A 55,775-nucleotide genomic window follows, 5' to 3' on the forward strand; every position below is an offset into this window, starting at 1 on the left:
ATCGTCCATGAGCTGGTGCCGAACATACGCTGTTCTCGAGTTGGATGGGAAATCGCCCTTTGATCTTGGTCGCTGATATTGTCAGCGCCGGTTTCCATGCGAGCCAGCCGTGACCCGAAMCCCGCACGTWGTTTCACCCATCTCCCTGAAGCCAGCGCACGCAAGCGAATCGATGTCGGGTGCCGACATCATCCTGCGTGTCCTCAGCGARSAGGGCGTCGATACCGTATTTGGATATAGCGGCGGCGCCATCTTGCCGACCTACGACGCTGTTTTCCGTTTCAACGAAATGCACGAGGGARACCCCGAGCGTCAGATCAAGCTCGTGGTACCCGCCAATGAACAGGCCGCGGGCTTCATGGCCGCCGGTTACGCGCGCGCCAGCGGAAAAGTCGGCGTATTCATGGTGACCTCCGGCCCGGGCGCGACGAACGCGGTGACGCCGATCGCCGACTGCAACGGGGATTCGGTCCCGGTCGTSCTGATATGCGGGCAGGTGCCGCGTGCCGCGATCGGCACCGATGCCTTCCAGGAAGCGCCCGTCTTCAACATCATGTCGGCGTGCGCCAAGCAGGTCTTCCTGGTGACCGATCCGGCGAAACTGGAATACACACTGCGGACCGCGTTCGAAGTGGCGCGCACCGGTCGTCCGGGCCCGGTTGTGGTGGATGTGCCGAAGGACATCCAGAACTGGACGGGGCCCTATCATGGGCAAGGTACCTTGCMGTTCCGCGGCTACTCCGATCGTCTTCGCATGGTCGCAAAAGGCGCTCGTCTGGACGAGAAAAAGCGCACCGARTTCTTCGATCTCCTGGGGCAGAGCAAGCGGCCGCTGCTGTATGTCGGTGGCGGCGTGATCACGGCCGGCGCAACGGCKGAACTGCGTCGATTCTCCGAGCGCTACGGGATCCCCGTYGTAACGACGCTCATGGGCCTTGGCGCGATACCGGCGAAACACGAGCTGTGTCTTGGCATGCTCGGGATGCACGGTGCCGCCTGTGCGAACTACGCGGTGGAGGATTGCGATTTCCTGATTGCGGTGGGTGCGCGATTCGATGACCGGGTCGCCGGCGGGCGCCCGGATGCCTTTGCTCCCGGTGCGCGGCATGTCGCGCATATCGATATCGACGAGGCGGAGATCAACAAGGTCAAGCGGACCCACTGGAGTCACATCGGCGATGCGAAGAGCGCGCTGCTGTCATTGATGGAACACGCGCCGGCCGCGCGATCGCCCTCGGACTGGCTCAGCCAGGTGATCGAGCTGAAGCGGACCTATGGCATGAATTACGACAGAAACAGCGCCGCGATTCAGCCGCAGTTCGTGATCGAAAAGCTCAGCGAAATCACGGCCGGCCAAGCCATCATCAGCACGGGTGTCGGCCAGCACCAGATGTGGGCCGCGCAGTTCTTYGAGTTCGTCGAGCCTCGCAGCCTTCTGACRTCGGGCAGCATGGGAACGATGGGCTTTGGGCTGCCGGCGGCGATCGGTGCCCAGCTGGCGCGCCCGGACGCGCTGGTGATCGATATCGATGGCGATGGCAGCATCCGGATGAATATTGGCGAGCTGGAGACCGCGAGCACGTACGGGGTTCCGGTCAAGGTGCTGCTGCTCAACAATCGCGGCGACGGGATGATCCGGCAGTGGCAGCGTCTMTATTTCGAGGGGCGATTTTGCGTAAGCGACAAGGCGCTGCATCGCAAGGATTTCGTGATGGCGGCACAGGCCGACGGGTTCGAATTTGCGCGTCGCGTGGAAACGAWAGGCGAGATCGAAGACAGCCTCAGGGCGTTCGTGGAGTTTGACGGACCCGCCTTGCTCGAAGTGATGATCGACGAGAACGCCGACGTGTTTCCGATGGTGGGACCGGGCCAGAGCTACGCGAGCATGCTCACGGGACCGTTCATTCCGTCCCGCTCCGGGCAGGAAACGGGAAATCAGGGGGCGGGGCGCCAGGATGCTGCGGATATGTTCTGACGACGCTGCGCTCCGGCGCGGCACAAGCCGATACGGGCGCTGCGTCCSGCAAGCTGCGCTCGCGGCGCCATTTCGCTACYTTMWCCCSGYCCTGGCYGAAYTCCATGATTGACGCGAACCTGATTCATAAAGCCCTCGCGAACCGCTTCCGGCGTCAGATCCTGGCGTGGCTGAAGACGCCGAACGAGGTCTTCGTACAGGGCTACATCGATCTTGGTCATGGCGTGCCGTCGACTGTGATTCACGCRCGCAGTGGCCTGTCGCAGTCGACCGTATCGGCGCATGTCGCAACGTTGGTCGAGGCCGGCCTTCTTGTTCAGACCCGGGTGGGGCAGTGGATCCTCCTCTCTCGGAATGAAGARGTGATACGCGCCTTTGCCAGGCAGATCAGCTTGCATCTGTAGGCGCCGGCCTTGTCGATCGGAGGGGCGGACGCACTGCCCTCGCGAGTCACCGGGCCTTGTTCATAGGCGACCGGTGGGAGCGTTTGCCCGTCTTCCTGAGCGAAGCCGTATTGCAATCGCATCTGTTCAGCCTCATCTACCTGTAACTGTGCGTCGGCGGCTGCAGGCTCCGACCGGAATGGCGAGAATGAACGGAGCGGTCATACGACCCCGTTGACTGCCGGGATTCCGGTGTCCAGATCGACGTGGGCCTGCTTGTATGTAAATACGCTTTTCAATGACAATTAATCCGGTCCAGTCACGGCCCCAGGGGGCACGCCGTCGGACGAACATCTGATATTCTGAGCAAACTTGCATAGATTTGAGCGCGTCGGCGGCCATGCATTCCATAGTGCACTTGGCAAAGCCACCGGTTGGTTGACTTTGTTCGAACAACCCTTACAGCAGCGCCCAGGATGGCGTAGCCGTTACGCCGGTATAGAAGTGAACGAACAGATCCATTGATGAAACTCGCTGTTGTCGTGTTTGATGGAGTACAAGCGCTAGACATTGCTGGCCCGATGGATGTATTCGCGGAGGCCAACGCGCTATTGCCACCCCACAAGCGGTACGAGATTTCATTGGTGGGCGTGCGCCCCGATAGCGTCACCTGTTCGAACGGCATGGAAATTAGTGTGCCGGTGGACTATCGCAACTATTCCGACGATTGCGATCTCCTGTTGGTGGCAGGGGGGCCGCGTGCTCCGGAGATGCGTCCCGACCCGGATTTCCTGTCGTGGCTTCACGATAAAGCGCTGACCACGCAGCGGTTCGGAGCGGTTTGCAACGGCGTATTTCTGCTTGCGCACGCCGGGCTCCTTGATGGACGGGAAGTCACTACGCATTGGTCCGAGACCAAGCGACTCCAGGAGCATTTTCCGCGTGCCTTCGTGCGGCCAGACAAGATCTTTGTCCGTGACGGCAGCTTGTTCACGTGTGGTGGCGTCACCGCCGGCATCGACCTGTGCCTCGCATTGGTCGCCGAAGACCTGGGTCACGCGCTCGCGGTGAAGGTTGCGAAGCGCCTGATTGTCTATATTCGCCGGGACGGCGGACAATCTCAGTACAGTCCATACCTCGCTGTCGGCCCGGAGGAAGACTCCATCGTCAGCAAGGCGCTGCGGTACGTCAACGACCATATCGCAGATGCCTTCTCGATCGAGGAATTGGCGGACGCGGTAGGCGTGAGCCGGCGCACGTTCAGCCGCACCTTTGCGAAGCACGCCAAGGTTGCCCCTTCTGTCTTTGTCGAGCAGGTACGCGTCGACTTCGCCAGGAAGCTGCTCGAGCAGACGGATGTGCCTCTCAAGACGATTGCGTTCAGGAGTGGATTCCATAGCTCCACGCATATGCGGATGATCTTTTCGCGACGCCTCGACATCACACCCAAGCAGTATCGCCAGCGCTTCCAGGAGAACGAGGGTGGGTCAGGCGATATTGCGGACCAAAGCAGCCACAACAAGCATCCGCTGCCGGGCAAGCTGCGTCGGGACGATATTCGGATCACGTCATCGCGCGAAGTTGCTATCGCTAAACGCTGAATTGCGCGGCCCCGCTTCCTGAACCTCATCTGCCATAGCCGGATCATCCGCCGGATAGCAAGTCACCGCTGAACACAATCCGCATGGTCCGCAAGAAGAGCACGACGATCACCACGGACAAGAACGCGAGCAGAAGAATCGCCAGCACGGTAAGCGGCCAGACACGAACCGTGTCTGCGTATTTCAATGCCGCGCTCGTCAATGCCGCAACCGGAAAGCTGACGCCCCACCAGCCCGCGGCAAACGGAATGCTTCGACGGAACACCTTGAAGACCAAGGTAAAGAAAAGAAACAATCCGAAATAAAACAAGACCGCCGCGAACACATCAACTCTTTGCGTGAAATTCGTGTAGGCCAGGAACCCCACCTCGAATGGAGCGATGAGGATCATGAGCGAGGGAATCATGCCACTCGCCAACTTCTCATGATGAATCAGCCGGGACACAATCATGGTGAAGAACACAAGAGCAAGAATGGTCCCGACGGCCAGGGAGAAGATATTGAACTCGTGCGCCCACGGCATGGACATCGTCCCTCCCGCCACGGCGATATCGAGCGTCGCGACGCCGGGGATCAGCCACGCCGGCAGTGCATGCCCGGAATCGATCTTTCCGCGGAAAAGCCGGCTGACAATAGTGAACGCGAGGGCGATGGTGCCGATGGCGCCAATGGTCCAGACGACTTCCGCCGTTGCCTGACTGGCCTGGCCGATGATCGAAGAGATCAGCAAGACCGCGATAGGCACCGTACCGAAGAAGTTTCCGGCAATTGGATGCCGAAACTCATGCATCACGGCATCCGGATACTTTGCGATCTTCACCGCGTACGAGACTGCCAGAATCAGAAACGCGATCACCGCCAAGAGTCCGATCACACCAGAGATGATCGGGCTGACGCCATACTGATTGGCGGCCAGTCGCCAGGCAAGCGAAAGCCCGGAAATACCCATGACCGAGGCAAAGAGATTCACCGGAAGATGCTTCACCGACATCTCACGTTTCTCAATTGCGTGCTTGGCGGGTGGTTGTAAAGCCTGCATCGATTCTCCTCAGTAAATGGCCGTACCACGGAATCGCAGCGACGTAGCGATTTGGGGAGTATAAGTTCGGATGCAGAGCGGAGTTCCTCCCGCGCAAGGCTGTTTGGGGCCAAATTATTCTAGTTTCTGGCCACCATGAACCACGGAAGTAAGCCAGGCACATCGGCCCGATCGGCGTGGATGCTCAGGCCTTCCGTGACGGGGTGGTACGAATGTCATGCAAATCGAAGCGAGGTCAGTGTCTCGATGTCAGCACGCGTTGCGCCGGCCATGGCTTCGACGAATGTCACGCCTTCTCCGGTGACATCGATGACAACCGAGTCGGAGATGATTCTGTAGGGGACACCATCGTTCTCGCCGTCCATCAGGGAACCGGCCATGTCCTTGATCCCGTGAGCCGATCCAAGCAGGAGTACAACCCGCTTGGCCCCGCTGCCGATCGCCCAGCGTGCAATCGCAACACCATCTCCGTGCTTGCCGCTTGCGTCGATGATCGCCATGTCCATGGACGGGCTGGTCATTTCGGCGAATGAATCGGTGGAGTGATATACCTCCCTCTGCCGGGCATCGCCGTGGCGTTGCCGACTGCCAGCGATGAAGCCCGCATCCATGAAATCGTCCGTCGGATACGACATCATGCCTGGCACGCCGTCATGAACATGCAACCAGACTTCGGTATCCGTCGGAACCCGACTTGCTACCGCCGCCGGCAAACCGGGGCCCAGGTAGACAAATTCTCCATCCTTGAGATGCGTTGCTGCGCGCTCAAGCATCTGCTCGGTCGTCCATACCATCTTGCACTACCTCCTGTTCATCTTGAACTGCCGCTGTTTGCCGGACACCGCAAGGAAATCCTCATCGCCGGCCTAACTCTCCGCGGCGAGGCGGAACTCGCCGTAGGCGTCAACCAGGTCGGCGAGACTGAAGCCACGGTTTCGGCCGCTTGGGTTCGGCAATACCCAGACCTTCGAACTGCTTATTGGCTGCCGCTGTGGCCCCCAACTGACCACCCGCTGCCCGGTCATGGCCGCATAGGCGGCCTTACCCAGGAATGCGATATAGGCCGGACTGAAGCGTTCGAGCTTCGCTGCCAGCTGCGGCGAACCACCGACATACTCCTCGTGCGAGAGTTCGCTCGCACTGGCTGTGGGGCGGCTCACCGCGGTTGCCAGACCGTATCCATACGAAAGCAACAGATGACAATCCGCGGGCCTGAGCTCGCGATCGGTGAACCCTGCGAGATGGATCGCCTGCCAGAAGCGGTTCCCGTGGCCGGCAAAGTGAAAGCCGGTCATCGCTGCCTGCAACCCGGGATTCAATCCGCAGAACACGCCCGAAAGCCCCGGCCTCATCATGTCCTGCAGGGGCCCGGAAGGTTCTTGCGCCGGGACCAGGTGTGGATGCGTCATTTCTCTGTCCTTCGCCCTCGCCGCGGGCAGCCTGAACTAGCAGGAACCCGACTGGCCTTCCCGCCCGCCGCATCGGCGACAGGGCGCGGCGGGTTTTTCAACTATAGAGAAGGCCCGTAGCCTGGGGCGTTGAAGATAGGCCAGAAGCTGGCCATAGTTTGTCGCTTGTCGGCCATTGGGGTTTCTCGCTCACATGGCCTCCCGGCCTGGGACGGCGCTCGCCCAATGAGTTCGCCGGCGCCCGGCGACTGGCTCATAGCCGCTGCTGCGCGACATGTCTAGTCCTACTAAGGTTGGGGGAAATTCGTTTCGGCTTGCGTCGATATCCCATACAGACACGGCCGCCCCGATCTTCTGCTGTCTTTTTCCCCGCGGCAACAAGCTTCCGACGGGCGGCTTCCAAACGCGCCGATGGAGAGCATCCGGGGCAGTTTGCAGAAGTGAAGCGGTGCACCACCACCGGTACGCAACGCGCACCCGGCCACTGCTTCCATTCGAAGGTATATCGAGATCCTCTACAAGCGGCGGCGGCAAGCGAAACTCGAATGCCGAACCGCGGGGGAAGTCGCCGCTAAATACCGTAGCCAGCAGGTTGCGGCATATATCGGGCATGAATCGGATCGCGCATATATCGGCTGTGTCGGGAAGGAGACGCCCGCCATGCGGATTCCTGCGGGACGTCTGGCCGTGAATTTAACAGCATCGTCTCCCGGCCAAAGGTCGAGAGACGGTCCGAATTGCCGATGCCGTATTTCAAGAAGCAATCATGAACGAAAATCGAAAACTCACCCTCAATCAACGGCTCTGGATTCCTTTCGGGCTGATATGGCTGGCGATGATTGGCATCGTTACTTACGAGGCATCAGTCACTCGCGCGGAGCAGTTTGCCGGTCGTCAGCGCGAAATGCAGAGCATTGCTGAAGCCGCGGCCAGCATTCTCGTGGCAATCGAGAAACAGGCCGCGAGCGGTAGCATGTCGATGGAGGAGGCCCGGAAGCAGGCGAAGGAGAGTCTCAGGCCAATCCGCTTTGGTGTGGATGGCTATGTTTCGATTACGGACTTTTCCGGTCGGTCGATCATGCATCCGTTCAAGCCGGAGAACGAGGGCCAGGACATGAGCGGGCTAAAGGACCCGACCGGCAAGGCCATCTACGTCGAGATTGCCAAGGTTGCCCGCGACCAGGGCGGCGGCTTCGTGAGCTATATGTGGGCCAAGCCAGGAGCAAGCGAGCCGGTGCGTAAGCTCAGCTACGTAAAGCCGTTCAATGCATGGAAGTGGACTGTCACTACAGGCGCCTACGTAGACGATATCGAGGCGGCTTTTCGCGAGGAGCTTTTTCACTCCATTTTGCTGCTGGTCTTCCTGGGGGGCGCCGCGACCTTGCTTGCCGCTTGGCTATTGCGTAGCGTTCACCGTGAGCTGGGCGGAGAGCCGGCCTATGCCGCCTCGATAGCGAGCAGCATTGCGGCTGGTGACTTCACCCGCCACGTAGCGCTTCGCGGGAACGACACCTCCAGCTTGCTCTACGCCATGCAACGCATGCAGGGCAAGCTCGCCGGCACGGTGGCGCAGATTCGTGAGTCGGTGGACTCGGTAGCTACTGCGACCGCCGAAATTGCCGCGGGCAATGCCGATTTGTCCTCGCGTACCGAGCAGCAGGCCGCCTCGCTCGAGGAGACGGCCGCGAGCATGGAAGAACTGACCACCACCGTCCAGCACAATGCGCAGAGCGCTCGCCAGGCGAGCGGGCTGGCAAACAATGCGTCAGAGATCGCGAACCAGGGCGGCGAGGCAGTAGGTGCGGTGGTCAGCACCATGGCACAGATTGCCGAGAGCTCGGGTCAGATCGCCGACATTATCGGTGTAATCGAGAGCATCGCCTTCCAGACCAACATTCTCGCGCTCAACGCTGCGGTCGAGGCGGCGAGGGCCGGGGAACAGGGCCGCGGCTTTGCCGTGGTAGCAGAGGAAGTGCGCAGCCTTGCCCGGCGTTCGGCGACCGCCGCCAAGGAAATCCGCACCCTGATCGGCACTTCCGTCGAGCGCGTCCGGAGCGGATCCGAACTTGTCACGCGAGCTGGCTCGACCATGACGGAGATCACGCAATCGATCCGTCGCGTCACCGACATCATGGGTGAGATTGCCGCGGCATCGGAGGAGCAGCGCAGCGGCATCGAACAGGTCAATCGGGCGGTGACACAGATGGACCAGGTCACGCAGCAGAATGCGGCGCTGGTGGAGGAGGCTTCCGCGGCGGCACATTCGCTCGAAGAACAGGCGGCCACGTTGCGGCATGCGGTTTCGGCGTTCCGTATTGCGGAGCAAGCGGACGCTGCCACATTCCCGCGGCAGGCTGATTCCGCATATGCAAGCCATGCGTCCAGTGCGCCAACCCTGAATCGATCGATGCGATAAAGCATCGTCGCCACGAAGGCGGATCATGGTTCGATCGCCTCAGGTACGGTGTTGAGCCGATGCGGAATCCGCCGTGCCTGCCGGGAAGAACAGCCTGAATGCCGTTGTCCCCCCGACTTTGGACTCCACCTCGACGCGCCCGTGATGCAAGTCCATGATGGACTTCACGATGGCCAGACCGATGCCTGCCGACTCTCCCGAGTTGGCGCGGGCCGGATCGCCACGGAAGAAGCGGTCGAATAGCCTGGGCAGGTGTTCTGGCGCGATGCCGGCGCCGGGGTTGCGTACTTCAATGCTGCCGCCTGCCGGCCCCGAGCGCGCCGTCATCACCACCGTCTGCCCGGGGGGTGTGTAGCGGATGGCATTGGCCACCAGGTTGCTGACAGCGCGCCGCAGCAGCAGAGGATCTGCCTGCACCGCGCCACTGCCATCCACGGCGATCGCCACGCCGCGCGCCTCGGCCAGTCCTTCGAAGTAATCGGACAGCGCGCCAAGCTCGCGCGCCAGGTCCAGCCGCGCGGGCTTGACGGCCACGCGGGCGTTCTCCGCCCGCGCGAGAAACAGCATGTTCTCGATCATGCGGGCCAGCCGCTCGTACTCTTCGATATTGGACGCCAGCAGGGCCTGGTATTCGTCGGCGCTGCGTTCGCTCGCCAGTGCGACCTGGCTCTGTCCCAGCAGATTGCCGATGGGCGTGCGGAAGTCATGCGCAAGATCGGCGGAGAACTGGGAAAGCCGCTCGAAGCCGTCGCGCAGCCGGTCCATCATCTGCTGCAGGGCCGTGGCCAGTTCCTCCAGTTCGGGCGGCAACTGGGCCGGGTCTACCGGCAACTCCAGCCGCCGCACCGTGACCGACGAGGCGCCGGCAGCGATGCGCCGCAGCGGCGCCATGCCGGTGCGCAGCGCCAGATAGCCAAGCGCGGCCACCGCCAGCGTGCCGAGCAGACCGGCCAGCAGCAGCTTGGCGCGGTAGGCGTACAGCATCGTGCTGCGTGCAATGGCGGTCTGGTAGAGCGTGAAGGTCAGCGCTGGCTGTGCTGCGGCGGTTCCGGTACCAGCACCCGCATCCGCGCCCGGCCGTACGAGTGCTCTCACGCCGTGCGCGGGATAGCCTTGCTGCGTGGTCCAGCTGCGTATCGACCCGGGGCCGATCGGCGCATCGGGAGCAAGCGGCGCCAAGGCGGGCGGTGCGTCCGTCCCGGTATTGGCGGCCACCAGCACCCTGCCGTCGGCGCCGTGCACGAGCAGTGTGAATTCGTCGTTGCCGGACACCACGCTGCCGACCTCCTTCCACTCGGCAGCGGCCTGGGTGCTTCGCTCCGCCAGTTCATTGCGCACGCGCGCCGCCTTGCGCAGCAACTCCGCGTCGTCGCGCTCGATCACTTGCGTGGCCAGCGCGCGATAGAGGTAGGCGCCAACGCCGCCGAACACGAGCGCGGCGACCAGGCCAAAGGCGAGCGCCAGGCGGGAGGTGAGCGAAAGCCTGTGCATCAGGACTGCCGGCGCTCCAGCACATAGCCCATGCCGCGCACGGTATGGATCAGCTTGGGCTGGAAATCGTCGTCCATCTTGGCGCGCAGGCGGCGCACGGCCACATCCACCACGTTGGTATCGCTGTCGAAGTTCATATCCCAGACATGGGAAGCGATCTGGGTGCGGCTGAGCACCTCGCTGTGCCGGCGTGCGAGGAAATGCAGCAGGGAGAACTCGCGCGGGGTGAGTTCGATGCGCTGTCCGGCACGCGTGACGCGGTGGCGGATCAGGTCGATCTCGAGGTCTTCGATCTCGATGCGGTCAGCCTCGCGCACCGGGCCGCGCCGCAGCAGCGTGCGCACGCGCGCCAGCAACTCGACGAAGGCGAAGGGCTTGGCGAGATAATCGTCGCCGCCGAGCTCCAGGCCGCGCACGCGATCCTCCACCTCGTCGCGCGCCGTCAGGAACAGCACCGGCGTGTCCTTGCGCTCGCGTAGCTGCTTGAGCACTTCCCAGCCGTTCATGCCCGGCAGCATCACGTCCAGGATGACCAGGTCGTAGCTGACTTCCAGGGCCTGGTGCAGGCCGTCGGTGCCGGTCACGGCCAGGTCGACCACGAAGGCAGACTCGGTGAGTCCCTTGCGCAGGTATTCGCCGGTCTTGGGCTCGTCCTCCACCACCAGAAGTCTCATGCTCGTCCTCGTCTAGCCAATGCCGGCAGGCGTGCAAACGGCGCCTGCATGCCCGGATGATAGTCGCTGGCGAGATAGCCCTGAATGACAAATCTGTAATCGATTCGAAAGCATCCTCCGCCCCGGGCGGCACCGGATCCAGGCCGTTGAACGGCTCACGGCAGCTGGCGCGCCTTTGGTCCGGGGGAACGGCGGATGTGGATCACCAGGCTCGCGCCGGGCCATGGCAGTCCGCGGATGGGATGAAAACAGATTCCCCCATCAGGGGGGACAAGAACCTGTGAACTTCTGAAATTCGTCTATTTCTCAGAGATTTTTATGTCAGAAATTAAAACTACAATATATGTATTAAAAATGTCTTGGGTTATAGTTTGCGCGAATCGCCGCATGGTTGTGGCTTCCAGGGCTGTCGCGACCGGATATGCGATTCGCATGGCCGCGACCCGGCCGGGCGCAAAAGGCAATAACTCGCAAGGAGGGGTAGGGCGCCGTCATATATGTCGGTCGTATATGTCAGTCTCATGTGTCAGTCGTATATGTCAGACGTATATGCCGGTCGTATGTAGTTGGTATTAAATCGGTATCAGGAAAGTACATTCACGTCCTTGGCGGTGTCCAGCACCCATAGCGATCAAGGATCAAGCCGTCCGGAGAAGACAGAACTCGCCGAAGGTACGCCGGGCGCGAGGAGTGCCGTGCAGAGCGGGTTCGAGCCCGCCGCGCGGCATGCACTGGCACGCGCTGCATTCGGGAAATGACCATGGCGGTACGCGAGAGCCGGGAGGCATCTGCGCGGCACGTTTTGGCACGGGTAAATGGGGTCCAAAATCTCAACGGTGAGGGGCATGGATGCAGTACCCAGGGGTATTCACGAGCCAAGAGCTGGACAACTATTTTTCATCCTTCGTCGGCATGGAGGGCGGTAACCCGCGCGCGTCCGTCTGGATCTGCGATCGCAGCCCGCATCCATGGTCCGAGCCGCTGGTGCGGCCGCTGCGGCCACGCACCGAGCCTCCCGCATGGGATGCGGCGTTCCGCCTGCGGCACCGGGATGAAATGGAGCGCTGGCTGCATCATCAGCGCATCGCGCGCATCATGGCGGCCGCCCGCGCGCAGGCGCTGGGCGAGCGGCTGGGCGACGATGACTGGAAGCACTATTACCGGGACCGCCTGTACGCGCCCGGCGGCAGCGAGTTCAAGCTGAACCTGTTCCCGTTGCCGGCGCAACTCGACGGCCTGACGCCGTGGTCCAAGGTGTTCCGCGGCCAGTCGGAACTGGTGCCCAAGGACCGCTACCTGAACTTGTGCCGGCAGGGCGGGCGCTTCCGCTTCCTGCAGCAGGCATGCGCGCGCTGGCGGCCCAAGCTGGTGGTCTGCCTCGGCTATCGCCATGCCGAGGACTACCTGCACGCCTTCGGGCTGGAGCACGCGGCCGGCCAGGACCTGCCGCTGCAGCCGGCGGACCTGGTGAGGATCCTGCGGGTGTTCGACAAGGACGGCACGACGTGGATCAACTGTCCGGCCCTGGCGGGCAGCGCCGGATTGACCTCCGATGTACTGCTCAACGCATTCGGCCGGCTGTTGGGCACGTGGCTCGCGCCCGCCGACTTCGGCGTGCCGGCCGAGGCGGCCCTGGAGTGCGCCTAGCGCCCTGATCGGCACTGGCATCGAGGCGGTCCGCCGACAAGATGCGGACGCGCCATTCCGTCGGGACATGTGCGCGGCAAGGCGGCCGCCTTGCCGCGCATCGTTCCCCGGCACGCCAGCCAGGGGGCACGGCCCGACCGATTCCCTCTTCCATCCCGCCGGCAAGCCACACAGGCTCCCGCACAGGCTCCCGCAATAGCGCCCATCCCCGCCCCGGGCCCCCGCCCCTGATTGCCGGGCGCGGAACGCACTCCTGGCGCCAATCCTCCCAATTGCCACTTGTCCCGACATGGCCTGGCGACAGGCCTCGCGCCGGAGCGGCGCCACGCCTGGTTCCCCCGTTTGCCGAATCCGGACGATGACGTCCGGCCGTACCCCGCCCAAGTGCCGAGGTCGCGCGGGTGACCCCGGCTGCGCGGCACGGAACGGAATATCACCCGGGCGGCGCGCTCGCCATATATCGTGAAAAACGAATGTAATTTGTTTTGTATTCTCTTTGAGAGATACTATGCTATGACTATTCACTTTCCTCTCAGAGGGCGGCCGTGATGCATCCGGCAGTGCAATGGGTCAGGCAATGTGGGTCGCTTGCAACTTCGTTGCCCGCGTGCGAACTGGCCAAACGGCTCGCGCGTGAAATGAGCGACGCGTCCGCGGCGTAGCGCGTGTCGCAACACCGAAAGTGACTCCAAGTCAATCTTCAGAACGGCGATGACAATATGAATCCCCCGGAAAACCCACCCACATCGGCGGCGAGACCGCTCGCCAGCACCAGCTACTCAGAGCGCAATGCGCCGTACTGGCGGCGCAATCTCGCCATCTGCGTATTCGGCTCCTTCACCACGCTGGTGAGCCTGAGCATGCTGCTGCCTTTCCTTCCGCTATATGTGCAGCAGCTCGGCGTCGTATCGCCTTCTGCCGTCGTGCAGTGGTCGGGAGTGGCCTTCGGCGCGACCTTTTTCGGTACCGCGATCACCGCGCCGCTCTGGGGGCGTCTCGCCGACCGCTACGGGCGCAAGCCGATGCTGGTGCGCGCAGCGATCGGCATGGCGATCGTGATGTCGCTGATCGGGCTCGCCCACAGCGTCTTCGAGCTCGTCTTGCTGCGCCTGGTCGCGGGCCTGATCGGTGGCTTCGCGTCGGCCTCGATTGTCATGATCGGCACCCAGGCGCCGCGCGAGCGTGCCGGCTGGGCGCTTGGCATCCTCTCTACGGGTGCGCTTGCGGGCAATCTGATCGGTCCGCTCGTGGGTGGCTTCCTGCCGGACTGGGTTGGCATCCGTGGCACGTTCTTCGTCGGCGGCGCAATGATCGCGGTGACGGCTCTCCTGGTCATCCTGCTGGTGAAAGAAGATTTTCGCCGCGAGTCCGATGTGAAGAAGCCCTCGGCGTCGGCGGGGCTCTCACCGGCGCCGAACCGCTCTGTCACTGTCACTCTGCTGCTGACCGCAATGATGGTGCTTCTCGCCAATATGTCCATCGAGCCGATCATCACGGTGTATATCGGCAGCCTTGGCGTGCCCACCGACCATCTCGCGCGCGTGGCCGGCATTGTCATGGCGTCCTCCGCGTTAGGCAGCATGCTGACCGCCGCGCGGCTTGGTGCGCTTGCCGATCGCATCGGTGGCTGGAACGTCATCATCGGCTGTCTTCTGGCAACGGGACTGGTCATGGTGCCGCAGGCCTTCGTGACGCAATGGTGGCAACTGGCTATCTTGCGCGGCTTGATGGGAATGACGCTGGCCGGCTTGCTTCCTGCGATTGCCAAGTTGGTGCGGCAATCGGTCGACGAACGGGAATCCGGGAAGATGCTGGGCTATCTGCAATCCGCCCAGTTCACCGGGCAGGTGGTGGGGCCATTGATCGGCGGACAGATCGGCGCGCATGTCGGATTGCATGCGGTGTTCTACGTGACCGGCTTGCTATTGGTTGCGTGTGCCGGCATCAATCAATGGGGCCGGTCTTTCAAGCTGCGGGTCTCCAACGCCTGACAATGCACTGCCGGCGCCTGGCGAGCATCGGGCCCCGCGTTGCACTTCGCGGGGCGATTTGCCGATAGACAGGCAGCATCCCGGTTTCGACGCGAAGCTCCGTGCCGGTGCCTGGCAGCAAGCCGACGATCGCCGGTAGGCATAGTGTCCGGCGACGACAGGCCGGCACTGCGCCTCGAACCGCGCGCCTCCAGCACCGGCTGGCGCCTCGCGCCGCACCAGTCAATGGTCCGCCACGCAGCACTTCCTGCCACCGGCAGCGGTGGATCCAATGTCCCGGTTACCGCGATGGAACAACTGAATTGCGGTCGGGGCGGATTATCTTTCCGCGGGAAAAGACAAGAATTCCGGTACCGAGGCGCGCAGCCTCGTCGGCGTGACAGGCACTTGCCGCCCATGAGCCGCGCCCAAACCGGAGTCCATCATGCAAGCAGCACAGTTCTCTCAGCAACCGATCGAGCAGCAGGGCGATATCCCTCACTGGGCCGATGAGCTCCCGGCGGGGACGTGGCTGGAAAGGGCCGCTTTCGAAGAGCTTCCCTATACCTTCGAGCGATTCGCGAATCCTGCGCATTCCGGCGCCGGTTCTCTCTGATACCGCAAAGGAGTCCACCATGCTCGACGTCAATCATTCCACCTCTTTGCTGACCCCGGCGACAGATCGCGACCCTGCCTCGAACGCTGGTTTTCGCAAGATGTTCCGCAAGGGAAAGCTGACCATCGGCGTGCTGTTCGCCATCGAGTCCTACCCGGGCGATGTGCCGACGATGCGCAACCAGATCGCGCTGGCGCAGCTGGCCGAGCGCGCCGGCTTTGCCGCGCTCGGCGTGCGCGACGTGCCGTTGCGCGATCCCAGCTTCGGTGACGTCGGCCAGATCTTCGATCCGTGGGTGTGGCTCGGCTACGTTGCGGCGCAAACTACCGGCATCGCACTCTTCACCGCTGCGATGGTCTTGCCGCTGCGGCACCCGTTGCACACCGCCAAATCAGCGGCGAGCCTGGATCAGATCACGGGCGGGCGGTTCGTCATGGGCATCGCATCGGGCGACCGGGCCGTGGAGTTCCCGGCCTTCGGCGTCGAGCATGAACAGCGTGGACAGTTGTTCCGCGAGCAGGTCAGATACCTCGACACGGTGTGGGGCAGCGCGTATCCGGCCCTGGATAGTGGCTATGGCTACCTCGGCGGCGCGGATGTCATTCCCAAGCCGGTAGCGCGCCGGGTCCCGCTGATTGTCACCGGTCACAGCCAGCAAAGCGTCGAATGGATCGCCGAGCATGGAGATGGCTGGATTACCTATCCCCGCAGGCTCGATCTGCAGGCCCAGCTGGTGAAGAACTGGCATGACACGGTGGCGGAAATCGATCCGGCGGCATTCAAGCCCTTTTCCCAGCCTTACCACATCGATCTGGATGCGGACCCGATCTTGCGCCGGTGCCGATCCATGGCGGGCACAAGCTGGGACGAAAGGCGCTGCTGCGCCACCTGGAGTTCCTCGAGTTCGCCGGCGTGAACCATGTCCTGCTCAACCTCAAGTACGGAAGCCGGCCCGCCGCCGACGTGATGGATGAGCTAGCTACGCACATCGTCCCCCGCTTTCCGGCGCACGAGACGTATCGCTGATGCGTGATTCCACCTGGACCTGAGCGCAGTTCAGTGACGGGCGTCATCGCAAATACTCGCCTCTGGCGAATGCGACCTATCCATGGAACGCACGGGAGGATGAGATGCCGTGGTTTGCGACAGGACTCCGGTCGTGAACCATCGGCGGCAGATGGTCGGCAGATGGTCGGCAGATGGGCGCCAGTGGCTGACGGTCGCTTGCTAGCCCTTGTCCGGCGTGGCGCTGATGAGATTATCGCGCAGCGTCGTGATCGCCTTCTGGATATTCCGGAATTCTTCGGGCGCGAGGCCGCAAGCCTCCACGAGGTCCATGCTCAAGCCTGTCTCGCGCAAGCGTCGGCCTGAATCGGTCAGGCTCAGCACAACCTGGCGCTCATCGGCGGCATCGCGTTGCCGGCGGATGTAGCCCATGGCTTCGAGCTTCTTCAGGATCGGTGTCAATGTGTTGGATTCCAGGAAGAGCTTCTCGCCAAGCCCGCTGACGGTCTGGTGGTCCTCTTCCCACAAGGCAATGATGACGATGTATTGCGTATAGGTAAGTCCGAGCGCCTGAAGAATGGGCTTGTAGGCTTTGCCGAAGGCGAGATTGGCCGAATAGATGGCGAAGCAGAGGAAGTCTGCCAGCCTGGGATTGCTGCGCGCGGGTTTGGTCTTGGGTTTCATCGGTGGTTAGTTTGTGTCGCTCTGTATCTGACTGTATCTGGACACATTATATATACATCGCATCCGATCTAATCGGGTTGACTAAATCCGGAAGACCTTCAATAATGCATCGGACGCGATTGAAACGGAACCGACTAAAGTGGCCGGCGCCGTCGAAGCGGTAGTCCCATGCCACCAAACGCCTTTGCCAAGGAGATCACCATGAAAAGCACACACGCCGTCCTTGCGGCCACCCTCGCCATTTCACTCAACGCCCTCGCGGGTGTCGCCCATGCCGCGGAGCCGGCCAAGGCCACGGAGAAGTGTTATGGCGTGTCACTCGCCGGCAAGAACGATTGCGCCGCCGGTGCGGGTACCAGCTGCGCGGGAACGTCCAAGGTCGATTACCAGGGCGATGCCTGGACCCTGGTGGACAAGGGTAGCTGCACGCAGATCAAGACGCCCAAGGGTCACGGCTCGCTGAAGGCGACAAAATGATTTCGCGCACTGGCCAAAGGATGGCATCACCGGTGGGTCAGAGCGCCCCGGCGGCAAGCGGGACAGTGGGCGCCGCGCTGCAGCGTCTGCTTCCGCCAGCCTTGCTGCTGCTGCTTGCGCGGGCCGGCATCGCTTCGGTCTTCTTCCTCTCGGGGCGGACCAAGGTGGACGGCTTCCTGGCGATCAAGGCGACGACCTACAGCCTGTTCGCATCGGAATATGCGTTGCCACTGGTGCCGCCCGAGCTGGCCGCGCAGCTGGCAACATGGTCTGAACACCTGTTCCCGATCCTGCTGGTCCTGGGCTTGCTCACGCGAACGGCGGCCGCCGCGCTGCTGGGCATGACGGCGGTCATCGAGATCTTCGTCTACCCCGACGCATGGCCGACGCACCTCAGCTGGGCGGGCTTGCTCCTGCCGCTGATCGCGCAGGGCGGGGGCGCCTGGTCGCTCGACCACGTCTTGCGACGCGCTCGCCCGCTCTCCCGCGCGCGTGCGGCCTAGCGCCACTGCTCGTTCGAATACCCATTGTTCATTCACGCTAAAAAAGCAGGCCTGGCCTGCTGGAGAACTTCAATGCGATTCATCCCGACACTCGCCATCGCCCTGGCCGCGGCAATCCCGTCGCTCGCCCCGGCGGCGACGCCGCCCGCGCCTCAGGGTGCGAAAAACATCGTCCTCGTCCACGGCGCCTTCGTCGATGGATCGGGCTGGCGCGTGGTCCACGACATCCTGATCCACAAGGGCTACAAGGTCAGTGTGGTGCAGCTTCCCCACACCACGCTCAGTGAAGACGTCGCTGCCACGCGCGATATCGTCGACGAGCAGGAGGGGCCTGTCGTGCTGGTCGGCCACAGCTACGGCGGCTCGGTCATCACGATCGCCGGCGCGCGCTCGAAGGTGAAGGCGCTGGTCTATGTCGCCGCCCTGGAACCGGACGTCGGCGAAAGCGTGGCCCAGCTCGCGGCATCCATGCCGGCAGCGAGCGCCAGTGTCCGCCCGACCCGCGATGGGCACCTGTTCTTCGATCCCGCCAGGTTCGGCACCGATTTCGCCGGCGACCTGACGTCGAACCGGACCGATTTCATGGCCGCCTCGCAAGTGCCGGTGACGACCGCGGCCTTTGCCGCCGGCGCATGGACGGCAGCATGGCACGACAAGCCCAGCTACGGCATCGTGGCCACGGAAGACCGCGCGCTGAACCCGGACCTCCAGCGCTGGATGTACAAGCGCGCCGGCGCGAAGGTGACCGAGATCAAGGCTAGCCACGCTGTCTACATCTCGCAGCCCGAGGCCGTCGCGCAGGTGATCGAGGAAGCTGCGCGCGACGTCAAGTAAGCGAGCGGGCGGCACGCAGCGCCCCTGCGCATTTCCATCCCGACCAAAACCTTTTTCCTACCCCAACCCCGGAGAAACACGATGAACATCACCAAGAAATCCTGTGCCAGCATCGCCACCGCCGCAGCGCTGGTCGCGCTCGCGTCCTTCTCGATCGCCAGCCCGGCGCATGCCGCCGGCAAGGAGGAGCCCGGCCGCTGCTACGGGGTCAATACCTGCAAGGGAACCAGCCTGTGCGCGACGGCCAAGAACGATTGCAAGGGCCTGAACGATTGCAAGGGCAAGGGCGTCCTGGTGAAGCCCAAGTCGGAATGCCTCAAGGCAGGCGGCACGCTGACCGAGCCGAAGTGATCGCCCGGCCGGCCCGGTACGGGATGTGCCCGCCGGGCCGGCCGCGTCTTACCCACGTCATCTGAGTACGCGCCATGCTCGCTCCAAGTCCGACCTTCCCAGGCTATGGCCTCGGCCTGCGCAAGGAACACTACCGTGAATTCCTCGAAACGGATGTTCCGGTCGATTTCGTCGAGGTCATCTCCGAGAACTTCATGGTCGCCGGGGGCCAGCCCCGGCATATCCTGCGCGAGATACGCGCGCGATATCACGTCGCGATGCACGGCGTCTCCATGTCTGTCGGCTCCGCGGACGGGCTTGACCGCGACTATCTCCTGCGCCTGAAGGCCTTGGTCGACGAGATTGAGCCGCTCTACGTATCCGATCACCTGAGCTGGTCGCGCATCGGCCGCTTCAATTCGCATGACTTGCTGCCGGTTCCTTACACGGAGGAAGCACTGGACATCGTCTGCGCCAACATCGGCATGGCGCAGGACGTGCTCGGTCGCGCCATGTTGTTCGAGAATCCGTCCAGCTACCTTGCCTTCCAGGGCGCTGCCATGACCGAGTGGGAATTCCTCGCTGCCATGTGCAAGCGGACCGGCTGCGATCTGCTGCTGGACGTCAACAATGTCTTTGTCAGCGCGTCGAATCATGGATTCGATGCCCACGCCTTCCTCGACGGTATTCCCGCCGGGCGCGTGCGCCAGGTTCACCTTGCCGGGCACAGCCAGGGCCGCGACATGCTGATCGATACCCATGACAGCCCCGTGTGCGAGCCGGTATGGCAACTCTACGCCAGGGCAATGTCGCGTCTCGGGCCCGTCGCGACCATGATCGAGCGGGACGAAGACATTCCGCCGCTCTCCGAATTGCTGGGCGAACTAGCGTTCGCACGCGCCATCGGCGCCGGCGAGACAAGTGCCATCGCGCGGGAGGCCGCATGAACCTGGCCGAACTGCAGCGCGATTTCCGCGCGTGGCTGGTGACGGCATCGCCCGATGCGGCACGCCGGCTGGAACCCGGTGGCGAGGCGGGTGTGGCCGTCTACCAGAACAATTACCGTGCCCAGCTCGTGGGCTGCCTCGAATCCTCGTTCCCGCAGGTGCGGGAATGGATGGGAGAGGATTTGTTCCTGGCCGCTGCCATCGCCCATATCGACCTTCATCCCCCGCACGCCTGGACGCTCGACGCCTATGCCGACGGCTTTGGCCAGACGCTGGCCGCACAGTATCCGGACAACCCCGATCTCCATGAACTCGCATGGATCGAGCATGCCTTGTCCCAGGCCTTTGTCTCACGCGACGCGGCGCCGCTGGCGATGGCGTCCATGGCGGATGTCGACTGGGACACCGCGCATCTGCGTCTTGCGCCGTCCCTCGCGGTCCGCGTCGCCACGACCAACGCGGAGCGGATCTGGACCGCGCTGAGCGAGGGCGAGCCGCCGCCCGAGGGTGAGATGCTGGCGGCGCCAGCAGGGCTGATCGTCTGGCGTCGGCAATTCACTTGCTACCTGCGCCAGGTCGATGCCATAGAGCGCGACGCACTGATCAGCTTGCAGGCCAGCGGCAGCTTTGCCGCGCTCTGCACCCACCTGGTCGAGCGCCTCGGCGACAGCGAAGGCATCGCCAGGGCTGGCGCGCTTCTCGCCGGCTGGCTCGGCAGCGATCTCATCGCCAGCATTGAAGCGGACTGAGTCGTTCGCTCGCCATCCAACCCTGAGGAATCACATCGTGTCGAAGAGTATCTTGTCCCGCCGGCAGTTCTTGCTGTCGGGCGCTGCCGGCGTCGCGGGCGCCACGCTGCTTGCCGGCAAGCCGGCGCTGGCCGCACCCGCCGCCGCGCGGGGCGCTTCCCTGCGCAGCCTGCCCGTTCGCCAGGTGCGCACGGAGTGGCTTGATATCGGCTATCACGAGGCAGGCCCCGCAGGCGGCCGCCCCGTGATCCTGCTTCATGGATTCCCGTATGACATCCACAGCTACGTGGAGGTGGCGCCGATGCTGGCGGCGCGCGGCTATCGCGTGATCGTCCCCCATCTACGGGGCCATGGCACGACGCGCTTCCTGGACCCCGCCACGCCGCGCGCGGGCCAGCAAGCCGCCATCGGCCAGGACGTAATCGCCCTGATGGACGCGCTGCACATTCCGGAAGCGGTGCTCGCGGGTTACGACTGGGGTGGCCGTGCTGCCTGTGTCGCGGCGGCGCTGCGGCCGTCGCGCTGCGTCGGGCTGGTTTCGGTCAACAGCTATCTCATCCAGGATATCGCCAAGGCGGCCGCGCCATTGCCCGCGCAGGTCGAACGGGGGCTCTGGTACCAGTATTACTTCCAGACCGAACGCGGGCGCGCGGGTCTCGAGGCGAACCGTCGCGATATCGCCCGCATCCTGTGGAAGAACAACTCGCCGACATGGCACTTCGACGAAGCCACGTTCCAGCGGGCGGCCCGGGCTTTCGACAATCCGGACTACGTCGAGGTCGTGATCCACTCCTACCGGCACCGGCTCGGTCTTGCTCCCGGCTATCCGCTATACGACGACGCGGAGAAAAAGCTCGCGGCGACACCGCCGATCTCCGTGCCGGCCATTACGCTGGACGGCACGGCGGATGGCGTCGTGCCGGCGACCGACGGTCAGGCAACGGCGGCCCGCTTCACGGGCCCGCGCATCCACCGCCAGATTCCCGCGGTTGGCCACAATCTGCCGCAAGAGGCGCCCGACGCGTTCGCGGATGCGGTCAGCGAACTCGTGCGGAGTGGCAAATGGCGTACGTGATCATCAACCTTCTTCGTGGTGCGTGTACAGCTTGTTGGCGATCAGCCAGTTGCCGTCGACCTTCAGCAGCGAAAGGAAGTTGTAGTAGTCGAATCCGAACATCCTGACGCGAACCTTGGCGCTGGCCATGGCGCCGAGCACGTCGATGGAGAGGATCGACATGCGGTATGGCTCGCCTTGCGAGGCCGGGCTTGCTCGTCCTGCTACCGCGGCCAGGTAGGCGGCCACGGTCCTGTGGGTGGCCTCGCCATTCACATGGCCGAACACCGCGGCCGCAGGGTGGAAGGTCGAGCCAAGGCATGTCGCATTGCCGTCGTAGATGGCGTCAAGATACACGTACAGCAGTTTCAGGATAGCCTGGTGATCCCCGTCTATCTCTGGAAAATCGTATTTGCTCATGGTAGTTGCTCCGCTGACCGTTTGCGCAACGGAGCACCGTGCCCGGCAAGCTCATGCCGCGGTATCCGGTGCTTCCGTACTGGATCGCAATGTAGGGGCTTTTGGCCACGCGATAAACCACCACGGGGAAACATCAGTTAGTACATGATGTAATGGCTCCGACGGCGTGGCCCCGCGCGAAGACGCAAGCAGTGCCCGGCGTTCCCGCGAGACCGCAAGGAATAGGGAACATGGAACATGGAACAAGGCGGTACGGTATTGATTCCGCTTGCGCAACGCCGTTTTTCCACGACATCGGTTGACTATCTCACCCCCGGCGATGAAGACTTGATGCGCGTGCATCCTGAATTGGTGCGAGGCGGCCGCGGACTATCCTTCGCCATCGATCGCATGCGTCGGCAAGCCCGGATGTGGCCAGGCCTTCCTGGCAGCGGCGATTCATGAGGCGGCGGCCCGCCGTCCGTATTGGAAAGGTATGAAGATGGATGTGACCGATCTCAGGGTATTCGAAGCCGTCGCCCGCCTCGGCAGCATGAACCAGGCGGCCGCCGAGCTGCACACCGTCCAGTCCAACGTGACGGCACGCATCAGGGCGCTGGAGCGGGAGCTTGGCGTGCCGCTGTTCAGCCGCCATGTGCGCGGCGTGAGCCTCACTCCCGCCGGGCAAAGAATGCTCCCGTATGCCGGGCGCATCGCCAGGCTCGTCGCAGATGCGAGGCTGGCCGCGACTGATGAGGGCGCCCCGGGAGGGGACCTGGTGCTCGGGACGCTCGAGACGACGGCGGCGCTGCGCCTTTCCCCCATTCTCACCAGCTTCGCGCGTATGTACCCGCAGGTGCGGATGTCGCTCACGACCGGCACCAGTTGCAGCCTGGCCACCGATGTCGCCGACTGCAAGCTCGACGGCGCCTTTATCGCCGGCCCGCTCGATCATCCCGATCTGCACGGTGAGGTGATCTTCCATGAGGAACTGGTCGTCGTGACGGCGCGCACCGTTTCCTCGCTCGGTGCCCTGGCGGCCATCCCGAGCCTCAAGACCATCGTCTTCCGGCAGGGATGCTCGTACCGCCAGCGGCTCGACGCACTGCTCGCCGAGATGGGGATCCTGGTAGCGACGCCCCTGGAGTTCGGGTCGCTGGATGCCATCATCGCGTGCGTCGGGGCCGGCATTGGCATCACCCTGCTGCCGAGGAGCGTCGTCGCGGGCGCGGCGCGCCAGGCGCTGGTCGCGCTCCACGAGATCGCCCCGGAGCACAGGGATGTCGAGACCCTGTTCATTCGCCGGCACGACGCCTATGTCTCCAACGCCATGCGGGCCTTCGTCGAGGTGTCCCGGGGCGAGTTCCAGTCCCTGAAGGCGGCGGCATGAAGATGGCCGCGGCTTAGTGCGTGCCGGCCCGGGCAGAGGACCGGCAAGCGCGAGGTGCATTCTGGCTTGTGACGAGCAACTCTCCCGATGCCGTTGCGGTGTTGCGCCAGCTCGCCCGGGGCGTCGCCATGCGCTGCAAGGCGCATCTTGCCGAGGGCGGAGTCCCGTTGTCCTTGTACCTGAGCCGGATCGCGTCCGACACCGGCAGGTGTGAGCGGGCCGGCGCCGGGGCTGCCGGGCGCAGGGATGGGGTATCTGTTTTCCCGATACCCCTATCGCTACAAACCGCGCGTGTGACCCGGAAACACGGCTAAGCTTGTTTCCACGCACGACAGAAACGGTGTCCTTGCGAAGCCAATCCGAAAAAGAAGACGATCCGAGCAAGACGGCCATGCCGTGTGTGCCCTGAGCCTTGCTTCGGGTCCGGCCTTCCGCTCCGGCTCCCATGCCCCCGTTGTTCTGTTGCACTGTTGTTCCGTTGCTGCCAGGCAGCGCACCAATTTCGTCTGGAGTCACCATGGATCAGCTGTATATGCTGCGCGCATTCGTTGCCGCCGCGCGGCATCAGAGTTTCAGCAAGGCGGCGGAGTCGCTTGGCGTCACGACTGGTACGATTTCAAAGGCGATTGCGAAGCTCGAAGCCAGCATCCAGACCAGGTTGCTCCACAGGACGACCCGGTCGGTGAAGCTGGCCGACGTCGCGCAGCCCTACTACCTCAGCTGCGTGCGGCTGCTGGAGGAATTCGATGAGGCGAACCGGCGCATCAGCCAGGAGCGCGAGGTCGATAGTGGCAGGATCCGGCTGGTGATCCATCCGATGTTTGCCGGCGGCACGCTTGCGCGCCTCCTGTCCGGCTACCGGGCGACCGCGCCTGACGTCAACCTGATGATTTCCGTGCAGGACAGGCCGGTGAACCTGTACGACGGCCATTTCGACATAGCCGTGCTGCCGGCGCGGCTGGTGGATCAACCGGCCGTGATCAGGCGCACACTGTGGAGTGCGTCGCGGGTCTTGGTGGCGGCGCCGGCCTACCTGAGCCAGAACGGTGTGCCGCGGCAGGCATCGGACCTGGCGAGTCACTTTCTCCTGGTGGAGCCCGGTTCCAGGCAGAAGAACACGAGTTTTCTCGAATTGCTGGAGGACGGACGGCGCGTGAGCGTGCTGCCGCGATCCTCCATGGACGGCGACGACGTGTTCCTGCGCTTCGCCGCGCTGAGCGGTACCGGCATCGCCACCTTGCCCGAAGCGATGGTCGCGGAGGATGTCGCCACGGGCCGGCTTGAGCGCGTGCTGCCGGGGTGCTCGGGCCCGGATGCCACCGAGGAGCTCTGTCTCTTCTATGCGCACCGCGAACTGATGCCGCTGCGCCTGCGCACGTTTATCGATTTCTGCACGCAGTTCTTCCATGCTGACCGGCCTTCGGCGCTTGCCGACGAGGGCTCGCCGCGCCGGCCCGTTTCAGGCGCCGACGCTGGCTTGCGTGTCGCTGCCTGAGCGTCGCCTGCCGTCCATGCGGATTCGTGACGCGGTCAGAGGCACGGCGCAGAGCGAAGCGTGGCGCTTTATGAGGATGGCTTTGCGTGCTGGCGACGATAGGCGTCGACCGGCAGCCCTCCCCAGCCCCAGTTTTCGGTTTCGACTTCCTGGATGACGACGAAAGTCGCGTCGAGCGGCTTGTTCAGGACGTCGCGCAGCAGTTCGCTGACGCCTTTGATCAGCAGCGCTTTCTCATCGGCGGTCACGGCTTGCGCGCCCGGCTTCGTTCCTTCACGCGTTACCTGGATCGTAACGATCGGCATTGTGTACTCCCGGTTTCGTGGGCAAGTCAGGGGCAAGGCAGGGCGCCGCCAGGCGGCGCCCGCGTGTCCTATCAGTGACCGGCGCTTTGGCCGCCGTCGACGTGGAGGATCTCGCCCGTCACAAACTTGGCCGACTCCAGGTACAGGATGGCCTGCACGATGTCTGCCGTCTCACCCATGTGTCCGACGGGGTGCAGGCTACCCAGCGCCGCGTGGGTTTCCGGCGCGTGCATGGGCGTCTTGATGATGCCGGGGGATACGGCGTTCACGCGGATGCCGGTCTTTGCATACTCGATGGCGAGCGACTTGGTGGCGGAGTTCAGGCCACCCTTGGTCAGGGATGCCAGCACCGAGGGCACGCCGCTGATGGCGTGGTCCACGAGGCTCGTGGTGATGCTCACGACGTGGCCGCCGCCGACCTTCTCCATCTCGGCGATGGCAAGCTGGGTGATGAAGAAGAAGCCGTTGAGGTTGACGCCTAGTGCCGCTGCGTAGTCCTCGGCGGTATAGCTGGTGAACGGCTTGGCGAGGAAGATGCCCGCATTGTTGACCAGCGAGTCGATGCGGCCGAAGCGCGCCACGCCTTCCGCGATCACGCGCTTGGCGGTCGCCGGGTCGCTGATGTCGCCGGCGACTGCGAGGATGCCCTCGTCGCTCGTCGGCTTGATCGAACGCGCAGTGGCGACCACGAGATAGCCTTGCTCGCGGAATGCCTTGACCACTTCAGCGCCGATACCTTGGGATGCACCGGTGACAACGACGACTTTCTGTTGATTGCTCATGATGATGATCTCGAAAAGGTTAGCTCGGATGTCCCCGCCGAAATTGGCGGTACCGATAGGTAGTAAATTTAGGCGACCGGGCTGCGGATGCGAAGGCACACGGTGGACAAACAGTCTTGCGCAGCGTGAACAAGTGAAGCGTGCCTCGCCGCGGCCGGGCGCACGCCACGGAATGCGCATCCGGCTTCACGCGAGGGGCGTGTGTGCACCGCGCCGCCGCCGCCGGTCAAGGCGGGATCCGGGGCGCCGCCATGCTCCGAATGGCTGTCGTCTACGAGAAATCCGTGGAATTCGACACGGATTCCCAGGTGTCGATTTCTTCGGCCAGCGCTGCCAGCTTGCCCCGCACGAGGCTGAGTGCATCGGCGCCCAGCAACAGATGAACGGGCGCGTCGTCCCGGCCCACCAGGTCGAGCAGGATGCGCGCGGCCCTTGCGGGATCGCCGGCCTGCTTCCCGCTCTTTTGCCGGCGGGCGCGGCGAATGGGCTCGAATACCGCGTCATAGTCGGCAATGCTCCGGTCGGTCCGTACCATTGAGCGGCCTGCCCAATCCGTCCGGAATGAACCAGGAGCGACCGACGTCACCTTGATGCCAAGGCCGGCGACTTCCCTGGCCAGCGATTCGGAGATGCCCTCGAGCGCGAACTTGCTTCCGCAGTAGTACGGAACGCCGGGAAGCCCGGCAAAGCCCGCCATCGAGGTGATATTGAAGATGTGGCCGGTCCGCCTGGCCCGCATGGACGGCAGGATGGCCTTGATCATTGCCACCGCGCCGAAGACGTTGACCTCGAACTGGCGCACCAGCGCTTCGAGGGAAGATTCTTCCAGCGTGCCTTCGTGACCGTAGCCAGCGTTGTTCACCAGGACGTCCACCGGCCCGACACGCTCGACAGCGCCCTGGATCGCCGGGCCGATGGCATCGAGATCGGTGAGATCGAGGACAAGCGCATCGGCATGCCCCGGAGCCAGCTTCCTGAACGCCACTCTATCGGCCTCATTCCTGACGGTGCCGATGACAGTGCTGCCGTCGGCGAGCGCGGCCTGCGATATCGCGCGGCCGAAGCCTGAACTCACGCCGGTGACAAGGAATACTCGAGTGGCAGACCTGCTCATGCTTTTCCAGCTTCGCGATCGTTAGACCGGAGCCCGTACAGAACCAGTAAACGGTGGACTGTACCGCTGGCCGCGTTGGCGAGGCGCGAGCGAATCGGAAAATATCCTTTGCGTGGCGGGAAACAATGATGCAGGCGCAAATGGACGAGGCGGGCGCCGCAAGATGCCAATGCAGCTTACTGGACGGGAAACCCGTCAGCGAACGTCTCGCGAAGATACGTGACAAACAGTGCGACCGCGCGCGGCACGTGGGGCGTGTACGGTCGCACGACATAGAGCTGGTCGGCAAAGGCACCGACCGGACGCCAGTCCGGCAGTATGACCACGAGCTTGCCGGCCCGGATTGCCGCCTGTGCAGTGAAGTCAGGCAGGAGGGCAATGCCCATGTCGTCGAGCGCGGCGTCGCGCAGCGCTTCGCTGTTATTGGCCGAGAACGGTCCGTTCACCGTGACCGTGACCGGCCCGGGGCTCGGCTTGCGCGCCGCCTTTCGCTCGAAAGACCAGATCCCGGCGCCGAGGGCGCGGGGGTAGAACAGGCAGTCGTGCGAGGAGAGGTCCGCTGGCGCCTTCGGCAGGCCCCGCAGCTTGATATACGCGCGCGTCGCGGCAATCACGGAGCGCGTTTCACACAGCTTCCATGCGACATGCGTTTCGGGCGCTTGCGCACTGTGCCGGATGGCCAGATCGAATCCTTCGGTGGCGATCGAGCTGAGCCGGTCGGACACTTCGAGTTGCACGCGGACTTCGGGATTGGCTCGCAGGAAAGCCGACATCCGCGGCACCAGCTGTTGTCGGACGAACGCCACCGGTGCCGTCACGCGGATCAATCCGCGCGCCACGCCCGCCATTTCCCTGACCGTGGCGAAGCTCGTCGCAATGTGCTCGTATTCCCCGCGCGTGTCTTCGACAAGCCGCTGCCCGGCCTCGGTGAAGCGCACGCTGCGTGTGGTGCGCTGAACCAGCGCGACGCCCGCCGCCCGTTCCAGTTCGGCGATGCGCTGGCTCATTGCCGCCTTGCTGACGCCGAGGCGTGCCGCGGCTGCGGTGTAGCTGCCCTGTTCGGCAAGGACCGTCAACCAGTGCAAATGGGTCCAGAGGCTTTCGACCGTTCGGGTATCCATGTTTTTATTGTTCATTAATGAAAACAATCAATTCAATGTTAGCACCTTTGCACACGTGCGGCACCTTCCTAAACTCCGTCCATACCAACCAATGTTGAGGAGTCGAGATGCAAGCGTTTAACGACACGGCCGATGTGACACATTTCATACACGGTGAGCCGGCTCGCGGTTCGGGTGCGCGTACCCAGGCCATCTTCAATCCGGCGACAGGCGAGCGTCCGCGCAAGCTGCTGCTGGGCGAGACTGCCGATGTCGACGCTGCGGTGGCAAGTGCGAAGGCGGCCTTTCCGAAGTGGAGCAATACGCCGCCGATCCGCCGTGCCCGCATCATGCTGCGTTTCCTCGAACTGATGAACAAGCACCGCGATGAACTCGCCGCGATCATCACGGCAGAACATGGCAAGGTTTTCTCCGATGCGCAAGGCGAGGTCGCGCGCGGTATCGACGTCATCGAGTTCGCCTGCGGCATTCCGCAATTGCTCAAGGGCGACTACACCGAGCAGGTCTCGACGGGAATGGACAACTGGACGGTGCGCCAGGCACTGGGTGTCGTGGCAGGCATCACGCCGTTCAACTTCCCGTGCATGGTGCCTTGCTGGATGTTCCCGGTTGCGATCGCCGCCGGCAATGCGTTCATCCTGAAGCCGAGCGAACGCGACCCGTCCGCGTCGTTGTTCATGGCGAGGTTGCTGAAGGAAGCGGGCCTGCCCGATGGCATTTTCAATGTGGTGCAGGGCGACAAGGTGGTCGTCGATGCGCTGCTGGCCCATCCCGACGTGAAGGCGGTCAGCTTCGTCGGCTCGACGCCCATTGCCAACTATATCTACGAGACCGGCGCGAGGCACGGCAAGCGCGTGCAGGCACTCGGCGGCGCGAAGAACCATATGGTCGTCATGCCGGATGCGGACATCGAACAGGCTGTCGACGCGCTGGTCGGGGCTGGATACGGCTCCGCCGGCGAACGTTGCATGGCGATCTCCGTCGCTGTCCTGGTGGGCGATATCGCCGACAAGGTCATCCCGCGGCTGGCCGAGCGCGCGCGCAACCTGGTCGTGAAGAACGGCATGGAGGCCGACGCCGAAATGGGCCCGATCGTCACGCGGCAGGCGCTCGAGCGCATCGAGGGATATATTGCCCTGGGCGTCGACGAAGGCGCGACGCTGGTGGTGGACGGTCGCGGTCTCCAGGTCAAGGGACACGAGGATGGCTTCTTCACCGGCGGCACGCTGTTCGACAATGTCACGCCCGAGATGCGCATCTACAAGGAAGAGATCTTCGGGCCGGTCCTCGCGTGCGTGCGCGTCAAGGACTTCACCGAAGCCGTGGACCTGGTCAATGCGCACGAGTTCGGCAACGGCGTCGCATGCTATACGCGGGATGGCCATGTGGCACGTGAATTCGGCCGTCGCATCGAGGTGGGCATGGTCGGCATCAACGTACCCATTCCGGTCCCGATGGCCTGGCATGGCTTCGGCGGCTGGAAGCGCAGCCTGTTCGGCGACACGCACGCATACGGCGAAGAAGGCGTTCGCTTCTATACGAAGCAGAAGTCCATCATGCAGCGCTGGCCGGAAAGCACCGACAAGGGTGCCGAATTCGCGATGCCGACGGCCAAGTAAGCGGTCCCGGCCGCCTGTCTGCAGTCAGGGGCAGCGAGGCGCCGCGCGCGGAGCATGCGCGCACGGCGCCTCTTTTGCGTTGCCTGGGACGCCCCGCCATGGTCGGGTCGCTGCGGAACATCGGGCCGGCCTCGCTCTGGTTACGCAGCGTAACAACTGAATTGCGGCTGGCGCTGTTGGTGCCGGTGTGGTTCGGTCCTATATTCAGTTCCGGTGCCGCAGCCCCGGGGCGTTGCGGCCGATGGGCCGCGAAGTGCCCATCCCCGTTCAAACGCGATCCACTGGAAACAGACCATGAAACTGATATTTGTTGGCGACCCGATGTGCTCCTGGTGCTACGGCTTTGGCAAGGAGATGACCACCATCGTCGAAAGCATGCCCGACCTTGACGTGCATATTGTCCTGGGCGGCATGGGGGCCGGATCGACGCAGGTGCTCGATGACGCCGGCAAGCAGTTCCGCCTGTCGCACTGGGCGCGCGTAGAACAGATGAGCGGCGCCGAGTTCAACCGCGAGGCGCTGCTCGCACGCAAGGACTTCGTCTACGACACCGAGCCGGTCTGCCGCGCCGTGGCCACCGCTCGCCTGGTCGAGCCTTCGGTGGACCTGCTGACGGTCTTCCAGGCATTTCAGCGTGCGTTCTATGTCGACGGGCTCGACACCACGGACGGCAATGTCCTGGCAGAGATCGGCGCACGCGCACTGACAGCCGCCGGCTACCCGACGAGCGCCGATGCCTTCCATAGCGCCTGGGTGTCGGAGGAGGCAGTGCAGGCGGCGCGGGCGGATTTCGCGCTGACACGCAGGTGGGGGGTCTCGGGATTCCCGACGCTGCTCGTTGAAGTCGACGGAAAGCTGCGCCAGCTCAGCTCGGGCTACCTCCCAGCGGCCAAGGTCCAGCAAGCGCTGCTGAGCCTCGCGAACGGCGGGAGCCGCTTGCACTGATCGGGGTGCGGCCGGCTTGTCGTCAGGAAACGCCGCACCGGTTCCCTGCCGCACTGGCATGGACGCCGGCATTGATCTGCGGGAGCGGGCATTGTGGAAATCGCGGCGCTTTCCTGGCGCCTGAGGGCGGTGGCTATCTGCTTCGATGATTGCCGCTATCAAAACAATTCGTTTCGGGCGCCGCGATCGATCACCTAATATCAGTTGCAATGCAACTGCGCGAAGCGAGATGAAATATCGGGAGCGCAAGACGTTGCGGAAGTAGCGGATGGAAATTCGCATGAATTGAAATCATCCAACAGGCAACTGTCAAGAATGACCGCACCGACCACCGTCCAGTGCATTGCGACGTTCGCTTCGAACGCGCGAGCAAGTCATCTCACCCCGCAGGCCCGCCAGCTGTTCAAGCGGAACATCCTTGACAGCCTCGGCTGTGCGATTGCGGCACTGCCTGGCACGCCGTTCACGGCCTTGCGAGAGCAGTTCGAGGAATACCGCGGCCCGGCGGCGGGGTCCTGCTCGCTGATCGGCGGCGGAACCACGTCGCCCGACCAGGCAGCGCTATACAACTCGAGCCTGGTTCGTTACGTCGATCTGCTGGACAGCTATATGTCTCCCGGCGGGCTCTGTCATCCAAGCGATAATTTCGGCGCGGTGCTCGCGGCGGCCGAGCATGCGCGCGCAAGTGGCGAGGCGTTCATGCTCGCGCTGGCGGTAGCGTATGAAATCCAGTGCCGCATCACGGCGATCGTCCCCGTGATGGCGAAGGGCTTCAACCATGCCATTCAGCTCGCGGTTTCGGCGGCGGCCGCGTCCGGCAGGTTGTTCGGCCTCGACGCGGACCAGCTCGCCCATGCGATAGCGATCGCCACGGTAGACAACATCTCGCTGACCTGCGTTCACTCCGAACCGGTCTCGCAATGGAAGGGATTTTCGCCGGGCATCACCGGGATGCGCGCGGTGTACGCGGCGTCGCTTGCGAAGCGCGGCTTCACCGGCCCGCTGCGGTTGTTCGAAGGGCCGAACGGACTGGTCCGCATGTTCGACCAGCCAATCGATGTCGAATGGGAGGATCAGCGCCTGGAGATCATTTTCCAGACGGTGATGAAGAAGTACTGCTCGCTGATTCACGGGCAACCGGTGCTTGAGGTGACGCTCGCCCTCAAGCGCGCGAACGATGTGAAAAGCGAGGAGGTCGAGGAGGTGGTGTGCGACATCTTCCAGACCGGCTTCGACATCGCGGGTGGTGGCGGCTTCGGCCCGAAGGATGATCCGCGGACCAAGGAGCAGGCGGACTACAACCTCAAGTATCTTATCGCGGCCGCTCTGCTCGATGACCAGGTCGGACCTGCCCAGCTGGAGCCGGGCGGAGTGCAGGCGGACGATGCGCAGGCCCTGCTGAAGCGGGTCGTCGTGCGTCCCGACCCCGCATTCACCGCCCGGTACCCCAGTGCCTTGAACACCAGGGTCACGATCCGGTGCAAGGACGGAAGGGTGTTCTCCGCCGAGCACGTCGGCTTTGAAGGCGGGCTCGACAACCCGCTCAGCTGGGACCGCACGGTCGAGAAATTCCATTGGCTCAGCGAGCAATACGCTGATGAAACGCTTCGAGGCCGGATCATCGATCTGGTCTCTGCATTGGATGCGCACTCGGTTGCTGAGCTGATGCAGCTCATGACGAGGGTAAGTCCGGTACCGAAGTTCCCGGCGAAGCACCCGGGAATCCAGTGACGACAGAGGCCTATAGGAGACCCGGATGGCCCTCATTTCTTGTGACATGCGATTTGGCAGAACCGATGAGCAGAAGCGGCAGCTCGCGGCCGGACTGCCGCGGGTGGTCAGCGAAGCGACCGGCGAGACGAAGGACGACATCTTCTTCGTGATCCGGGAAGGCCGCGGGATCAATTTCGTCGAGCATGGCGAGCACCTGCCGGACTATGTCGAAGGCGCGGCCAACGACAAGGATCTGGTCAGCCGCCTGAAATAACATCATTCCCGGAGATAACCGTGCCATTTATCGAATGCCACATCAATGCCGGCCTGACGCAGGAGCGTCGTGCGAGGCTGATCAGAGACATCATCCAGGTGACGCATGACTCGATCGGCTCGGATCCGAAGATCATCAACGTGATCTTGCACGAGCATCGGGCCGAGAACATCAGCATCTCGAGCCGGATCAACGGCGAGGATTTTACAGCTCGGACCAGGGATTGACACTTTCCCGCCTGCTGGATTGCCAGCCAGGTCGAGACGACTAACGCCCGGGGGAGTGTGGCCGGGCGTTTTCAATTGCCGGGAGTCACGCAGCCGTTCCTCCACGCATGCGTGATCGCGCTTTGGATCGCGCTCGCGATGGCCGCGGCGGGTGCGGCGGCTTTGCAACGCTGCCCGGCGGCGAAGCCCGGCAGGCCGCGCGGGCCGGCGCGATGACGCGATGACGGATGGCATCTTTTACACGGTGTACCAACTCTTGTTAGCGCCCTGATGTGTACCGGAATCCATGCAGGAAATATATTGGTCACGTCGATCGGCGCGATCCCGGCGAGAACGAACCCGAAGGCGGGCGGTTCCGGGGCCTTCACGTCGAGGCAGTCGCGGCCCATTGCCGAGCGGCCGCTCACGGAGAAAGGAGTATCTGGTATGCGAAAGATTCTGACCAATGTCGCGGGCATCGTCTGTGCCGTGTCGTGCCTGATCACCGGGCACGCCGCCTTTGCCGGGGGGCTTTCGCCGAAGCAGGTCGGCTCCATTCAGCAGGAAGACATCCAGTGGTCGTCCTTCGCCGCTTTCCCGCGGCGTGCGCAGCTGTCCGTGCTGGTCGGCGATCCGGGCAAGCCCGGTCCCTACGTGGTTCGCGTAAAGGTGCCGGGCGGCGTGAAGCTCATGCCGCATGTTCATCCCGAGGACCGGGTCTATACCGTGATCGCGGGGGTGTTCTACATTGGCATCGGTAATGAGTTCGACCCGCAGAAACTGACGGCCTATCCGCCCGGCAGTGTCGTGGTGCTGCCAGGGGGCACGCCGCACTTCCATTGGGCGAGGTCGGGAGAGTACATCACCCAGGTCAGCGGCACCGGGCCGCTCGGGCTGGAATACCTCGATCCGAACGACGATCCCCGGCACAAGCCGGAGGCGCCTTGAGATCCGCATGCGGCTGCCGGGCGCCAGTCGGGCGGAGGGGCATGGCGTAGTCCGTCAGGACGGTGCGCCCGGCCGGCACCTCACAATCCGGGGTGTCGTTGGCGGATCCACCGTACCCGGTCGTTCAGGCGCACCTTCCAGCTATTGGCGAGTCCCGGGACGGCGATGAGGGCCAGCATGTCGTCGATGCCAGGCCGGCTGGACGACTGGACGCGCCAGAATTCATCTATCGAGAACCGTTCTGTTTCGCGCTCGATCAGCTCTAACTTGTCGCCCGGTCCAATGATCCCACTGCCGATCACTCGGTAATACCAACCGGTCATGCGCTCCTGCGCGACCACGAGAGACATGCCGTCCGCATTGAAGCGGTGATTTATCTTCCAGCATGGGCTTCGCGGCTGGGACACTTGCAGGACCGTTCCGCCCATCCTGAAGACATCACCGATATGTACGTTCCGCTCCGTAAGCCCGTTCGTTGATATGTTCTCGCCGAGGCTGCCGGGGACAAGGATGCCCGCACAATCGGGAAAGCATTCCGCCAGGCGCCGGTAGTTCTCGGCGGCGAAATGATGGACGGCCTTTTCGGGGCCACCGTGAACCCTCGGATCCGCATGTTCGTCACCTTCGATGCCATCGAAGGACACCTTGGCCTCGCCGCGGATCCGTCTCTTGAAGATTCCGCTTCGATGGCCCTCTTCGCCAAGGATGCCAATGCCGCCGGCAAAAATCCCTTCGACTTCGGCGCTAATACCCGGAAATTGCATCAACTTCACCTTTGCAGAAATGTGTGAACTCGCCGGCTAACGGGGCAAGTGGCGCGACAAGCGGCGACTAGCGACTAGCGGCGATCGGCGGCGGGGCAGGAGGATCTTGCGCGCGCCGTAGTGAAATGACCGCGGTGAAATAGAAGAGAGAGCTTATTTCCGTTCATGAAAAAATGCTTCATTCCTTTCATGTGAACCAGGGACGGGAATTTATAAGGACTGCATTCCATTTGCCTTTGGTAACGGCCCGATCACTTGTCTGAAATGGCATTGACGTGACGTTGTAAAAGACATCCGCACCGAAAAAAACGAATAATTTCACTTAAGCTTCGCGGTGGATAGCTGAAGTATAATTTAGGCGCTGCATCGCTACATCTGATTTCCAAGAATTCTAGCCATCATAAATGTAATATCTGGAGTCGATAACATGGAGCTGCGCCAGCTAAGGATGTTTTGCGCGGCAGCGGAAGAAGGTAGCTTCACTGCTGCTGCGGAGAAAGTGCATTGCGTCCAGTCGAATGTGACAATGCGGGTGAAGGATCTCGAACAGGAACTCAGGCAGCCTCTGTTCATTCGCCAGAAGAGCGGCATCACGCTCACTTCGGCGGGAGAGACCTTCCTCGGATACGCGCAGCGCATTCTTCAGCTGGCCGATGAGAGCCGGAGTGTCCTGCTGGATACGTCGACGCCGACCGGGATATTGCGGCTGGGATCGATGGAGACCACCGCGGCGGTCAGGCTGCCAAAGGTACTGGCCGGCTATCGGGAAAAGTATCCGCAGGTCCAGCTCTCGCTCATCACCGGCACGACCGTGGAGCTCATCAAGGCAGTGGAGAGTCACCGGCTTGACGGGGCGTTCGTCGGTGGGTTCCACCAGAACGCGGTATTGCACCAGGAGGGAATCTTCAAGGAGGAGCTCGTCCTCGTCAGCAGCAGGAAGTATCGGACGCTGGCAAGCCTTACGAAGGACATGGCTCAGCAGACGGTCCTCGTTTTCCGCACGGGTTGCTTCTATCGTTCCACCCTGGAGCAATGGCTTTACCAGGCCGGACTCATTCCGGGACAGATACTGGAACTGGGCACGCTCGACGGGATCATCTCGTGCGTGACGGCAGGGATGGGTGTGACGATACTTCCCCGCGCCGTCGTGGAAAATCAAGGCTCGCGGGAGCTGATCCGCTGTCACAAGCTTCCGTCCGAATTCTCGCGCGTGGCGACCGTGTTCGTCCGCAGGAAGGATATCTTCGAGACGTCGGCCGTCCGTGCCATGGTCGATATGGCGCACGAGCAATTCGAATCCATCGGGGAGTAGTCCGTGTGGACTTCCCGTGTCCGGCCCCGGGCCCCGATCGGGGGGGCTGGACATCTCAAGGCCGGATATCCATGCCCCCCGGAACTGCCCGGCGCCGGCTCAGGCCGTCTCGTGAGCGCCGTGGAGCGCCGGCAGGGCGTCTGCGGGCAACCAGGGGGAGAAGCCCTCGACCAGCTCGGCAACGCGTTGGCTGGCGGGGACGATGCCATCGATCTTCCCGACGCCCTGGCCTGCGTATAGCGACAGCTTTTCCGCCATTTCGGGCTTGTCGATGACGCGCGCTCCGCCACCTACATATTTCACGAGGTTCCATTTCTTGCGGTTGGGAATCACCCTGTGCGGGGTGCCGAATTTCCAGCCGAACGAGTATCCGGTCCGATATTCGGTATCGTCCACCGTGGCCGCCACGATCTTCTGCTTGTAGAGGTCATGCGCAAGGGATTCATCGCTTGCCACGAAAGCGGTGCCAACCCAGACTCCCGAAGCGCCAACTTCAATCACCGCCCGCACGTCGGCACGGTTCGTAATGCCGCCCGCGGCCAGGACGGGGCGTCCCTTCGAGATGGCGACGATGGCAGGCACCAGCGACATCACGCCGATCGTTCCCTGGTTGAGGTGTCCGCCACCCTCGGCCCCCTGGGCGACGATGATGTCCGCCCCCTGCGCGATCGCCTCCCTGGCAAGACTCAGCGTTCCGACCTGGACGATGACCGTGATGCCCGCATTCTTCGCTCGTGGAATCATCTCGTGGAAGCTGCCGTAGAAGAGCGAAAGTACCCGCGGTCTTTCTTCCAGCACAACGCGGAACTGCGCTTCGAATACATCCGGGCCACCGAAGGACGGGACGAGATTCACGCCGAATGGCTTGTCTGTCAGCTCCCGCGTCTCGCGAATCCATTTTCTCAGGGCCAGGGGTGGCAGGCGCAGCCCGCCGAGGTGTCCCAGGCCGCCTGCATTGGACACCGCCGCCGTCAGCGCCGGCCCGGAAATGCCGGCCATGCCTGCCTGGAATACCGGATATTCGATGCCGCACAATGTTGTTGCTGAATTCTTCGACATGATGATTTGGCTTTCGTGCTTCATGATCAGAGCTCCACGTTCTTGCCCAGCATTCGCTTCAGCGTGTCGTTCCTGAGAACGAAGTGATGTTTGACGGCGCCGAAGATATGAAGGGCCAGTCCGGCGAGAAATGCGTACACACCAATCTTGTGAAGCAGCTTCGCGACGTACGCTACCTCGGCATTCGGTCCCGTCAGGGCGGGGAGCACGATACCGCCGGGCAGCGTGATGACTTCGCCTGCCGCAGACATGGCCAGCCATCCGTCCAATGGCAAGAGAACGGTCGCGAGAGCCAGGCCAACCGCCACGGACCTGCCGATGATGACTTCGATCGGATTTGGCGACCCGAGCGGGAGGGGGTGATAGGAAGTGAGTCTCGCCCACAGGCGATAGATGGAAACGACGAGGACGAGCGCCCCTACACCGCCATGCACCCGGAGGATTTCGGCCTTCTCCGGGCCGTTCTCCAGCTGGCTGGCGGAAAGGCCAAGCCAGACCATCAGCGCGACGGCGGCCGCGATCAGCCAATGAATGAAAATCGTAATGCGGGAAAACCTTAGGCCGGTGTCTTTGTACTGCATTTTCAGCTCCAGAAATTCCTAGGCGTGGGCCTGCATGAAAGGGAAACTGATTCCGCCTTCAATGATCGTGAAATGGCCAGGCAGGTGGACCTGGCCGGTACCTTGCCGAGCGGAGGAGCGTGGCTAGTGGCTGACGGCCCGGGACGCCCCGATTCCGGTCTGGGCCCGGACGAACTGACCTTCGTAGTCCTTGCGCTCCTGGCGGCCGCGGGCGCTCCGGTCCGTGACGGATCCGAGCCAGGTGACGAGGAAGGCCACGTTCGTCGAAATGATCGCGGGATAGTCGTAGGGGAAGATCGCCGTCTTGTATCCAAGTACCTTCACCCAGACCGCCGGCGACAGGATCACGAGCCCCACTGAACAGAGGATCCCCGCCACGCTGCCGATCAATGCGCCGCGCGTGGTCAGGCCTTTCCAGTAGATGGAGAGCACCAGGATCGGGAAATTCACGGATGCGGCAACGCCGAAGGTCAGGGCGACGAGAAAGGCGATGTTCTGGTCCTTGAAGAGAATTCCCAGGCCAACGGCGACGACACCGATGCACACTGAGGCAACCCTGGACACCCGCATCTCGCGCGCCGGGTCTGCCCGGTTCTTCATGACTACCCTGGCGTACAGATCATGGGAGATAGTGGACGATCCAGCCATGGTGAGACCGGCGACAACGGCCAGGATGGTCGCGAAGGCTACCGCTGACAGGAACCCGAGGAACACGTCGCCGCCGAGGGCCTTGGCCAGATGCATGACGGGCATGTTTCCGCCGCCGATGAGCTTGCCGCCGATGTCCCCTCCGACGAAGAAGGCAGGGTCTTTGCCGACGATGACGATGGCGGATAGTCCAAGGACGGCGACGACAAGGAAGAAGAATCCAATGAACCCGGTTGCCACGAATACCGACTTGCGCGCCTCCTTGGCGTTCGGAACCGTGAAAAACCGCATCAGGATGTGAGGCAGCCCTGCAGTACCGAACACCAGCCCGATCGCCAGTGAAAACATGGAGACCGGGTCTGACACCAGGGCGCCGGGTGCCATGATCTTCGCGCCGGCCTTGTGGCTTTCGACGGCTTTGGCCAGCAGGAAATCAATGGAGAAATTGAATTTCCACAATGCAAGGATTGCCAGAAGCGTTCCGCCGGCCAGGAGAAGGACTGCCTTGATGATCTGTACCCAGGTGGTCGCGACCATGCCCCCGAACGTGACGTAGATCATCATCAGCAGGCCCACGCCGATGACGGCATAGTTGTAGTCCAGGCCAAAGAGAAGCTGGATGAGTTGTCCGGCGCCGACCATTTGCACGACCAGGTAGAAGCAAACGACGGTGAGGGACCCGATCGACATGGATATTCGTATCGTGTTCTGGTCCAGCCGGTACGCTGCGATGTCGGATATGGTGACCTTGCCGAGGTTCCTGATTTTCTCCGCGAACAGGAACAGAAGCAGTGGCCAGGCGACGAAGAAGCTGATGGAGTAGATAAAGCCATCGTAGCCGCTGGAAAAGATCATGCTGCTGATCCCGAGCAGGGCGGCCGCCGACATATAGTCGCCCGCCAGGGCCAGTCCGTTCTGGAATCCGGAGATGCCGCCGCCAGCAGTGTAGAAGGTGTCCAGCGATTTCGTCTTGGATGCGGCCCAGTACGTTATTCCCAGGGTGGCGACCACGAATGCCAGGAACATGAGAATGGCGACGGTATTGATCGGCTGCGCCTCTATGTTTTGCAGCGCTCCCGGGGCTGCGTAGGATGGTATTGCGAGCGGGCAAGACAAGAAAATGAACGCTGCCTTTAGCTTCGGTTTCATTTTTCAGCCCCGAGTGCCAGTCTTTCCGTGAGTCGGTCAAAGTCGACGTTGGCCTGCCGGACATAGAACCCCGTCAGTAGCCAGCATCCCAGGATAAGCATCGCGCCAACGGCCCAGCCGATCGTGATATTGCTTTGCCCGGAAAGCCGCGATGCAAGCGAACCCGGGCTCAGTGCGGCAACCAGGATAAAGATGCAGTAAGGGACGATCGTCACCGCGGAAAGAAGAATTGTGAGCCGCCTGCGTCTGCTGACGAGCTCCTTGAACACGGGATTGCTTTGAATCCCGGCATAGCCGATCCGTTCTGTCATGTCTCCTCCAATTATTTGAATTGCTTTATTGGCCGGTGCCGCTCGACGCCTGCCTGATCGATCAAGTCGATCGCCGGGCAAGCGGCCTGGCTGTCCGCTCAGATGGCCTGGGGAATGGACCCGAGAGCGTGTGCACTAAAGTTATGCGCCGGGTCGAATCATGTACAACGATAATTTTTGATGGCATCCATCACTATCAGTGAGGCATCAGGCGGCGTGCATGAAGGGCGAGCCTCGAACTCGCGGCCCTGCGTCGTCGGGGATACCTGACGCCGGCATCTCCGCGGGCGCGTGGAAGGACGATGCCGGCCGGCCGCCAGGTCCGGGCCGCCGTATCTCCGTCGTATCGCTGCCGAAGTGGCATTGCAAGCACTGTCCGGGCGCGGCACTATACTGGGGACCTGTCTGCCGCAGCACATGCGGGCGGGGCGCTTCGCCGGGGCGTGCGCCTTGCAAGGCGCTCCGGAACACGCTCTGGTTTTCTGGGAAAGGTCCGAAAAATTGGCTGATCACGATCTGGCAAGGCTGAAAATCGACCGCGGCTCGCTCGCGCCGGCGCCGCGGCGCCGGCGCTGGGTGCCTTACGCTGCCATTGCGCTGGTCATCGCCGCCGTGGCCGGCATTGCCGTCCGGCTGACTGCCCCGCAGGCCGTGGAAACGGCGACCGTCACTTCGGCCTACCCGTCGCAGAACTACACCATGCTCAACGCGACGGGCTATGTGGTGCCGCAGCGCAAGGCGGCGGTCGGCTCGAAGGCGCAAGGCCGGCTCGAATGGCTCGGCGTGCTGGAAGGCTCCCGGGTGAAGCAGGACGAGATCATTGCCCGGATCGAGAGCAGGGACGTCGAGGCCTCCCTGGCCCAGGCGTCGGCCCAGGTGGGCGTGGCGCAGGCCAATTTCGAGCTGCAGGTCGCCGAGTTGAAGGATGCGGAAACCAGCCTGCGCCGTTCCGAGACCCTGCTCGTGCCACAGGCGATTTCCACGGCGCAGTACGAGGCCGACCTGGCGCGCTACAACAAGGCCAGGGCGTCGGTCGGCAGCGCCCGCGCCGCCATTGCCTCGGCGCAGGCCAATGCCCGTGTCGCCCAGGTCGCGGTGAACCAGACCGTGATCCGCGCGCCCTTCGATGGCGTGGTTCTGATCAAGCATGCCAATGTCGGGGACAACATCACACCGTTCTCGTCCGCGTCCGACACCAAGGGTGCCGTCGTGACCATCGCCGACATGGAGACCCTTGAAGTCGAAGCGGACGTGGCGGAGTCCAATATCGGCAAGATCAGCGTGGACCAGCCCTGCGAACTCCAGCTCGACGCGCTGCCCGCGCTGAGGATGGAGGGCCGGGTCTCGCGCATCGTGCCCACCGTGGACCGGTCGAAGGCGACCGTGCTGGTCAAGGTGCGTTTCGTTGACCGCGACGCGCGCGTGCTGCCCGACATGAGCGCCAAGATCGCGTTCCTGTCGAAGCCGGTATCGCCGCAGGACCGGCAGCCCCTGGTTGCGGTGCAACCGGGCGCGATCGTCGAGCGTGGCGGCAGGAAGGTGGCCTTCGTGGTGAAGGACGGCATGGTGCGCGAAGTCGCGGTCACCACGGGCGCCAGGCTGGGGGATCTCGTCGCGGTCGGCGGCGTGGCTCCGGGCGACGTGCTGGTGCTGGCTCCCGGGGACAAGATCCGGGACGGCGCCAAGGTCACCCTGGCGAAGAAGTAGCGTGAACACCGCGCCGCTCGTCGCCATCCGCCACGTCGCCAAATCGTACCGGCGCGGCGCGCAGACCGTACCGGTCCTGACCGACATCACCCTCGACATCGGCGAGGGCGGATTCATCGCATTGATGGGGCCGTCCGGCTCGGGCAAGAGCACGCTGCTGAACCTGATTGCGGGCATCGACCGGCCGGACAGCGGCGAGCTGCTGGTCGCCGGGCTCGACATCACGCGGCTTGCGGAAGCAACGCTGGCCGACTGGCGCGCGGCCAACGTGGGTTTCATCTTCCAGTTCTATAACCTGATGCCCGTGCTCACCGCCTACGAGAACGTGGAGTTGCCGCTGATGCTGACGCGCCTCACGCGCGCGGAGCGGCGCGCGCGGGTCGGGCTGGTGCTCGAGATGGTCAACCTGGCCGACCGCATGAGCCACTATCCTTCCGAACTGTCCGGKGGCCAGCAGCAGCGCGTCGCCATCGCCCGCGCGCTGATCACCGACCCGATGCTGATCGTGGCCGACGAGCCTACCGGCGACCTGGACCGCGCCTCCGCCGCGGAGATCCTGTCGATGATGCAGCGGCTCAACGCGGAGCTCGGCAAGACCATCATCATGGTCACGCACGATGCGCACGCCGCCGGCGCGGCGAAGTCGCTGGTGCACCTGGAGAAGGGGGAACTCAGCCATGGGAAGGCTGCTTGAACGGCGTTGCGGGCATTGCGGACGTATGCCATGTACGTGCTGAAGCTGATCGTGAGGAACGCGCTGCGGCACAAGCTGCGCACCACGCTGACCGTGGTGGGGCTGGTGGTGGCGGTGCTGGCCTTCGGGCTGTTGCGCACGGTGGTCGACGCCTGGTACGCGGGCGCCGCGGCGGCATCCAATGCGCGGCTGGTGACCCGCAACGCCATCTCGCTGGTGTTCGCCTTGCCACTGAGCTATGAGAACCGTATCCGTGGTGTCGACGGGGTCACGCTGGTGGCCCGTTCCAACTGGTTCGGGGGCGTCTACCGCGATCCCAAGAACTTCTTTGCGCAGTTCGCGGTTTCCGACAACTATCTCGACCTGTACCCGGAGTTCGTCGTGCCGCCGCAGCAGCGCGCCGACTACCAGCGCGACCGCAAGGGCGCCCTGGTCGGGCGCCAGCTCGCGGACCAGTTCGGGTTCAAGGTGGGCGACGTCATCCCGATCAAAGGCACCATCTATCCCGGCACCTGGGAGTTCGTCGTGCGCGGCATCCTCGACGGCCGCGACGAGAGCACCATCACGCGCCAGATGGTGTTCCACTGGGAATACCTGAACGAGACCGTGCGCAAGCGCTCGCCCCGGCAGGCGGACCAGGTCGGCGTCTTTGTCATCGGCGTGGCGAACCCGGACAATGCCGCGGCGATCTCGCGCGGCGTGGATGGCGTCTTCAAGAACTCCCTTGCCGAGACGCTCACCGAGACCGAGCAGGCATTCCAGCTCGGCTTCGTGGCCATGTCCAACCAGATCATCGCGGCGATCCGCGTCGTCTCCTACGTGGTGATCGTGATCATCATGGCGGTGATGGCCAACTCCATGGCCATGAGCGCGCGCGAGCGCACCGTCGAGTACGCAACGCTCAAGGCGCTCGGTTTCGGGCCCGGGTTCCTGGCGCTGCTCGTGTTCGGTGAATCGATCGCCATCGGGATCGTGGGCGGCGGCATCGGCATGCTCGCCACGTCGCCCGTCGCGAGCCTGTTCAAGCAGGCAGTGGGCGGTGTGTTTCCCGTCTTCAGCGTGTCGGGCGAGACATTCCGGCTGCAGGCGGCATGCGCGCTGGTGATCGGGGTCGCCGCCSGCATCGTGCCGGCCGTGCAGGCGGCGCGCGTGCGCATTGTCGAAGGCCTGCGGGCCATCGGCTAGCGGATCCGGGGCAGCCATGGCGATTCCGCTTTCCTATATCGCGCGCAACCTGTGGGCACGCCGGCTGACCACGTCGCTCACGGCCGGCGGGCTGGCGCTGGTGGTGTTCGTATTCGCCACCATGCTGATGCTCGACGCGGGCCTCAAGAAGACACTCGTGACCACCGGCGAGCAGGACAACGTGGTGGTGATCCGCAAGGGCGCCGAAACCGAGGTGCAAAGCGGCATCTCGCGCGACCAGGCCAGCATCATGGAGATGCATCCGGCGGTGGCGATGGGCGGCGGCGGACGGCCCCTGGTGTCCAAGGAAGCCGTGGTGCTCATCTCGCTCACCAAGACCAGTTCGGAGCGGCCGTCTAACGTGGTGATTCGCGGCGTGTCGCCAGCGGGCCTGGATCTGCGCCCGCAGGTAAGACTGGTGGCGGGGCGCATGTTCCGGTCCGGCTCGTCCGAGATCATCGTCGGCAGCGGCATCGCCAAGGGATTCAGCGGCGTGCAGATCGGCGAGCACCTGCGCTTTGCCCAGCGCGACTGGACGGTCGTGGGGCACTTCGACGCAGGGGGCAGCGGCTTCGACTCGGAGATCTGGGGCGATGTCGACCAGCTCATGCAATCGTTCCGGCGGACCAGTTATTCGGCGATGGTGTTMCGCCTGGCGCAGACAGGCAGCTTCGAGCGCTTCAAGGCCGACATCGATGTCGACCCGCGGCTTGCCAACGAGGCCAAGCGCGAACAGGCCTTCTACAGCGACCAGTCGAAGGCGCTCTCCACCTTCATCAACATCCTTGGCTTCACGCTGTCGACGATCTTCTCGATCGCGGCGATGATCGGCGCCATGATCACCATGTACGCATCGGTCGCCAATCGCGTCGCGGAAATCGGCACGCTGCGCGCGCTCGGCTTCAAGCGCGTCAACGTGCTCACCGCTTTCCTGGTCGAGGCCCTGCTGCTGGGTCTGGCAGGCGGCATCTTCGGGCTGGGCTGCGCGGCATTGATGCAGCTGGCTTCGTTTTCCACGACCAACTTCCAGACCTTTGCCGACCTCTCGTTCCGCTTTATCCTCACGCCTTCCGTGGTGGTGAAGACGCTTGCATTCTCGATGGCGATGGGCCTGATCGGCGGCTTCCTCCCGGCGCTGCGCGCGGCACGCATGAACATCGTCGATGCGCTGCGGGCGCATTGATGGCAGGCGGCGCCCGCCACCGAATGCCGCGCGACACCGCCAGGGGGCGTGCCTCAGGACAGCCCGCCATGCTCCGCGAAACATAGCCCCAGGAATTGCATGACGGCCTGGATCCGTGGCGCGCGGCGGATGTCGGCGTGCACGACCAGCCAGATCTCGCGCGTCAGGCGCTTTCCCTTGCATTTCACGCGCCGCAGGGCGCCGTCGCGCTCGCCCAGGAAATGGGGCAGCGCCGCGATGCCCACGCCGGCACGGGCGGCCGAAGCCTGGATGTCCAGCTCGTTGCTGACCATCACGATGGGCCGGCCTAGCGCCTGTTGTTTCAGCCACTCCTGCTGCGGCGACCCTTCCATGCTGTCGTCATAGGCGATATAGCCGTAGTCGGACGGCGCGGTGGCGTCCAGGTAGGCAGCGCAGGCATAGAGGGAGAACGCCACGGTGCCGAGCTTGCGCACCACCAGCTCGCCTTCTGCCGGACGGCTCAGGCGCACCGCCAGGTCGGCCTCCCGCCGGGTCAGCGAGGCCACGCGCGTGGCCCCGGTCAGGCATACGCGCAAGGCCGGATGCCGCGCGCGCAACTGGCCCAGCCGGGGCGCGATCACCGCGGCGGCCATCGATGGAGGCGCGCTGATGGTGACCTCCCCGCTGACGCCGGTCTGGCCGGCCGCCGCCGTACGCTCCACGGCATATGACTCGTGCTCCATGCGCGCGGCCAGGGCGGCGATGCGTTCGCCCTCGGCGGTCAGCAGATAGCTGCGCGGGCGCCGGTCCACCAGCTTGAGTCCCAGCGAGCTTTCCAGCGCGGCGATGCGCCGCGCCACCGTCGCATGGTCGACCTTGAGCCGCCGCGCGGCGCCGGACAGCGAACTCTCCTGCGCGAAGACACCGAAATGGCGCAGATCCTCCCAGTCGAACATGGGTGATTTCTCACATGCGATGTGAATATTTGGGGAATTTTACACAGGCGGAGAAGCTTGCAGAATGGCAGCCATGCCGTCGCGACGCAAGCAACAGCGGTCCTTGCGGATTGCCCGGCGACTTTCCACACGCATGCGCGGCACGGCCAGGGCTTGCCAGGCGCATGCAACCCAACTGACAAGGAGTCAGCCATGCGCAAGCCAGAAAGCCTCGCCTATCTCGGCATCGTCGTCTCGACCTTCTTCTGGGGGACGAACTTCAACGCCGGTGCGTTGATCATCCGGCATATGACACCGATCAGCGCCTCGATCGAGCGCTTCGTCATCTCGACCGTCCTGCTGCTGCTGATCTTTGGCCTGCAGGGCAAGCTGCGCCTGAGCGTGCTGCGCAAGAACCTGTGGGCATACATCGGCCTGGGCCTGCTGGGGTTCACCGCATTCAACCTCGCCACGTTTTTCGGCCTGCAGACCACCACCCCGATCAACGGCGCGCTGATCCTTGCCACCACGCCGTTGTGGACCATGCTCCTCGCGGTGGTCTTCGAGGGCGAACGTATCGATCCCGGGCGCGCGCTCGGCCTGGTCTTCGGCCTGCTCGGCGTAGGCCTGGTGATCACGCGCGGCGACATCCACATGCTGCTCGCGCTCAAGGTGGCGCGCGGCGATGCCATCATTCTCGCGGGCAGCCTGGCCTGGGCCGCCAACATGGTCGGCACGCGGCGCTTCGTCAAGGACGCCACGGCGCTGGAGAACACGGGCTTCTCGATGTTGTTCGGCGCCATCGGCCTGATCATCCTCGGCTTCGTCTTCGAACGGCCGCTGGCGAGCATCGCCGCCGCGCCCGCGAGCATCCATGCCGCCGTCCTGTATCTCGCCGCGGGCGGTTCGCTGCTGGCCTACCTGCTGTGGTTCTGCGGCATCCACCACATCGGCGCGGCGCGCACTTCGATCTTCTTCAACCTGGCGCCGGTGTTCACCATGCTGGTTTCCACCGTGCTCGGCGTGCCCCCCAACGCATGGCAGGTGGTGGGCGCGGGCGGGGTGATCCTGGGCGTGGTGTTCGCCTCAGGCCTGGTCGCCATGCCGGCCAGCACCAGGGCGGCGCAAGGCTGACGCAGGGCGAGCGCATGCCGGGCGCATGCGGCGCCCCGCGGCCGCCTTGCCGGGCTCAGCGGGCAATGCCGGCAAGCTCCAGCGCCGCGGCAGCATATGCTTGGGGCGCTTCCTCCGGAAGGTTGTGCCCTGCGTTGTCCACCACGCGATGCGAGCGCGGCCCGCTGAACCTCGCGGCGGACGATTTGCCATCGGTCGCGGGGAAATTCCCGTCGGCCTTTCCGTCCAGCGTAATGGCCGGGACCGTGATGACGGGCTGGGCGGCAAGTCGCTTCTCCGTCGCTTCGTATGCCGGGAATCCCGGGGCAAGACCCAGGCGGTGACGGTAGGAATGAATCACCACGTCGACGTAGTCCGGGTTGTCGAACACGCTCGCCGCACGATCCAGCGTGGCGTCGTCGAACTGCCAGCTCGGCGAGTTCCGCTTCCAGATGACCCTGGCGATTTCACGCCTGTTGGCCGCCAGGCCCGCCCTTCCCCTTTCGGTCTGGAAGTAGTACTGGTACCACAGCCCGGATTCGATCTGCGGGGGGATGGGCAATGTCGATCTGGCGATGTCTTGTATCAGGTAGCTGTTGACCGAAACCAGCCCGGCGCATCGCTCGGGCCAGAGCGCGGCGGCGACGCATGCCGCGCGGCCGCCCCAGTCGAAGCCGGCAAGGACCGCGCGCGGCATGCGCAATGCGTCCATCAGCGCGATCACGTCGGTGCCGATCGCGCCCTGCTGGCCCGACCGGGGCGTGGCGGCATCGAGGAACCGGGTCGGTCCATGTCCGCGCAGATGCGGCACGATCACCCGGCATCCACGGCTGGCAAGCATCGGTGCGACCTCGATGAAGCTGTAGACGCTGTACGGGTAGCCATGCAGCAGCACGACGGGCGGTCCGTCGGCCGGCCCGGATTCGTGGTAGCCGATGTTGAGGACCCCGGCGTCGATGTGCTTGAGCGGTCCAAGCTGCTGCATCGCCGCGGCGTTTCCGGGATCGGCCTGGGCCTTGGCGGCAAATGCCAGTTGCGGCAGGGCGACGCTTGCGGCAGCGCTTGCGGCGGCGCCCTTCAAGAGCAGGCGACGCCGTTCGTTGACAGTGGTAGGCATGAAAATCCTTTCCCTGACGGGCAAGTAGGTGGCTGGGAGCGATGCCGGCCGGCAAGGTTCGCGCGCCGGCCGGTCTTCCTGGCTCGGCTTGCGCCTTATGGCAGCTGGTACTTTTCGCGCACCAGGTGGCCGATCCCCATGCGGTCCAGGGTGTCCAGCGGGCACAGGAACGTGACGCGGACGGTGCCGGGCAGGCGGCTGATCTCGATGGAGCCGTTGATGGTGGCGCGGTTGAGTACCTCTTCATAGGGTAGGCCCGTAACGGCCGCGGCGCGGCGCAGACCGTTCTCGGTGGCGGCGTTGAGGTTCACGCCGCTGCCGATAAAGGTGATCGGGCCGTTTTGTTCGATTTCGCCTTGTCCCCAGCGCGCGCCAAGCTCACGTACCCGCTGGCGCTGCTCGGCACTCATGGGCCGGGCCATGGGGGGCAGGTCGTCGATGTTCTGCAGCAGGATCGGCCCGTCGAGCGTGAGGTGCTTGATGACCTCCACCGTCAGTTCCGTTTCGCCGGACACGTCGGTGGCGTGGCCGGCGATCTCGCCGTTGCCCTGCTGGGCATGCATGTCGCCCATGTACACGCCGGCTCCCGGCACCTTGACCGGGCAGATCAGGATGCAGCCCTCGCGCACCGAATTGGTGTCCATGTGGCCGTCAGTCTTGGCCGCGTGCAACTCCTCCTGGGTCATGCCGTACCGGTGCGGCGCACCCACCAGGTACTGGCCGAAATCGGCGCAATTATGGGAGTCTGGCAAGTCGCGTGCCGGCGTGGTGCCGATATTGCCGAGGAACGGGCGCATATGCGCCGCCACGCCAGGGATGTCGGCGCGTGCCAGCGACAGGATCGAGTGCTGGGCTGCCAGCGAGGGCAGTGCGGACATCTCCGCCGCATTGCCCGCCAGGCGGTTGGCCACTTCCTGGCTGACGGTGAGGCTGACCTGATTTTCCTGGTCCAGCACGATCACGTAGCCATGGCTGAACCGGAAGGCGCTCACCTCGGCCCCGCAGTGATTGCAGCGGATCGCCTCCTCGCCAATGCCCTCGACGTGGCTGGCCGGGTGTTCGGTACCGCATGCGGCGCAGAATTTGGCAACGAAGGGGTCACCGTGATAGCGGCCTTCGACAAAGCGCATGACGCCCGAGGAGGTGGCCACCGAGGTGACGCGCATGCGTTGAATCTTCAGCGCGACGGCGTCGCCGATCTCGGCGCCGGCGATCGCGACCGGTTGCGTCACTTCGTGCCCGCCCTGGAACGACGGCGTGATCATCGGCCCCCAGCAGCCTGGCGGGGTACCGGTAACCAGGGTGCCGCCATCGGCCAGCGGCCCCAGCATTGGCTGGCTGGGTCCGATCAGTCCGCTGGTGTAGGTCTCGACGCGAAGCCACTGCTGGGCCGGCTGTGCGGCGTGCGCGTCATGCTGGGTGGTCGTCATTTTCTCTCTCCATGTCCGCATCGCGTGCGGCGTTCTGAAACCCGGGGGGCCGTCACGGCATTTCAGCGTCCGCGTGTATCCGGCCTGTTTCAGCAAGGAGCCGGAAATGCGGTGTTTCTTGTCCGCGGGCGGCCTGGATACACAGCGGTACAAAGCGATGTGCAGCCGCACGCTGGCGCGCGGGGTGCTTCCGGGACGGCCCGTGCACCCGGCAGGCCCGGAGCGCGCGGGTGCCCCGGCCCCTGCTTCGTGACGGTGGGGCATGCCCAAGTGACCTTGCTGGTGTTTGTCTCAGTAATTGGACGGACGGCAACCATCATGTGGCCGACGTCCTGCGGGGTGTCAGTCTCCCCATCTCCGGAGATACCCTAGGCACGCAAAAACCCCTTGCAAAGCCAAAGTCCGGAACGTAATCTAAAAAAAGAGATAGGCATGCAGATGCGGCCCGATAGCAGTCACTCCGATGCTTCGGGCAAATTTTCGGCGATACTGTCTAAAAAATGAGATCAAATCAAGGAAGGTGACCGGCGCCACATCCGCCGACCGTCAGACCCAAACCAGGCGGCAGTGTCGCCAGACCAGCATGACAACAGCAGGAGCAACCCACATGGAAGCAAACGCAAAAGCACCGGCATCGCCCGCCGAGGCGCTCTCCACCCGATCCGCACGGCCCGGGCGCACCTCGTCCTATGCCTGGAAGGCACTGGCGGGCTCGGCCATCGGCTATGCCATGGACGGGTTCGACCTSCTGATCCTCGGCTTCATGCTGCCGGCCATCAGCGTTGCGCTGAGCCTGAGCACGGGGCAGTCCGGCGCGCTGGTGACATGGACGCTGATCGGCGCGGTGGCGGGCGGGATCATCTTCGGCGCCCTGAGCGACCGCTACGGCCGGGTACGCGTGCTGACCTGGACCATCGTGCTGTTCGCGGTCTTCACCGGGCTGTGCGCGTTCGCGCAGGGTTTCTGGGATTTGCTGGTGTACCGCACGATCGCGGGCATCGGCCTGGGCGGCGAGTTCGGCATCGGCATGGCGCTGGCCGCCGAGGCGTGGCCGGCCAGCAAGCGGGCGCGGGTGTCGTCGTATGTGGCGCTGGGCTGGCAGGCGGGCGTGCTGATGGCTTCGCTGCTCACGCCGTTGCTGCTGCCGCATATCGGCTGGCGCGGCATGTTCCTGCTGGGCGTGGTGCCGGCGCTGGTGGCCTGGTTCGTGCGCAACCGGCTGCATGAGCCCGAGGTGTTCGTGCGCAGCGCGGAGAAGAAGAAGGTCAACGCCTTCCGGCTGCTGGTGGCCGATGCGCGCACCACGCGCACCAGCCTGGGCATCGTGATCCTCTGCGCCGTGCAGAACTTCGGCTACTACGGGATCATGATCTGGCTGCCCACCTACCTGTCGCGGGCGCTGGGCTTCTCGCTGACCAAGTCGGCAATGTGGACCTCGGTGACGATCGTGGGAATGATGGTGGGTGTCTATGTCTTCGGGCACCTGGCGGACCGCATCGGCCGCAAGCCCACCTTCCTGATCTTCCAGGCCGGCGCGGTGGCGATGGTGCTGGCCTATGCGCGCATGTCGGACCCGGCGACGATGCTGTGGGCCGGCGCGGTGATGGGCATGTTCGTCAACGGCATGATCGGCGGCTACGGCGCGCTGATCTCCGAAGCCTATCCCACCGCGGCGCGCGCCACCGCGCAGAACGTGCTCTTCAATATCGGCCGGGCCGTGGGTGGATTCGGGCCCATCGTGGTGGGCGCGCTCGCCGCGACGTACTCCTTCCAGGTCGCCATCGCGCTGCTGGCCAGCATCTATGTGCTGGACATGATCGCCACCTTCTTCCTTATTCCCGAGCTCAAGGGCGTGGAGCTGGAATAGCCCGAACCGCATCGCCCGAACCACATCGCCGGACCGGACCACGGCCGCCCCCGGCTGCCAGCCGGCAAGCCGTGCGGCCCCAGGCCGCCGCCGGCAGGCATCAAACAGACAGGAGTCACCATGTCACCATCCCTGTGCGGCGCGGACAGCGCCGCGACGGTCGCGTCGTACCGCTGCCGCGTCGTCGAGCACTACTGGGTCAACCGGCGCTACAAGTACATCCGGCTCGAAGCCGATGCGCCGATCGCCCGCATCACGCGCCCCGGACAGTTCTACCAGCTCAAGTGCCCGGTCAGCGACGAAGCGCAGCCCTTCCTGCTGCGGCCGATGAGCGTGTACGGCGCCGGCCCGGAAGACGGCCGCATCGAGTTCCTCTACAACGTCACCGGGCTGGGCACGCGGGCCATGGCAAGCCTGCCGGCCGACGGCCATATGGATATCGTCGGCCCGCTCGGCAATACCTTCGCCTTCGAGCCCGCGTACCGGCGCATCCTGGTGGTGGCGCGCGGCGTGGGCCTGGCCACCATGGCGCCGCTGGTGCGGCAGGCCGCCGAGGCGGGCGTGGCGATCACCGCGGTGATGTCCGCGCGCACCCGCGACGACCTGATGGACAGTGAGTTCCTGCGCGGCGCCGACGCACAGGTGCACGGCGTGTTCGACGAGGACGGTTCGTCCGCGGTGGAGGCGGTTGAGGGTTTGCTGCGCCGCCTGATCGACGAGCAGCGGCCCGATGCGCTCTACACCTGCGGCTCGCACCGCCTGCTGATGCTGCTGCAGCGCGTGCTGGCGGACTACCCGCAGGTGCGCGGCGAGGTCGCCATGGAGCAGCGCATGGCCTGCGGCATGGGCGTTTGCCTGTCCTGCGTGCGGATGTTCGACTGCGACGGCGACAAGCAATTCCTGCGGGTTTGCCGCGAAGGCCCCGTATTTTCCATTCGCGAAGTAGTAGGGGAGGTGGAGTTTGGCTGATCTATCCGTCCGGGTTGGCGATCTGACGCTGCGCAACCCCATCATGCCCGCCTCCGGCTGCTTCGCGATCGAGTACCGCGAGGCGCTGGACTTCAACCAGCTCGGCGCACTGGTGATCAAGAGCGTCTCGCCCAAGGCGCGCGCCGGCAATCCCACGCCGCGCGTGGCGGAAACCCACGGCGGCATGCTGAACTCCATCGGCATCCCGAGCAAGGGGCTGGACTACTACCGCGCGCACGTGCTGCCGCCCTACACGCGGTACGACACGCCGGTGGTGGTGTCGATCTCCGCCGATACGGCCGAGGAGTTCGCGCATGCATGCGAGGCAATGTCATTGCCCGAAGTGGCGGTGATCGAAGCCAATATCTCATGCCCCAACCTCGAGGCCGACGGCATGGCCTTCGCCATGCTGCCGGAGACCACCTACAAGGCGGTGGCGGCGATCCGCCGGCGCACGCGCCATCCGTTCTGGGTCAAGCTCACGCCCAACGCCTCCAATATCGCGGCGGTGGCGCGCGCGGCGGAAGACGCGGGTGCCGATGCCATCGTCATGGGCAATACCGTGCTCGGCATGGCCATCGACGTGCACACGCGCAAGCCCAGGCTCGGCAATGTCATGGGCGGCCTGTCCGGGCCGGCCATCAAGCCCATCGCCCTGCGGCTGGTGCACCAGTGCTACCGCGCGGTGCGCATCCCGGTGATCGGCTGCGGCGGCATCCAGAGCGCGCACGACGCGGTGGAGTTCATGCTCGCGGGCGCCTCCGCGGTGCAGATCGGTACCGCCTCGTTCCGCGACCCCGGCGTCATGCAGAAGATCGTCGACGGCCTGCATGCGTACTGCGACGAGACCGGCACCCCGGCGCTGCGCGACCTCACCGGGCAGGTCAGGCTGGACCGCCAGCTGAGCGACCGCTGGCTGCGCTTCGCCCAGCAATCGGGCTGAGCGCCCGCACCGCATCAATGGACATCTGTCATGGATATTGAGGAACTCAAGCCGCTCGCGCAGACGCTGTTCGACGACATCCGCGCGCTGTCGTCCGACGGCGTCGGGGTGACGCGCGACAGCTACGGCGCGGGCGAGACCGCGGCGGCCGACTACCTGCGCGCTTTCGCGCAGCGCGAGGGCCTGCACGTGGAGGCCGATGGCGCCGCCAACCTCGTGTTCCGCCTTGGCGGCGCGGCCAGCGACGCCCCCGCCGCCTGGGTCGGGTCGCACCTGGACTCGGTGCCGCAAGGTGGCAACTTCGACGGCATGGCCGGCATCGTGGCCGGGCTGCTGTGCCTGGTCGCGCAGCAGCGCGCGGGCCGCGCGTCGCCCGTGCCGCTCAACGTGATCGGCTTTCGTGGCGAGGAAAGCGCGTGGTTCGGCAAGGCCTACATGGGTTCCGGCGCCGCGCTCGGCAAGCTGTCGGCCGACGATCTCGCGCTGCGCCACCGCCAGCACGGCCGCACCATGGCCGAGTGCATGGCCGCGCTCGGCGCCGACATGGAAGCGATCCGCGCCCAGCAGCCGCTGTTCGACCGCGCCCGTGCGCGCGCCTACCTGGAGCTGCATATCGAGCAGGGCCCGGTGATGGTGGCGCGCGGCCTGCCGCTGGCGGTGGTGCCCGGCATCCGCGGCAATGTGCGCCACAACCGCATCGCCTGCCTCGGCGAGGCCGGGCATTCCGGCGCCGTGCCGCGCTGGCTGCGCAAGGACGCCATGTTCGCCGTGGCCGAGCTGATCGTGCGCCTGGACGAACACTGGCGCGTGCTGCTCGAGCGCGGCATCGACCTGGTGGTGACCACCGGCGTGGTCACCACCAGCCCGGAGGCGCATTCGGTCTCGCGCATCCCGGGCACGGTGAGCTTCAGCTTCGAGGCGCGCAGCAAGAGCGTGGAGACGCTGGAAGGCTTCTACCAGCTGATGCGCACGGAGTGCAAGGCCATCGCGCGCGACCGCGGCGTGCGCTTCGATTTCGACCGCCGCGTGGATTCCGCGCCGGCGACGATGGATGCGGGCCTGTCCGAGTTGCTGGCGCAGCAGTGCCGCGCGCAGGGCACGCCGTTCGAGATGGTCGCCAGCGGAGCAGGGCACGATGCGTCCCTGTTCGCCAATGCCGGCATCCCGACCGGCATGCTGTTCATCCGCAACGAGCACGGCTCGCACAACCCGGACGAGGCCATGGACCTGGACGACTTCATGCTCGGCGTGGGGGTGCTGGCAGGCACCATCGCCCGCCTCTGACGCGCCACGCCCCGCACACCGAGAGGAGACCCCCGAGATGATCCCGAACCCCCGGCGCCTGACCATCCGCCGCCCGGACGACTGGCACCTGCACCTGCGCGACGGCGACACGCTGCGCGCGGTGCTGCCCTATACGGCGCGGCAGTTTGCGCGCGCCATCGTCATGCCAAACCTGGAGCGGCCCGTGACCACGGTGGACGCGGCCCATGCCTACCGCGAGCGCATCGTGGCCGCGCTGCCGGCCGGCGCGCGCTTCACGCCCCTGATGACCTGCTACCTCTGCGACACGACCGACCCCGCCGAGCTGCGGCGCGGCTACGGAGAAGGCGTGTTCGCCGCGGCCAAGCTGTATCCCGCGGGTGCCACCACGCACTCGGAACATGGCGTGACCGCGATCGCCCGCGTGGCCGGGGTGCTCGCCGCCATGCAGGAGATCGGCATGCCGCTGCTGGTCCATGGCGAAAGCACCGATCCCGCCGTGGATGTGTTCGACCGCGAAGCCGTGTTCATCGAGCAGACGCTCAAGCCGCTGCTGCAGCGCTTTCCCCGCCTCAAGGTGGTGCTCGAACACATCACCACGGCGCAGGCCGCCGAGTTCGTCGGCCGCGACGGCAGCGGGCGCCTGGCTGCCACCATCACCCCGCAGCACCTGATGTACAGCCGCAATGCGATGTTCGCGGGCGGGCTCCGGCCGCACTTGTATTGCCTGCCCGTGCTCAAGCGCGAGCGGCACCGGCTGGCGCTGCGGCGCGCCGCCACATCGGGCTCGCCGGCCTTCTTCCTCGGCACCGACTCGGCCCCGCATGTGCGCGCCGCCAAGGAGGCGGCGTGCGGCTGCGCCGGCATCTTCAGCGCGCCGGTGGCGCTCGAAGCCTATCTCGGCGTGTTCGGCGAGGAGGGCGTGCTTGACCGTTTCGAGGCCTTCGCCAGCGAGAACGGCAGCCGCTTCTACGGCCTGGCGCCGAACGAGGGCAGCATCACCTTCGTGCGCGAGCCCGGCCGTGCGCCGGAATCGCTTGCCTTGCCGGACGGCGGAGCGATCCGGCCCTTCCTGGCGGGCGAAACACTGCAATGGCGGCTGGCGGATGCCGGCCAACCCGGCAAGCCGGAAGCCCGATCCCGGTAGCAAGCAATGGAGCAAGCCATGTCTGAACTACGAACCCGGCTCGGGCTCGCGGCCACCGTCGGCCAGGCCTTGCTGGAGGCCGGCTGCGTGAAGTTCCGCACCGACGAGCCGTTCCGGCTGCCGTCGGGCTGGGCCAGCCCGGTCTATATCGATTGCCGCCGGCTGATCGCCTTTCCGCGCCTGCGGCGCGAACTGGTGGCGCGCGGCCTGGCAATGCTGCGGGACCGCCATTGCCTGGAGGGCATCGACGCCGTCGCCGGCGCGGAAGCCAGCGGCATTGCCTTCGCCGCCTGGGTGGCCGACACGCTGGACCTGCCCTTGC

At 64.4% G+C, this 55,775-nt stretch carries 55 protein-coding genes (1 of these 55 running past the window's edge); 36 read left to right on the forward strand and 19 right to left on the reverse strand.

Annotated features, from left to right (window positions below):
• Positions 1-172: 172 nt before the first annotated feature.
• The 3 genes from ilvB to AB4Z48_RS10305 all read left to right on the forward strand — a co-directional run bounded on the left by ilvB (position 173) and on the right by AB4Z48_RS10305 (position 3,959).
• Positions 173-1,975 carry a biosynthetic-type acetolactate synthase large subunit gene (ilvB, locus tag AB4Z48_RS10295; protein WP_441613827.1) on the forward strand — a complete coding sequence of 601 codons (1,803 nt, stop codon included), beginning with the start codon at positions 173-175 and terminating at the stop codon, positions 1,973-1,975.
• A 104-nt stretch (positions 1,976-2,079) separates the two neighbouring features.
• A complete protein-coding gene (locus AB4Z48_RS10300) occupies positions 2,080-2,379 on the forward strand; it encodes an ArsR/SmtB family transcription factor (RefSeq protein ID WP_441613828.1) in 300 nt (99 codons plus the stop codon).
• A gap of 503 nt (positions 2,380-2,882) precedes the next feature.
• Entirely contained in the window at positions 2,883-3,959 is a 1,077-nt protein-coding gene (locus AB4Z48_RS10305; RefSeq protein ID WP_441613829.1) for a GlxA family transcriptional regulator, read from the forward strand.
• A 43-nt stretch (positions 3,960-4,002) separates the two neighbouring features.
• Here AB4Z48_RS10305 and AB4Z48_RS10310 read toward each other — a convergent pair whose 3' ends face one another.
• From AB4Z48_RS10310 to mug, 3 genes are all read right to left on the reverse strand, one after another.
• A complete protein-coding gene (locus AB4Z48_RS10310; RefSeq protein WP_441613830.1) occupies positions 4,003-4,998 on the reverse strand; it encodes an SLAC1 anion channel family protein in 996 nt (331 codons plus the stop codon).
• 215 nt (positions 4,999-5,213) lie between these two features.
• Positions 5,214-5,792, reverse strand: a complete 579-nt coding sequence (locus AB4Z48_RS10315; RefSeq protein ID WP_441613831.1) for a hypothetical protein — start codon at positions 5,790-5,792, stop codon at positions 5,214-5,216.
• A 72-nt stretch (positions 5,793-5,864) separates the two neighbouring features.
• Positions 5,865-6,407, reverse strand: a complete 543-nt coding sequence (gene mug / locus AB4Z48_RS10320; protein ID WP_441613832.1) for a G/U mismatch-specific DNA glycosylase — start codon at positions 6,405-6,407, stop codon at positions 5,865-5,867.
• Between the two features lie 766 nt (positions 6,408-7,173).
• Here mug and AB4Z48_RS10325 point away from each other — a divergent pair.
• Positions 7,174-8,823 (forward strand): methyl-accepting chemotaxis protein, encoded by a 1,650-nt coding sequence (locus AB4Z48_RS10325; RefSeq protein WP_441613833.1) that lies wholly within the window; start codon positions 7,174-7,176, stop codon positions 8,821-8,823.
• 39 nt (positions 8,824-8,862) lie between these two features.
• On the opposite strand, the gene AB4Z48_RS10330 is transcribed toward AB4Z48_RS10325, so the two are convergent.
• Positions 8,863-10,314, reverse strand: coding sequence for a heavy metal sensor histidine kinase (locus AB4Z48_RS10330; protein ID WP_441613834.1), 1,452 nt, complete (start codon positions 10,312-10,314; stop codon positions 8,863-8,865).
• Positions 10,314-10,988 (reverse strand): heavy metal response regulator transcription factor, encoded by a 675-nt coding sequence (locus AB4Z48_RS10335; protein WP_441613835.1) that lies wholly within the window; start codon positions 10,986-10,988, stop codon positions 10,314-10,316. The genes AB4Z48_RS10330 and AB4Z48_RS10335 overlap by 1 nt, the downstream gene beginning before the upstream one ends.
• A gap of 849 nt (positions 10,989-11,837) precedes the next feature.
• Between AB4Z48_RS10335 and AB4Z48_RS10340 the strand changes: the two genes are divergently transcribed.
• The 4 genes from AB4Z48_RS10340 to AB4Z48_RS10355 all read left to right on the forward strand — a co-directional run bounded on the left by AB4Z48_RS10340 (position 11,838) and on the right by AB4Z48_RS10355 (position 16,137).
• Positions 11,838-12,635: a transcriptional regulator gene (locus tag AB4Z48_RS10340; protein WP_441613836.1), complete on the forward strand. Its 798-nt coding sequence runs from the start codon at positions 11,838-11,840 to the stop codon at positions 12,633-12,635.
• Positions 12,636-13,354: 719 nt separating this feature from the next.
• Entirely contained in the window at positions 13,355-14,626 is a 1,272-nt protein-coding gene (locus tag AB4Z48_RS10345) for an MFS transporter (RefSeq protein ID WP_441613837.1), read from the forward strand.
• Positions 14,627-15,050: 424 nt separating this feature from the next.
• Entirely contained in the window at positions 15,051-15,221 is a 171-nt protein-coding gene (locus AB4Z48_RS10350) for a hypothetical protein (protein WP_441613838.1), read from the forward strand.
• 19 nt (positions 15,222-15,240) lie between these two features.
• Complete coding sequence (locus AB4Z48_RS10355; RefSeq protein ID WP_441613839.1) at positions 15,241-16,137, forward strand: TIGR03571 family LLM class oxidoreductase; 897 nt, start codon at positions 15,241-15,243, stop codon at positions 16,135-16,137.
• A 311-nt stretch (positions 16,138-16,448) separates the two neighbouring features.
• Here AB4Z48_RS10355 and AB4Z48_RS10360 read toward each other — a convergent pair whose 3' ends face one another.
• Positions 16,449-16,910 (reverse strand): MarR family winged helix-turn-helix transcriptional regulator, encoded by a 462-nt coding sequence (locus AB4Z48_RS10360; RefSeq protein WP_441613840.1) that lies wholly within the window; start codon positions 16,908-16,910, stop codon positions 16,449-16,451.
• Between the two features lie 201 nt (positions 16,911-17,111).
• On the opposite strand from AB4Z48_RS10360, the gene AB4Z48_RS10365 reads away from it, so the two are divergent.
• The 7 genes from AB4Z48_RS10365 (at position 17,112) to AB4Z48_RS10395 (ending at position 21,825) form a co-directional block, all read left to right on the forward strand.
• A complete protein-coding gene (locus AB4Z48_RS10365) occupies positions 17,112-17,387 on the forward strand; it encodes a BufA1 family periplasmic bufferin-type metallophore (RefSeq protein WP_441613841.1) in 276 nt (91 codons plus the stop codon).
• Positions 17,388-17,407: 20 nt separating this feature from the next.
• Positions 17,408-17,890, forward strand: coding sequence for a DoxX family protein (locus AB4Z48_RS10370; RefSeq protein WP_441613842.1), 483 nt, complete (start codon positions 17,408-17,410; stop codon positions 17,888-17,890).
• A 72-nt stretch (positions 17,891-17,962) separates the two neighbouring features.
• Positions 17,963-18,724: an alpha/beta hydrolase gene (locus AB4Z48_RS10375; protein ID WP_441613843.1), complete on the forward strand. Its 762-nt coding sequence runs from the start codon at positions 17,963-17,965 to the stop codon at positions 18,722-18,724.
• Between the two features lie 81 nt (positions 18,725-18,805).
• Positions 18,806-19,075, forward strand: coding sequence for a BufA2 family periplasmic bufferin-type metallophore (gene bufA2 / locus AB4Z48_RS10380; protein WP_441613844.1), 270 nt, complete (start codon positions 18,806-18,808; stop codon positions 19,073-19,075).
• A 74-nt stretch (positions 19,076-19,149) separates the two neighbouring features.
• Complete coding sequence (gene bufB, locus AB4Z48_RS10385) at positions 19,150-20,001, forward strand: MNIO family bufferin maturase (protein WP_441613845.1); 852 nt, start codon at positions 19,150-19,152, stop codon at positions 19,999-20,001.
• The gene (locus AB4Z48_RS10390) at positions 19,998-20,750 is read left to right on the forward strand and encodes an HvfC/BufC family peptide modification chaperone (protein ID WP_441613846.1); all 753 of its coding nucleotides are present in this window, start codon (positions 19,998-20,000) and stop codon (positions 20,748-20,750) included. The genes bufB and AB4Z48_RS10390 overlap by 4 nt, the downstream gene beginning before the upstream one ends.
• A gap of 49 nt (positions 20,751-20,799) precedes the next feature.
• A complete protein-coding gene (locus AB4Z48_RS10395) occupies positions 20,800-21,825 on the forward strand; it encodes an alpha/beta fold hydrolase (protein WP_441614065.1) in 1,026 nt (341 codons plus the stop codon).
• Positions 21,826-21,828: 3 nt separating this feature from the next.
• Here AB4Z48_RS10395 and AB4Z48_RS10400 read toward each other — a convergent pair whose 3' ends face one another.
• Positions 21,829-22,224 carry a nuclear transport factor 2 family protein gene (locus AB4Z48_RS10400; protein WP_441613847.1) on the reverse strand — a complete coding sequence of 132 codons (396 nt, stop codon included), beginning with the start codon at positions 22,222-22,224 and terminating at the stop codon, positions 21,829-21,831.
• 237 nt (positions 22,225-22,461) lie between these two features.
• Between AB4Z48_RS10400 and AB4Z48_RS10405 the strand changes: the two genes are divergently transcribed.
• The 3 genes from AB4Z48_RS10405 (at position 22,462) to AB4Z48_RS10415 (ending at position 25,088) form a co-directional block, all read left to right on the forward strand.
• The gene (locus AB4Z48_RS10405) at positions 22,462-22,668 is read left to right on the forward strand and encodes a hypothetical protein (protein WP_441613848.1); all 207 of its coding nucleotides are present in this window, start codon (positions 22,462-22,464) and stop codon (positions 22,666-22,668) included.
• A gap of 37 nt (positions 22,669-22,705) precedes the next feature.
• The gene (locus AB4Z48_RS10410; protein ID WP_441614066.1) at positions 22,706-23,593 is read left to right on the forward strand and encodes a LysR family transcriptional regulator; all 888 of its coding nucleotides are present in this window, start codon (positions 22,706-22,708) and stop codon (positions 23,591-23,593) included.
• 532 nt (positions 23,594-24,125) lie between these two features.
• Entirely contained in the window at positions 24,126-25,088 is a 963-nt protein-coding gene (locus AB4Z48_RS10415; protein WP_441613849.1) for a LysR family transcriptional regulator, read from the forward strand.
• Positions 25,089-25,156: 68 nt separating this feature from the next.
• On the opposite strand, the gene AB4Z48_RS10420 is transcribed toward AB4Z48_RS10415, so the two are convergent.
• From AB4Z48_RS10420 to AB4Z48_RS10435, 4 genes are all read right to left on the reverse strand, one after another.
• Entirely contained in the window at positions 25,157-25,393 is a 237-nt protein-coding gene (locus AB4Z48_RS10420; RefSeq protein ID WP_441613850.1) for a tautomerase family protein, read from the reverse strand.
• Between the two features lie 71 nt (positions 25,394-25,464).
• Entirely contained in the window at positions 25,465-26,175 is a 711-nt protein-coding gene (locus tag AB4Z48_RS10425) for an SDR family NAD(P)-dependent oxidoreductase (protein WP_441613851.1), read from the reverse strand.
• A gap of 271 nt (positions 26,176-26,446) precedes the next feature.
• On the reverse strand, positions 26,447-27,289 hold the full coding sequence (locus AB4Z48_RS10430) for an oxidoreductase (RefSeq protein ID WP_441613852.1): 843 nt from the start codon (positions 27,287-27,289) through the stop codon (positions 26,447-26,449).
• Positions 27,290-27,465: 176 nt separating this feature from the next.
• Positions 27,466-28,410, reverse strand: coding sequence for a LysR family transcriptional regulator (locus AB4Z48_RS10435; RefSeq protein ID WP_441614067.1), 945 nt, complete (start codon positions 28,408-28,410; stop codon positions 27,466-27,468).
• A gap of 107 nt (positions 28,411-28,517) precedes the next feature.
• On the opposite strand from AB4Z48_RS10435, the gene AB4Z48_RS10440 reads away from it, so the two are divergent.
• The 6 genes from AB4Z48_RS10440 (at position 28,518) to AB4Z48_RS10465 (ending at position 34,115) form a co-directional block, all read left to right on the forward strand.
• The gene (locus AB4Z48_RS10440) at positions 28,518-30,029 is read left to right on the forward strand and encodes a CoA-acylating methylmalonate-semialdehyde dehydrogenase (RefSeq protein WP_441613853.1); all 1,512 of its coding nucleotides are present in this window, start codon (positions 28,518-28,520) and stop codon (positions 30,027-30,029) included.
• A 294-nt stretch (positions 30,030-30,323) separates the two neighbouring features.
• Positions 30,324-30,974, forward strand: coding sequence for a DsbA family protein (locus tag AB4Z48_RS10445; RefSeq protein WP_441613854.1), 651 nt, complete (start codon positions 30,324-30,326; stop codon positions 30,972-30,974).
• A 315-nt stretch (positions 30,975-31,289) separates the two neighbouring features.
• On the forward strand, positions 31,290-32,705 hold the full coding sequence (locus AB4Z48_RS10450; RefSeq protein WP_441613855.1) for an MmgE/PrpD family protein: 1,416 nt from the start codon (positions 31,290-31,292) through the stop codon (positions 32,703-32,705).
• Between the two features lie 25 nt (positions 32,706-32,730).
• The gene (locus AB4Z48_RS10455; RefSeq protein WP_441613856.1) at positions 32,731-32,961 is read left to right on the forward strand and encodes a tautomerase family protein; all 231 of its coding nucleotides are present in this window, start codon (positions 32,731-32,733) and stop codon (positions 32,959-32,961) included.
• Between the two features lie 20 nt (positions 32,962-32,981).
• A complete protein-coding gene (locus AB4Z48_RS10460) occupies positions 32,982-33,188 on the forward strand; it encodes a tautomerase family protein (protein ID WP_441613857.1) in 207 nt (68 codons plus the stop codon).
• A 426-nt stretch (positions 33,189-33,614) separates the two neighbouring features.
• On the forward strand, positions 33,615-34,115 hold the full coding sequence (locus tag AB4Z48_RS10465; protein WP_441613858.1) for a cupin domain-containing protein: 501 nt from the start codon (positions 33,615-33,617) through the stop codon (positions 34,113-34,115).
• An 80-nt stretch (positions 34,116-34,195) separates the two neighbouring features.
• Here AB4Z48_RS10465 and AB4Z48_RS10470 read toward each other — a convergent pair whose 3' ends face one another.
• Entirely contained in the window at positions 34,196-34,879 is a 684-nt protein-coding gene (locus AB4Z48_RS10470) for an MOSC domain-containing protein (protein ID WP_441613859.1), read from the reverse strand.
• Between the two features lie 427 nt (positions 34,880-35,306).
• On the opposite strand from AB4Z48_RS10470, the gene AB4Z48_RS10475 reads away from it, so the two are divergent.
• On the forward strand, positions 35,307-36,191 hold the full coding sequence (locus AB4Z48_RS10475; protein WP_441613860.1) for a LysR family transcriptional regulator: 885 nt from the start codon (positions 35,307-35,309) through the stop codon (positions 36,189-36,191).
• Between the two features lie 99 nt (positions 36,192-36,290).
• On the opposite strand, the gene AB4Z48_RS10480 is transcribed toward AB4Z48_RS10475, so the two are convergent.
• The 4 genes from AB4Z48_RS10480 to AB4Z48_RS10495 form a co-directional block, all read right to left on the reverse strand.
• Positions 36,291-37,274 carry an NAD(P)H-dependent flavin oxidoreductase gene (locus AB4Z48_RS10480; RefSeq protein ID WP_441613861.1) on the reverse strand — a complete coding sequence of 328 codons (984 nt, stop codon included), beginning with the start codon at positions 37,272-37,274 and terminating at the stop codon, positions 36,291-36,293.
• Positions 37,275-37,276: 2 nt separating this feature from the next.
• The gene (locus tag AB4Z48_RS10485) at positions 37,277-37,831 is read right to left on the reverse strand and encodes a cytochrome b (RefSeq protein WP_441613862.1); all 555 of its coding nucleotides are present in this window, start codon (positions 37,829-37,831) and stop codon (positions 37,277-37,279) included.
• 123 nt (positions 37,832-37,954) lie between these two features.
• Entirely contained in the window at positions 37,955-39,628 is a 1,674-nt protein-coding gene (locus AB4Z48_RS10490; protein WP_441613863.1) for a cation acetate symporter, read from the reverse strand.
• Positions 39,625-39,939 (reverse strand): DUF485 domain-containing protein, encoded by a 315-nt coding sequence (locus tag AB4Z48_RS10495; protein WP_441613864.1) that lies wholly within the window; start codon positions 39,937-39,939, stop codon positions 39,625-39,627. Before AB4Z48_RS10495 ends, AB4Z48_RS10490 begins: the two co-directional genes overlap by 4 nt.
• A gap of 501 nt (positions 39,940-40,440) precedes the next feature.
• Here AB4Z48_RS10495 and AB4Z48_RS10500 point away from each other — a divergent pair.
• The 4 genes from AB4Z48_RS10500 to AB4Z48_RS10515 are packed head-to-tail and all read left to right on the forward strand — an operon-like array spanning position 40,441 to position 44,708.
• Positions 40,441-41,646 (forward strand): efflux RND transporter periplasmic adaptor subunit, encoded by a 1,206-nt coding sequence (locus AB4Z48_RS10500; RefSeq protein WP_441613865.1) that lies wholly within the window; start codon positions 40,441-40,443, stop codon positions 41,644-41,646.
• A 1-nt stretch (position 41,647) separates the two neighbouring features.
• Positions 41,648-42,340, forward strand: coding sequence for an ABC transporter ATP-binding protein (locus AB4Z48_RS10505; RefSeq protein WP_441613866.1), 693 nt, complete (start codon positions 41,648-41,650; stop codon positions 42,338-42,340).
• A gap of 30 nt (positions 42,341-42,370) precedes the next feature.
• Positions 42,371-43,525, forward strand: coding sequence for an ABC transporter permease (locus AB4Z48_RS10510; protein ID WP_441613867.1), 1,155 nt, complete (start codon positions 42,371-42,373; stop codon positions 43,523-43,525).
• Between the two features lie 16 nt (positions 43,526-43,541).
• Positions 43,542-44,708 carry an ABC transporter permease gene (locus AB4Z48_RS10515; RefSeq protein ID WP_441613868.1) on the forward strand — a complete coding sequence of 389 codons (1,167 nt, stop codon included), beginning with the start codon at positions 43,542-43,544 and terminating at the stop codon, positions 44,706-44,708.
• 53 nt (positions 44,709-44,761) lie between these two features.
• Here the strand turns inward: AB4Z48_RS10515 and AB4Z48_RS10520 are convergent, their stop codons facing one another.
• Positions 44,762-45,625, reverse strand: coding sequence for a LysR family transcriptional regulator (locus tag AB4Z48_RS10520; protein ID WP_441613869.1), 864 nt, complete (start codon positions 45,623-45,625; stop codon positions 44,762-44,764).
• 192 nt (positions 45,626-45,817) lie between these two features.
• Between AB4Z48_RS10520 and AB4Z48_RS10525 the strand changes: the two genes are divergently transcribed.
• Positions 45,818-46,738: a DMT family transporter gene (locus AB4Z48_RS10525; RefSeq protein WP_441613870.1), complete on the forward strand. Its 921-nt coding sequence runs from the start codon at positions 45,818-45,820 to the stop codon at positions 46,736-46,738.
• A gap of 55 nt (positions 46,739-46,793) precedes the next feature.
• Here the strand turns inward: AB4Z48_RS10525 and AB4Z48_RS10530 are convergent, their stop codons facing one another.
• Both AB4Z48_RS10530 and AB4Z48_RS10535 read right to left on the reverse strand, forming a co-directional pair.
• Positions 46,794-47,834 carry an alpha/beta fold hydrolase gene (locus AB4Z48_RS10530; RefSeq protein WP_441613871.1) on the reverse strand — a complete coding sequence of 347 codons (1,041 nt, stop codon included), beginning with the start codon at positions 47,832-47,834 and terminating at the stop codon, positions 46,794-46,796.
• 95 nt (positions 47,835-47,929) lie between these two features.
• Positions 47,930-49,264: an acetamidase/formamidase family protein gene (locus AB4Z48_RS10535; protein WP_441613872.1), complete on the reverse strand. Its 1,335-nt coding sequence runs from the start codon at positions 49,262-49,264 to the stop codon at positions 47,930-47,932.
• Between the two features lie 607 nt (positions 49,265-49,871).
• On the opposite strand from AB4Z48_RS10535, the gene AB4Z48_RS10540 reads away from it, so the two are divergent.
• From AB4Z48_RS10540 to AB4Z48_RS10565, 6 genes are all read left to right on the forward strand, one after another.
• Positions 49,872-51,131: an MFS transporter gene (locus tag AB4Z48_RS10540; RefSeq protein WP_441613873.1), complete on the forward strand. Its 1,260-nt coding sequence runs from the start codon at positions 49,872-49,874 to the stop codon at positions 51,129-51,131.
• A gap of 120 nt (positions 51,132-51,251) precedes the next feature.
• On the forward strand, positions 51,252-52,100 hold the full coding sequence (locus AB4Z48_RS10545) for a dihydroorotate dehydrogenase electron transfer subunit (RefSeq protein WP_441613874.1): 849 nt from the start codon (positions 51,252-51,254) through the stop codon (positions 52,098-52,100).
• Positions 52,093-53,043 carry a dihydroorotate dehydrogenase gene (locus AB4Z48_RS10550; protein WP_441613875.1) on the forward strand — a complete coding sequence of 317 codons (951 nt, stop codon included), beginning with the start codon at positions 52,093-52,095 and terminating at the stop codon, positions 53,041-53,043. Before AB4Z48_RS10545 ends, AB4Z48_RS10550 begins: the two co-directional genes overlap by 8 nt.
• A gap of 30 nt (positions 53,044-53,073) precedes the next feature.
• Positions 53,074-54,327: a Zn-dependent hydrolase gene (locus AB4Z48_RS10555; protein WP_441613876.1), complete on the forward strand. Its 1,254-nt coding sequence runs from the start codon at positions 53,074-53,076 to the stop codon at positions 54,325-54,327.
• A 37-nt stretch (positions 54,328-54,364) separates the two neighbouring features.
• Entirely contained in the window at positions 54,365-55,453 is a 1,089-nt protein-coding gene (pyrC, locus tag AB4Z48_RS10560; protein ID WP_441613877.1) for a dihydroorotase, read from the forward strand.
• Positions 55,454-55,471: 18 nt separating this feature from the next.
• A protein-coding gene (locus AB4Z48_RS10565) for an orotate phosphoribosyltransferase (RefSeq protein WP_441613878.1) crosses the window boundary here: on the forward strand, positions 55,472-55,775 show its 5' portion. It continues 383 nt past the right edge of the window; 304 of the gene's 687 nt are visible here — the first part of the coding sequence; it begins with the start codon at positions 55,472-55,474; its stop codon lies off the right edge, out of view.

It is taken from the genome of Cupriavidus sp. 2TAF22, from assembly GCF_052115045.1.
Lineage (GTDB): Bacteria > Pseudomonadota > Gammaproteobacteria > Burkholderiales > Burkholderiaceae > Cupriavidus.

What these genes read in the sequence shown, in the direction of transcription:
- AB4Z48_RS10425 (WP_441613851.1), bottom strand. Translation starts at nt 26,175, where the DNA reads ATGAGCAATCAACAGAAAGTCGTCGTTGTCACCGGTGCATCCCAAGGT.
- AB4Z48_RS10325 (WP_441613833.1), top strand. Translation starts at nt 7,174, where the DNA reads ATGAACGAAAATCGAAAACTCACCCTCAATCAACGGCTCTGGATTCCT.
- AB4Z48_RS10525 (WP_441613870.1), top strand. Translation starts at nt 45,818, where the DNA reads ATGCGCAAGCCAGAAAGCCTCGCCTATCTCGGCATCGTCGTCTCGACC.
- AB4Z48_RS10420 (WP_441613850.1), bottom strand. Translation starts at nt 25,393, where the DNA reads ATGCCGATCGTTACGATCCAGGTAACGCGTGAAGGAACGAAGCCGGGC.
- AB4Z48_RS10520 (WP_441613869.1), bottom strand. Translation starts at nt 45,625, where the DNA reads ATGTTCGACTGGGAGGATCTGCGCCATTTCGGTGTCTTCGCGCAGGAG.
- AB4Z48_RS10555 (WP_441613876.1), top strand. Translation starts at nt 53,074, where the DNA reads ATGGATATTGAGGAACTCAAGCCGCTCGCGCAGACGCTGTTCGACGAC.
- AB4Z48_RS10405 (WP_441613848.1), top strand. Translation starts at nt 22,462, where the DNA reads ATGGAACAAGGCGGTACGGTATTGATTCCGCTTGCGCAACGCCGTTTT.
- bufA2 (WP_441613844.1), top strand. Translation starts at nt 18,806, where the DNA reads ATGAACATCACCAAGAAATCCTGTGCCAGCATCGCCACCGCCGCAGCG.
- AB4Z48_RS10430 (WP_441613852.1), bottom strand. Translation starts at nt 27,289, where the DNA reads ATGAGCAGGTCTGCCACTCGAGTATTCCTTGTCACCGGCGTGAGTTCA.
- AB4Z48_RS10490 (WP_441613863.1), bottom strand. Translation starts at nt 39,628, where the DNA reads ATGAAACCGAAGCTAAAGGCAGCGTTCATTTTCTTGTCTTGCCCGCTC.
- AB4Z48_RS10335 (WP_441613835.1), bottom strand. Translation starts at nt 10,988, where the DNA reads ATGAGACTTCTGGTGGTGGAGGACGAGCCCAAGACCGGCGAATACCTG.
- AB4Z48_RS10435 (WP_441614067.1), bottom strand. Translation starts at nt 28,410, where the DNA reads ATGGATACCCGAACGGTCGAAAGCCTCTGGACCCATTTGCACTGGTTG.
- AB4Z48_RS10350 (WP_441613838.1), top strand. Translation starts at nt 15,051, where the DNA reads ATGCAAGCAGCACAGTTCTCTCAGCAACCGATCGAGCAGCAGGGCGAT.
- AB4Z48_RS10535 (WP_441613872.1), bottom strand. Translation starts at nt 49,264, where the DNA reads ATGACGACCACCCAGCATGACGCGCACGCCGCACAGCCGGCCCAGCAG.
- AB4Z48_RS10450 (WP_441613855.1), top strand. Translation starts at nt 31,290, where the DNA reads ATGACCGCACCGACCACCGTCCAGTGCATTGCGACGTTCGCTTCGAAC.
- AB4Z48_RS10530 (WP_441613871.1), bottom strand. Translation starts at nt 47,834, where the DNA reads ATGCCTACCACTGTCAACGAACGGCGTCGCCTGCTCTTGAAGGGCGCC.
- AB4Z48_RS10315 (WP_441613831.1), bottom strand. Translation starts at nt 5,792, where the DNA reads ATGGTATGGACGACCGAGCAGATGCTTGAGCGCGCAGCAACGCATCTC.
- AB4Z48_RS10370 (WP_441613842.1), top strand. Translation starts at nt 17,408, where the DNA reads ATGGCATCACCGGTGGGTCAGAGCGCCCCGGCGGCAAGCGGGACAGTG.
- AB4Z48_RS10330 (WP_441613834.1), bottom strand. Translation starts at nt 10,314, where the DNA reads ATGCACAGGCTTTCGCTCACCTCCCGCCTGGCGCTCGCCTTTGGCCTG.
- AB4Z48_RS10400 (WP_441613847.1), bottom strand. Translation starts at nt 22,224, where the DNA reads ATGAGCAAATACGATTTTCCAGAGATAGACGGGGATCACCAGGCTATC.
- AB4Z48_RS10360 (WP_441613840.1), bottom strand. Translation starts at nt 16,910, where the DNA reads ATGAAACCCAAGACCAAACCCGCGCGCAGCAATCCCAGGCTGGCAGAC.
- bufB (WP_441613845.1), top strand. Translation starts at nt 19,150, where the DNA reads ATGCTCGCTCCAAGTCCGACCTTCCCAGGCTATGGCCTCGGCCTGCGC.
- AB4Z48_RS10470 (WP_441613859.1), bottom strand. Translation starts at nt 34,879, where the DNA reads ATGCAATTTCCGGGTATTAGCGCCGAAGTCGAAGGGATTTTTGCCGGC.
- AB4Z48_RS10495 (WP_441613864.1), bottom strand. Translation starts at nt 39,939, where the DNA reads ATGACAGAACGGATCGGCTATGCCGGGATTCAAAGCAATCCCGTGTTC.
- AB4Z48_RS10310 (WP_441613830.1), bottom strand. Translation starts at nt 4,998, where the DNA reads ATGCAGGCTTTACAACCACCCGCCAAGCACGCAATTGAGAAACGTGAG.
- AB4Z48_RS10410 (WP_441614066.1), top strand. Translation starts at nt 22,706, where the DNA reads ATGGATGTGACCGATCTCAGGGTATTCGAAGCCGTCGCCCGCCTCGGC.
- AB4Z48_RS10545 (WP_441613874.1), top strand. Translation starts at nt 51,252, where the DNA reads ATGTCACCATCCCTGTGCGGCGCGGACAGCGCCGCGACGGTCGCGTCG.
- AB4Z48_RS10375 (WP_441613843.1), top strand. Translation starts at nt 17,963, where the DNA reads ATGCGATTCATCCCGACACTCGCCATCGCCCTGGCCGCGGCAATCCCG.
- AB4Z48_RS10305 (WP_441613829.1), top strand. Translation starts at nt 2,883, where the DNA reads ATGAAACTCGCTGTTGTCGTGTTTGATGGAGTACAAGCGCTAGACATT.
- AB4Z48_RS10345 (WP_441613837.1), top strand. Translation starts at nt 13,355, where the DNA reads ATGAATCCCCCGGAAAACCCACCCACATCGGCGGCGAGACCGCTCGCC.
- AB4Z48_RS10475 (WP_441613860.1), top strand. Translation starts at nt 35,307, where the DNA reads ATGGAGCTGCGCCAGCTAAGGATGTTTTGCGCGGCAGCGGAAGAAGGT.
- AB4Z48_RS10440 (WP_441613853.1), top strand. Translation starts at nt 28,518, where the DNA reads ATGCAAGCGTTTAACGACACGGCCGATGTGACACATTTCATACACGGT.
- AB4Z48_RS10465 (WP_441613858.1), top strand. Translation starts at nt 33,615, where the DNA reads ATGCGAAAGATTCTGACCAATGTCGCGGGCATCGTCTGTGCCGTGTCG.
- mug (WP_441613832.1), bottom strand. Translation starts at nt 6,407, where the DNA reads ATGACGCATCCACACCTGGTCCCGGCGCAAGAACCTTCCGGGCCCCTG.
- AB4Z48_RS10455 (WP_441613856.1), top strand. Translation starts at nt 32,731, where the DNA reads ATGGCCCTCATTTCTTGTGACATGCGATTTGGCAGAACCGATGAGCAG.
- AB4Z48_RS10355 (WP_441613839.1), top strand. Translation starts at nt 15,241, where the DNA reads ATGCTCGACGTCAATCATTCCACCTCTTTGCTGACCCCGGCGACAGAT.
- AB4Z48_RS10340 (WP_441613836.1), top strand. Translation starts at nt 11,838, where the DNA reads ATGCAGTACCCAGGGGTATTCACGAGCCAAGAGCTGGACAACTATTTT.
- AB4Z48_RS10390 (WP_441613846.1), top strand. Translation starts at nt 19,998, where the DNA reads ATGAACCTGGCCGAACTGCAGCGCGATTTCCGCGCGTGGCTGGTGACG.
- AB4Z48_RS10485 (WP_441613862.1), bottom strand. Translation starts at nt 37,831, where the DNA reads ATGCAGTACAAAGACACCGGCCTAAGGTTTTCCCGCATTACGATTTTC.
- AB4Z48_RS10480 (WP_441613861.1), bottom strand. Translation starts at nt 37,274, where the DNA reads ATGAAGCACGAAAGCCAAATCATCATGTCGAAGAATTCAGCAACAACA.
- pyrC (WP_441613877.1), top strand. Translation starts at nt 54,365, where the DNA reads ATGATCCCGAACCCCCGGCGCCTGACCATCCGCCGCCCGGACGACTGG.
- AB4Z48_RS10445 (WP_441613854.1), top strand. Translation starts at nt 30,324, where the DNA reads ATGAAACTGATATTTGTTGGCGACCCGATGTGCTCCTGGTGCTACGGC.
- AB4Z48_RS10415 (WP_441613849.1), top strand. Translation starts at nt 24,126, where the DNA reads ATGCTGCGCGCATTCGTTGCCGCCGCGCGGCATCAGAGTTTCAGCAAG.
- AB4Z48_RS10365 (WP_441613841.1), top strand. Translation starts at nt 17,112, where the DNA reads ATGAAAAGCACACACGCCGTCCTTGCGGCCACCCTCGCCATTTCACTC.